Raw genomic sequence first — 57,202 nt, 5'->3', positions numbered from 1 at the left:
CTACCTGCTTGTGGCCTTCTTCGTCCGCAAGGGCAAGAACTGGGCCCGCATCCTGGGTACGGTGCTGGCGGCCCTGTCGGTGCTGGGCCTGTTCGGGGTTCCCTCGTTCGCAACCGTCGGGACAGTCCTGGGGATCGCGGCCATCGTCCTGCTCTACCTTCCGGCGGCTGCCCCGTACTTCCGGAAGCAGCAGTTCGGCAACCCGTATGCCGGCGGCTTCGGAAACCCCTACGGCCGGTAACGGCCAGCCGCACCAAAGCAGGCGGCCCGGGATGCTCCACCGCATCCCGGGCCGTTTTCTTTAACCTGGTGATTCCCTACGCGCTCTGTCCGGGCGCCTGGGCCCGCTGGGCGTGGTAGGCCAGGATCTGGAGTTCGGTGGCCATGTCCACCTTGCGGAGGTTGACGCCTTCCGGAACCTGCAGCATGACGGGCGCGAAGCTCAGCACACTGTGCACGCCTGCGGCCACCACGCGGTCGCAGATTCCTTGGGCCACCGCCGCCGGAAGCGCCAGCACCACCATGTTGGCTCCGGTGCGGTGCAGGACGGTTTCAAGGTCTGCCACGTCACTGACCCGCAGCCAGCCAACCTCGTTGCCCACCACCATTTGGTCGGCGTCGAAGATCGCGACGACGTCGAACCCGCGGGATTCGAAGCCGCCATACCGGGCCAGGGCCTTGCCCAGGTTTCCGGCACCGACGATCGCCACTTTCCAGTCGTGCGTCAGGCCAAGGGCCGCGGCTATATGGCGGCTGAGGTACTGCACCTCGTAGCCCACTCCCCTGGTGCCGTATGACCCGACATGGGACAGGTCCTTGCGCAGCGTTGAGGAACTGACGCCGGAGGCCTCAGCCAAGGATTCGGACGAGACCCGCTCCACGCCTTCGGCCAGCAAGGTGTTCAGGGCACGGAGATACAGCGTCAGCCGGGCCACCGCCGCGGGCGGGATCTGCTTGGCGGGCGTTCCCGTGGTGCCCGGGAGATCCGGGACAGGCTGGGACGCTGATTCCAAGGACGTCATTGGCCTCCCCTTACCGGGCCATGGCGCGCTGCAGAACGCGTCCCAGCCGGGTTTCATCAATCTTCCAAAAGTCGCGCTGCACCCCGTCCACCAGCACCACCGGAATTTCCTCGGCATAGCGTTCGCGAAGTTCGGGCTGGTGGTCCACCGACTCTTCCGTCCACGTCAGTCCCAACGAGGCAGTGACCCGGCCGACGGCGTCGCGCGCCGCCTCGCAGAGGTGGCAGTCAGCTTTGGTGACCAGGACGACGCGGGGGGTAGCCATGGCTTAACGGTATCGCCGTTCGCGGCGTGCGGGCGACGCCGACGGCGGCGGGCCGGCCGATTGACTAGACTCGAGTCCATGCCCGAGGAGAAATACGTCGCCGTAGTCACGCGGCCCGTCCCTGCGCCGCAGCCCGGCGAAGCGGCGTTTTTCGACGTGGACAACACCCTGATGCGCGGCGCAAGCCTCTTCCATGTGGCCCGGAAAATGCATCAGCGCGGGGCGTTCACCCTGGCCCAGGCTGCCGGGTTCGCGTGGAAGCAGTTCAAGTTCGTGACGCGCGGCGAAAACATCGACGACGTCCATGCAGTCCGTGATTCGGCCCTGACGCTCGCTGCCGGGATCACCGTCGAGGACATCAAGGCGCTCGGCGAAGAAGTCTATGACGAAATGATCGCCTCCCGGATCTGGCCGGGCGCCAAGGCCCTGGCCGAGCAGCACCTCCGCGTGGGCCGCCGGGTCTGGCTGGTCACGGCAACGCCCATCGAAGTTGCCACGGTAATCTCCACCCGCTTGGGTCTGACCGGCGCCCTGGGGACAGTCGGGGAGGTCTCGGACGGCATGTACACCGGGCGGCTGGTGGGCGACATCCTGCACGGCTCGGCCAAAGCCGTGGCGGTCCAGGCCATCGCCGACGAGGAGGACCTGGACCTCAAGCGCTGCTGGGCGTACAGCGACTCCTATAACGACGTCCCGCTGCTGTCACTGGTGGGCCACCCGGTGGCCATCAACCCCGATGCCAAGCTCCGCAGGCACGCCCGCGACCGCAACTGGCCGGTCTACGATTTCCGCGCAGGGCGCCGCGCCGCCACCTTCGGCCTCAAACTGGCAACCCTCGGCGGTGCCGTCTACGGCCTGTGGAAGGGCTTCGCCCGGATCCGCGGCCCGCGCCTCTAGCTTCCCGCGCCTCCAGGCTCTCCCGCTGCAGGTTCCCAGCACCGTACACTCCAAGCGCACGAAAAAACGCCCGCCGCCTTTGCAGGCGACGGGCGTTCTCCACGCTGTTCGAAGTATTGCTACTTCTTGTTGCGGCGCTGGTGACGAGTCTTGCGAAGCAGCTTGCGGTGCTTCTTCTTGGCCATACGCTTGCGACGCTTCTTAATAACTGAACCCACGAAAGTTCCTTACAAACTAGATGCAGTACCTGTCTGATGGAAATGGTCCGTGGACAGAGCTACGAACTGAACAACTGACAGATTCTTACAATGACGTAAAACGTTCCTTAACAGGGTACCGCCTATCGGGGGCGGCTTGGGACAAGCTGCCCTAGGCTGTCTCGGTGTGACCGTCCACCACAGCACCCTTGAGGTACTGCTCCACGGCATTCTCAGGTACCCGGTAGGAGCGGCCGAAGCGCACTGCCGGCATTTCGCCGGAGTGGACCAGGCGGTAAACGGTCATTTTAGAGACGCGCATGACCTCGGCTACTTCAGCCACGGTCAGGAACTTCGCGTTGGAGAAGTTCTGTTCTGCCGACATTTCCCTATTTTCCTTTGCTGACGGATGGACAACAGTGACCCCAGGTACGTGCCAATGCGGTGTTCCGATGCTGAGCCATCCACCAATCACCTAAAAAGATACTCTAGATGTTCATGTGGCAGATGTGAAAGTAGGTAAAGCCACTATTTCGCCTGCCGGCGCTTGCGTGCCGAGGCCGCGAGCTGCTCCAGGACTGAGGCGGAAACGTCCCAATCCATGCAGGCATCGGTGACGCTCTGGCCGTACACGAGCGCGGAACTGCCGGCCGCATGGCCGGCCACGTCCAAGTTTTGGGCGCCGCCCACCAGGAAGCTTTCCAGCATGACCCCGGCGATCGCCTGGGCCGCGGCTCCCCCGTCCTCCAGCTGGGCACCGATCTCCAGCGCAACCTCGGCCTGGCGGTGATGGCTCTTGCCGCTGTTGGCGTGGCTGGCGTCAACCACCAGGCGCGGGTTCAGGCCCTTTCCAGCCAGCTCCCCGGACGCCCGTTCGACGTCGGCGGCTGAGTAGTTGGGACCCTTGCGTCCGCCGCGGAGGATCACGTGGGTGTCCGGGTTCCCGGCTGTTGCCACCAGCGCAGCCCGGCCGTCACCGTCGATCCCCAGGAACGCCTGGGCCGCCGCCGCGGCGCCGCACGCGTCGATCGCCACCTGCAGGCCGCCGTCGGTCCCGTTCTTGAAGCCGATGGGCATGGAGAGGCCGGAGGCCAGCTGCCGGTGGATCTGGCTTTCGGTGGTGCGGGCGCCGATGGCGCCCCAGGAGATCAGGTCCGCCATGTACTGGGGGCTGATCGGCTCCAGAAATTCGGTGGCGGTGGGCAGTCCGAGCGCCGTCACCTGCTGCAGGAACTGCCTGGCGGTGCGCAGGCCGGTGACCATGTCATGGCTGCCGTCAAGGCGGGGATCATTGATCAGGCCCTTCCAGCCCACGGTGGTGCGGGGCTTTTCGAAGTAGGTCCGCATGACCACCAGCAGGTCTTCCTTGTGCTTTTCCGCCTGGCTGACCAGCCGGCGGGCGTATTCCAGCCCGGCTTTGGGATCGTGGATGGAGCAGGGCCCCACGATGACCAGCAGGCGGTCATCCACGCCGTCCATGATGGCTCGCACCTGGTCGCGGCCGCGTTCGACGACGTCCGCCGCCCGGGCGTCCAGGGGCAGTTCGGCGAGAAGTTCGGAAGGGGTGGGCAGCGCGGTGAATTCGCTGACGCGCAGGTTCGACGTGGATTTGGTGCCGGCGGCGGTGGCTGCTGCTGTTGCGGTGCTCATGTTCGGGTCCTGTTCCAGATGGGAAGCGGGCCCGGATTTCAGAACCCGCCGGAGAAACGGCGAAGGGCAGAGAATCATCTCTGCCCTGTTGGCTCTGAAGGAATGCTGGATGCGTGTCAGTTAGACGCGGGCCCCTCCAGAGCCAACGAAAAATACGCATACCAACGGTTAGTCATGGGAAAGACCATAGCCCTGCCGGCCGCCGGCGCAAAATCAGCGTCCGTCACATTTCCTGCGCCGGCCTACCCCAAAAGCTTGCGCAGGAACTGCAGTTGCCGGATCCAGTGGTGTTCCTGGCCGCCTTCATGGTTGTTGAACCGGTACACCTCGATCTCCTTGGCGGCCCCCGTGGAGGACGCCGCGGACGTGCCCGAGCCGTAGGCGTTGAAGCTGGCGAAGACAGTGGACGGCGGGCAGATATCGTCCATCAGGGCCACCGAGTACAGCGCCGGCGCCGTGGCGTACCGGGCCAGGTTGACGCCGTCGAAGTAGTTCAGGACCTCAAGTGCGGGCTGGTAACGGTCCCGGTGGCGCGCCAGGAACTGGGCGATCTCCGGGTAGGGCCCGCGCGGGGTGATGTCGATGGCGCGGGGGAAGTCCTGCAGGAACGGGACGTCGGGCAGCGCGGCGATGACGCCGTCGAGCCGTCCCGCGGTGAGCCCTGCCGTGGCCACCACGATGCCGCCGCCCTGGCTGACGCCTGCGAGCACCACTTTGGCGGGATCGACGGCGGGGTGCGCCTGGGCTGCCTCCACGGCCCGGAAGGCGTCCACGTAGACGCGGCGGTAGTAGTAGTCCTCGCGGTTGGCGATGCCCCGGGTCATCAGGCCGGCGTGGGCCACGTCCCCGGCGGAGGGGTGCGGGTCAGGGGTGTCCCCCAGGGTGCCGCCGTACCCCTGGCCGCGGGTGTCCATGATCAGGTGCGCATAGCCTGCCTGGGCCCAGCGGGTGTCCTGGTTGACCAGGCCGCGGCCGCCGGAATAGCCCACGTAGTGCACCACCACCGGGACTCTGGCACCCTCTTCGAAATTGGCCGGCAGGTGCAGCCAGCCTTTGACCGGCGCCCCGCCGAAGCCGGAAAAGGTGACGTCGAAGGAATCGATCACCGCCAGATAGTTCTCCACCGGTTCGAAGGTGGCGTTTAACGGGAAGGCACGTGCTTCGTCGAGGGTAGCGTCCCAAAACGCGCCCAGGTCCTCCGGCGGCGTGACGTCCGAGGTGTAGCTGCGCAGTTGGGCCAGGGGGAGGTCAAAGAGGGGCATCGCTGTCCGTTCTGTCAGGGGTGGTTGGCGGCCTGGTGTGAAAGTTCCTCTATTTCTAGCGCACGATAACGACATCCAGGCTCCGGGGCCCGTGGACTCCCTCGACGCGTTCCAGTTCGATGTCTGACGTGGCGCTCTGCGATTCTCATGGGTTCAATTCTTAGAGTTCAGGGTCAGGTCCAGGGGTTCATACCGGCGAAGGCTCGTCCCGGCAGCGATGATTCCGCGCAGCTGCGGCAGGCCGCCGTCGACTACTGCGGCCGCGCGCGCCTGTACCAGGACGTTTCCCAACGCCGTGGCTTCAACCGGGCCGGCGATGACCGGACGTCCGGTGGCGTCGGCAGTGAGCTGGCAGAGCAGGGCGTTCTGCGAGCCGCCGCCCACCACGTGCACCACCTCCACTGCACGGCCAGCAAGGCGTTCGGCAGCGGTGATGGTCCGGGCATAACCACTGGCGAGGCTGTCCATGATGCAGCGGGTGATGGCCGCGGGATCGTCGGGCAGCACCTCACCGGCGCGGCGGACCGCCGCACGGATGCGCTGGGGCATGTTGTCCGGGGCAATGAAGTATGGATCGTCGGCGTTGACTTGCGGACCGCCGGCCGGAAGGGCCGCGGCTTCCGTGAGCAGGGCGGTCAGTTCGGGCCGGATTCCTTCGCCGGCCCAGGTCCGCTGGCATTCGCTGAGCAGCCAGAGGCCACCCATGTTGCGCAGGTACCGGATGGTGCCGTCCACCCCGCGTTCGTTGGTGAAGTTCGCTCCCCTGCCGGCCTCGGTCAGGACCGGCTGGTTCAGCTCCAGTCCCACCAGCGACCACGTGCCGGAGGAGATGTACGCGAAGTCCACTTTTTCCGCGGGAACCGCTGCGACAGCGGACGCGGTGTCGTGCGAGCCGACAGCCACCACCTTCGTGTCCTGCGGCAGGTCCACGGCAGCGGCGATCTCCGGCAGGAGCGTGCCAACAGTTTCGCCGGGCTGGATCAGCGGCGGGAACAGGTCCTTCCGCAGCCCCAGCGGAGCAAAGAACCCGGTGGCCCACTCCCCCGCCACGGCGTCGAACAGCCCGGTGGTGGAGGCGTTCGTGGCTTCGGTCCGGCGAACGCCCGTGAGCAGGAAGGCGATCAGGTCCGGGATCAGCAAGGCTTGAAGCCCGTCCAGGTCCCGCTCCGCGGCCAGCTGGTAGATGGTGTTGAACTGCAGGAACTGCAGCCCCGTGGTGGCATACAGCCGCGCGGGGTCCAGCTTGGCGTGGACCGGTGCCACGGCGGCCCGGCTGCGGTCGTCGCGGTAGCTGAACGGCTGCGCCACCAGCCGGCCGGCTTTGTTGACCAGGCCGTAGTCCACGGCCCAGGTGTCGATGCCGATGCTGGCGATCGTTTCGCCCTGGGCCGAGGCCACGGTGGCTGCGGCCCGGAGGCCGGCCAGGACTTCGGCGAACAAAGCGTCGAAGTCCCAGCGGAGGCCGCCGTCGATCTCCACCACGCCGTTGGGGAAGCGGTGAACGGTCTCCAGCGACACCCCCGTGCCGGGAGCGACGCGGCCCAGCATGACCCGGCCGGAGGAGGCGCCAATGTCGACGGCGGCAAACACGCCGGCAGCTGGAACCGTGCTCATCGCAGGAAGGCTGCGGCCACTCCGGCGTCCACGGGGATGTGCAGGCCGGTGGTGTGGGACAGTTCGTTGCTGGTGAGGACGGCGGCGGCGTTGGCCACGTGCTCGGGCAGGACTTCGCGCTTGAGCAGGGTGCGCTGGGCGTAGTACTCGCCCAGCTTCTCCTCGTCCACGCCGTAGACCGCCGCGCGCTTGGCGCCCCACCCGCCGGCGAAGATGCCGGAACCGCGGACCACGCCGTCGGGGTTGATGCCGTTGACGCGGATACCGTACTCGCCCAGTTCCGCCGCGAGCAGGCGCACCTGGTGGGCCTGGTCAGCCTTGGTGGCGGAGTAGGCGATGTTGTTGGGGCCGGCGAACACGGAGTTCTTGGAGGAGATGTAGATGATGTCTCCGCCCAGGCCCTGCGCGATCATCACCTTCGCCGCGGCCTTGGCCACCAGGAAGGAGCCCTTGGCCATGACGTTGTGCTGCAGGTCCCAGTCCTTTTCGGTGGTTTCCAGCAGCGGCTTGGAGATGGACAGGCCGGCGTTGTTGACCACCAGGTCCACGCCGCCGAAAGCCAGGACGGCGGCGTCGATAGCGGCAGCAACCTGGGCTTCGTCCGTCACGTCGGCCTGGACACCAACAGCAACGTCTCGACCGCCAAGCTCTTCGGCCACCTTCTGCGCGTTCTCCAGGTTCAGGTCGGCGATAACCACGCAGGCGCCTTCCGCGGCGAGGCGGGTGGCGATGGCCTTGCCGATGCCGGACGCCGCCCCGGTCACCAGCGCGATGCGGGTGGCGTGGGACTTCGGCTTGGGCATCCGGGCCAGTTTGGCTTCCTCCAGCGCCCAGTACTCGATCCGGAACTTCTCGGATTCCTCGATCGGGGCGTAGGTGGAGATGGCCTCCGCGCCCCGCATGACGTTGATGGCGTTGATGTAGAACTCGCCGGCAACGCGGGCTGTCTGCTTGTTGGCGCCGAAGGAGAACATTCCCACGCCGGGGACCAGCACGATGGCCGGGTCCGCGCCGCGCAGCGCCGGGCTGTCGGCGTCGGCATGGCGGTCGTAGTAGGCCTGGTAGTCCTCGCGGTAGTCGGCGTGCAGTTCCTGGAGCCTGGCGATGGAGTCCTCGATCGAGGCGTCCGCCGGAAGGTCCAGGATCAGCGGCTTGACCTTGGTGCGCAGGAAGTGGTCCGGGCAGGAGGTGCCCAGGGCACCAAGGCGCGGGTGCTCGGCGGCTTCCAGGAAGTCCAGGACGACGGCGTCATCGCTGAAGTGCCCCAGCTGCGGCTTGTCGGTGGAGGCCAGGCCTCGGATCACCGGTGCCAGGGCGGCGGCCTTGGCACGGCGCTCGGCGTCCGGGAGGGCTGCATATCCCGGCAGCTTGGCGCCGAATGGCTGGGCCTTGCCGTTCTCGGCGATGTACTTCTCGGCCTGCTCGATGATCCACAGCGAGTTCTGCTCGGCCTCTTCGCTGGTGGCGCCCCAGGCGGTGATGCCGTGGCCGCCCAGGATGGTGCCGATGGCCTGCGGGTTGGCGTCCTTGATGGCGGCGATGTCCAGGCCCAGCTGGAATCCGGGACGGCGCCAGGGCACCCAGACCACCTTGGTGCCGAAGATCTTGGTGGTCAGTGCCTCGCCGTCCACGGCGGTGGCAATGGCGATGCCGGAGTCCGGGTGCAGGTGGTCAACGTGTGCTGCGTCCACCAGGCCGTGCATGGCCGTATCGATCGAGGGGGCGGCGCCGCCCTTGCCATGCAGGCAGTAATCGAACGCGGCCACCATCTCGTCTTCACGCTCAACACCCGGGTAGACGTTCTTGAGCGCGTTCAGCCGGTCCAGCCGCAGCACGGCGAGGTTTTCCGGCTTCAGCGTGCCCAGGTCACCGCCGGAGCCCTTGACCCACAGCAGCTGGACGTCCTCGCCCGTGACCGGGTCCTTGTCAGTGCCCTTGGCGGAGGTGTTGCCGCCGGCGAAGTTGGTGTTCCGCTTGTCCGCACCCAGGCGGTTGGAACGGGAAATCAGGTCTTCAACAGTCTTGTTACTCATAGCTATTTAGGCGCCCCATCCGGCTTGCTGGCCGCCTGCGCGGTCCTCGTTGATCTGTTTCTGGTAGCCGCTGGCCTTGTAGGCAGCGATCGGGTCCGCGGGCAGGCCGCGGGATTCACGCCATTCGGCCAGGATGGGCCGGACGTCGGTGTAGAACGCATCATTGAAGATGCCGTTGGCGCCCAGGACATCCCCGGCGCGCTGTGCCTCGCCCAGGGCAGCGGTGTCCACCAGCAAGGCGCGGGCTGTCATCTCCTGGACGTTCAGGACCGACCGGATCTGGCCCGGGATCTTCTCCTCCAGGTTGTGGCACTGGTCCAGCATGAGGGCCACGCCGGAGTCCTTGCCGAAGCCGCCGCCACGGATCACCTCGTGCATGATGCGGAAGAGCTGGAACGGATCGGCGGCACCCACGATCAGGTCGTCGTCGGCGTAGAAGCGCGAGTTGAAGTCGAAGGACCCCAACTTGCCCAGGCGGAGCAGCTGCATCACGATGAACTCGATGTTGGTGCCCGGCGCGTGGTGGCCGGTGTCCAGGCAGACGAACGCCTTCTCTCCCAGGGCCAGGGTCTGGGCGTAGGAGGTGCCCCAGTCCGGAACATCGGTGTGGTAGAAAGCCGGCTCGAAGAACTTGTATTCCAGCACCAGCCGCTGCTCGTCGCCCAGTGCAGCGTAGATCTCCTGCAGGGACTCGGCCAGGCGGTCCTGGCGGCCGCGCATGTCATCCTGGCCCGGATAGTTGGTACCGTCCGCCAGCCAGATCTTCAAGTCCTTCGAGCCGGTGGCGTGCATGATCTGGAGGCACTCCAGGTGGTGGTCGATGGCGCGGCGGCGGACCGACTCGTTGGACGAGGTCAGGGAACCAAACTTGTATTCGTCGTCCTGGAAGGTATTGGAATTGACGGTGCCCAGCCCCACGCCCAGTCCGGCCGCATACTCCTTCAGGGCGGCGTAGTCATCCACCTTGTCCCACGGGATGTGCAGGGCCACGGTGGGGGCCAGCCCGGTCAACTCGTGGACCTTCGCTGCGTCCGCAATCTTTTCCTGGACCGTGCGCGGCGTGCCGGGGGTGCCGAACACCTTGAACCGCGTGCCTGAATTTCCATAGGCCCATGAGGGGACTTCGATGGCAAGCTCCTCGAGCCTGCCCAGCGCCGTTGCTACGTCGTTCATGATGCTCTTTCCGGTGTCTGGTTCGTGTGGTTGGTGCCCCGCTGCTGGAGCTGGGGTGCTGGTGGTGCCTGCTGTTGCGGAGGTTTTGTGTTCCGGCGGTCAGCCCGCGGAGGGTGGGGCAGCCAACTGGCTGTCAAGGTTAAAGACTTCTTCCAGTACCTGGAACCCCTCATCGGGCGCCTGGCCGGAGTCTTCAAAGAGTGCTGCCATTTCCGCCTGCCAGCGGGCGTTGACCTCCGTCAGGGCCATCCGGGCGCGGACGGCGTCAAAGTCGTCACACTCCACGTACCCCACCAGGAGCCCGTCCTCACCCAGGAACAGGGAGTAGTTGTGCCAGCCGGCGTCTTTGAGGGCCAGCAGCATCTCCGGCCATACCGCCGCGTGCCTGCGTCGGTATTCCTGAATGAGCGCCGGCTGGACCGAGGAACGGAAACACACCCTCATTGGTACTCCTGTTCAAACCCGCAAAATTTTGAATCGTTTCATTGTTACGATTCAAAGTACAGTTGAACCTGAGCAGGTGTCAAGCAATGGCAATAAACTTTTGATCGCCCGCGCGGAACACCCTGCCGCGGACACATCAACACGGAGAATCGATGAACCGGACAGCCAGCATCAAGGACGTTGCCAACCCACGCTAGCGTGGCCGTGGGAACGGTCTCAAACGTCCTGAATTACCCGGACAGGGTGTCGGAACGGACCAAAGAACGGGTCCTGCGTGCCATCGACGAATTGGGCTTTGTCCGCAATGACGCCGCCCGCCAACTCCGGGTTGGCCACAGCCGCACCATCGGCCTCATTGTCCTTGACGTGGGCAACCCCTTCTTCACCTCCGTGGTCCGCTCGGCGGAGGACGCAGCGGCCCTCCAGGGAAGTGCCGTGCTGCTCGGGGACAGCGGACATGACGCCGGCCGGGAAGCGAATTACATCGATCTCTTCCAGGAGCAGCGCGTCCAGGGCCTGCTGATTTCACCGGTGGGCGATGTCACGGACAGGCTGGACCTCCTCCGCGAGCGCGGCGTCCCCACCGTCCTGGTGGACCGCCTGGCCGACGAATTAAAGTTCAGCTCCGTGGCAGTGGATGACGACGCCGGCGGGTACCTTGCCGCCCGGCATCTGCTTGACACGGGCCGCCGCCGGCTGGCGTTCGTGGGCGGCCCCACCTCCATCCGGCAGGTGGCGGACCGCCTTGAGGGGGCCCGGCGGGCCGTCAAGGAGGAGCCGGACGCCACACTGGAGGTCCTGGACTCGGAGGGGCAGACTGTCCTTGCCGGCCGGAGCGTGGGCGACATGCTGGTGCAGCGGGGCCGCGCGGAGCTGCCGGACGGGATTTTCTGCGCCAACGATCTCCTGGCCCTGGGCGTCATGCAGTCACTCACCATGACCCATACGTTCCGCATCCCGGAGGACGTGGCATTGATCGGCTATGACGACATTGACTTCGCGGTTTCCGCGGTCGTGCCGTTGTCCTCCATCCGCCAGCCCACCGAATTGCTGGGGCGGACTGCCATCGAACTGCTGTCCGAAGAGCTGGAATCGCAGAATCCTGTCCACCGGGCAGTCGTGTTCACGCCCGAACTGGTGGTTCGGCAGAGCACGGCCGCGCCTGAAGCCGGCTGACCCCCCGGGCGGCTACTTCCCGGCCTTCTGCAGCCATTTCATGGATTCCTCCCGCGACGTAAAGAAGCGTGTGGGGCACGGCGGAATGTGGACGCCCAGGAAGAAGTTGGCGATGATCCGGTCCACCGGGCTTGCCCCGAGCAGGGCGATGCGGTTGGCGGCGCAGGGGATGGAGAACACCCCGCGAGCCTCCCTGCTGACGTTCTCGGTGGTGGCCATGTCCACGAGCATTGGGTAATTGCCGTCCCCGGCGATGTCGTTAACGGCAGCCATCGCCGCCTGCGCGTCCTGGATTTCTATGCGCACCTTGGGTTCCCAAATGAGATGGATGATGCCGTCCGGTTGCAACTCCACGGTGCCCTTGCCGCCGTCGACCAATACGGGCTCCATGTCCCGCCTCCCTCCAGTGGGCAGATGTATGTCTCCTATCTTGCCCCAGTACGGAAGGGTCTTAAAGCTTCTCCACCATCAGGTTGCGGTAGGCGGCGCGGAGCGGCGCCATCTGGCGGAAACCCGATCCGGCCACCGGCAAGCGCGCGGCCGGACGGATCATCCCACGCAAACAGCCGAAGCCCGTTGATGGAAAACTCCACCCGGGGTCCGTGCTTCACCACTTCCAGGGTGTAGAAGTCGACGGCATCCTCCGCGGGCGGCAGCGGATCCGCGCCCTGGGCCACCAGTTCGAAGCCGGCACTCTTACGCAGGTTGCAGGTGCGGAAGGCGCGCTCGGACTGGTATTTGTGCCGGAAGTAGGAGACGTGCAGGGCATCGATGTCCCCCGAGTGGTATTGCGGGTAGTACCCGGTGCGGGGCGCCAGTGCCGGACTGAACAGGTCCAGCCCGCCCTGGCCGGCGGCCGCGAAGAACAGCATGGCCAGGCCCGGTTCGGCGAGCGGCAGGAAATCCCAACTGATGCGGATGCCGTCCGGGAACTCCTCGGGGCACCAGAAGGTCCAGTGCGCATGGTCGCCGAACTCGCCGTCATCCAGCATGCCGGCCAGCTCCAGGGCCCCCCTTGTGGCTCCCCAGCCGCAGGGGCCCTTCCGCCACCCAGCCGGCGACATCGTCCGGTCCTGCCAGGGGGTTGCTGTAGAGGACGCCCGTTTCCAAGCCCGCGGCGCCCATCTAGCCCTGTCCCGACGTCGTACTCAATGCCGGCTCCAGCGCACCGTAGCCCAACCGGCCAAGCTGCCGGGCCACCTCTCCGGCCACCAACATGGCACCCTGCTGCGAAAAGTGGGTGTTGTCGGCCAGCCCGCCGGGCCAGCGCGCATGCTCACCGGGCGCGAAGTGGCAAAAGAGCTTCCGGGAGCCGTCGCGCCCCAGCCTCAGGTACAGGTCTCTGGTCCAGGCGTTCAGGTCCATCACCGGGACACCCAGCTCCAGGCCCAGTTCGCGGACCACCTCGGGGTAGTCCTCCAGGCTTGCCTCCAGGACAGCGCCCGACGCCGGACCGTTGGCCGGGTGCCGGCCGTCCAGGAAGTGCCGCCGTTCCACCGGGGTGCACAGGACCGGTGCAGCGCCCGCCGCGCGAACCTCGTCCACCATGGTGCGCAGGTTCGCCGCGAAGCCGGTGCGTGCGGCGAGGTGCTGCTTCTTCTGGTCGTTGTGGCCGAACTGGATGAGCACCGCATCCCCGGGCCCTGCCTCGGCCAGCAGGTCCGCCCAGAGCCCCTCGTCGCGGAAGGATTCCGTGTTTGCCCCGCCTTTGGCGAAGTTGTGCACCGAGCCCCACCGGCAGGTGTGCGGCGGAAGCTGCGCTCCCCAGCCGCTCATCGGGAACTCTTGGGTGGGGCAGTCGGCGACCGTGGAGTCTCCGGCCAGCAGGATTTTCATGGTGTCCCTTCTGGAGTACGGGGTCAGCCCTTGACCGAGCCGATGAGCATGCCCTTGGCGAAGTGCTTTTGCAGGAACGGATAGAAGATGAGGATGGGCAGGGTGGCCACCACGATTACCGCAAACTTGATGCCCTGTTCCGGCGGGATGTAGTTGGGGTCCACGTTGCCGGTGCCCAGGAGGTCGGAGGCGGCCGTGACCTGTCGCAGGTACATCTGCAGCGTCCACTTGGAGTTGTCGCTCAGGTACAGCAGCGGTGACATGAAGTCGTTCCAGATCCCCACAGCGTAGAACAGCGCGAACGTTGCCAACACCGGCTTGGACAGCGGCAGCAGGATCCGCCAGAGGATCCCGATCTCGGTGGCGCCGTCCATCTTGGCCGATTCCTCAAGCTCCGCGGGAAGTTCCTGGAAGAAGTTCTTGATGATGATCAGGCTGAACGGGTTAATGGCCGCCGGCAGGATCAAGGCCCAGTAGGAATTGAGCAGGCCCAGGTCCTTGACCAGCAGGAACGTGGGGATCATGCCGCCGGAGAAGACCATGGCAAACACCACCAGGGACAGGATGACGTTCCTGCCGCGCAGGCTCTTCTTGGCCAGCGGGTAGGCCATGGTCACGGTGAAGGCCAACTGGACCAGGGTGCCCACGGCGGTGACCAGGATGGTGGTGACCAGGGCGCGGGTGAACGCCGGGGTGGCAAAGATGTACTCGTACGAGCCCAGGGTGAACTGCTCGGGCCAGACGAAGAATGCACGGCGCGTGATCTCCGCTTCGGTGGCGAAGGACCCGGCGAAGACGTAGATGAACGGCAGCAGGGTAATGATGCCAATCAGGCCAAGGAACACATAGTTGACGGCGTCGAAAACCCGGCCGCCGCGGGTGTTGTGGATTTTCATGGCTAGAACAGTCCGCTCTGGTTGAATCGTTTGGCCAGCCAGTTGGTGCCGAAGATCAGCACGATGCCCACCAGGGATTTGAACAGGCCCACCGCCGTGGAATAGCTGTAGGCGCCCTGCGTGATGCCCACGAAGTAGACGTAGGTGTCAAAGACGTCCGCCACCTCGCGGTTGAGGGCGTTGGTCATCAGGTAGATCTGTTCGAAGCCCGTGTTGAGCATCTGCCCGATGGCCAGGATCAGCATCACGATGATCGTGGACCGGATCGCGGGAAGCGTAATGTGCCAGACCCGGCGGAACCGCCCGGCGCCGTCGATGATCGCCGCCTCGTACTGGTCCTGGTCCACGGTGGACAGCGCGGCCAGGAAGATGATGGTGCCCCAGCCGGTGTTCTTCCAGATGTCCTGCAGCACGATCAAGGGCCGGAACCAGGCCGGATCGGACAGGAAATCTATGTGCGTCCCCATGAAGTTGTTCAGGAACTGGAACAGCGGTCCGATGTCCAGGGCGAACAGCAGGAAGCTCAAGGACGCCACGATGGTCCAGGACAGGAAGTGCGGGATGTACACCAGCGTCTGGACAGTGCGCTTGAGGATGGACAGGCGTACCTCATTGAGCAGCAGGGCCAGGACAATGGTCAGCGGGAACGCGATGCCCAGGTTCAGGAAAGCCAGGATCAGGGTGTTGCCCAACAGCCGGGGAAAGTCCGGGTTGGCAAAGAAATCCTCGAAATTCTGCACGCCCACCCAGGGGCTGCCGTTCACCCCCAGGAACGGGACGTAATCCTTGAACGCGATGGACACGCCATACATGGGGGCATACCGGAACACCGCGAAGTACACCATGCCGGGCAACAGCAGCAGGTACAGCCACTTGTAGTGCGCGAAATGGACGGAGAACCTGCCGTTCTTCCGTTCCCGGGCGGGCGGCCGGGTGGCCGCCCGCCCCTCAGCCTCGACGACGGGGGCTGCCATTTACTTGTTGTCCTGCCAGAGCTTGTTGATCTCTTCCTTGACCTTGTCGCCGCCGCTGGTGTCCCACAGCTTGATGGCGTCCTTGAGCCCCTGCTCATCGATCTGGCCGGCCAGGTACTTGATCCGGGCATCGGCCACGATGTTGTCCAGCTGTGCTCCCTTGGCAACATACGTTTGGGAAACGTAAGGCGCTGCCGGGTTGTAGACGGCGCTCTTGAGGTCCGCCGCCATGACGTCCGTGCGCTTGTCGAAGACCTGCTGCTCGTAGTCGCTGGCCTGCTTGACCGGGTAGAACTGGTTGCCGGTAACGTTCATGCCCAGCTGGGCGTAGCTCTTGATGTCTGTGGTGACGGCCTTGCTGGCGTCCGTCTCCGGCTTGACCGGAGCGGCCTTGCCGTCCACCACCGTGAAGTTGACGCCCTCAATGCCGTTGTTCAGGAGGATGCCGGCGTCCTTGCCATTCAGGGTGTTCAGGAAATCCAGGACTTTGCCCAGTTCAGCCTCCGTCCGGACACTGGCTTTCGGGATGGCCAGGAAGCCGGAGTAGCCGTCGGTGGGGTGGGCGTGCAGCTTACCGTCGGGGCCTTCGAGATTGCCCACGAACCCCACTTTGTTCTGGAAGTTGTTGGGGTCTGCCTGCTTGAAGAGATTGATCAGGACGCTGACGCGGGAATCGACGTCCACAATGATGCCGCCCTTGCCGTTGAAGAACGGTTCATTCCATTTGGTGCTGTCGAACGTGGCGAAGTCGGGGTTGATGAGCTTTTCATCCACCATCTTCTTGATGAAGCGGTCAGCCTGGAGGAACTCGTCGGTCTCGAAGCTGGGCACCAGCTTTCCGTCCCGCTCGGTCCAGCGGTTGCCGGCGCCAAACCATTCCTCGATCACGTCGTAGGGGCTGTTGCTTCCCAGCGCGCCCCATTTGGGAATGGTGATCCCGTACGTGTCATTCTTGCCGTTGCCGTCCGGGTCTTGCTCGGTGAAGGCCTTGGCCACCTTGTACAGGTCCTCGACGGTCTTGGGCGGCTGCAGGCCCAGCTTGTCCAGCCAGTCCTGCCGGAACATGACCGCGGTCCGCATCGGGGCGCGGCCGCGGAAGATGCCGTAGACCTTGCCGTTGACGCTGGCGTTCTTCTGGATGTCCGGATAGGTGGTCTTTAGGTTGGGGTATTTGTCCAGCTTGTCGGTGAGGTCCCAGAACGCGCCGGCCTGGGCGTTCTTGACGAACCCCGGGCTCTTGCCCTGGATCACCATGACCTGCGGGATGTCCGAACCCGCCAGCGTGATGTTGGTCTTGTCCTCGTAGGAAGCGTTGGGCGCCCAGTTGATCTTTACCTGCTTGCCGGTAATCTCTTCCAGCTTCTTCTGCACGGCACCGTCCGCGCTGGGCGGCTGCGCCTCAAGGAAGGGGGCCATGATGGACACGGAGGTGAGGTCGGCGGCAGGGGCGTCACCTCCGCTGCAGGCCGTAAGGGACAGGGCCGCGGCAGTGGCCACGGCGGCGGCCAGGGAAAGTTTCCTGCGGATCATATTCTTCCTTTTCCACTTCGTTGGGGTTATTTGGGCCTTCCGGCCACGGGATTGATACGTTTCATTAAATCGCCGGGCATGACGGAGCCACGCCCGGCAGGACAGAGGTCAGGCGGTGGAGGCGCCTTGCAGGGCAGGCAGGCTGTCCGACTCCACTGCGAGGGCCTCGGCCACGGATTCGTCATTCGCGGTGAAGAAGCGGTCGCAGAGCCAGCCGGTCAGGAAGAGCCAGGCCCCAATACTGAAGAACGGGATCAGGCCCGGGAGCGCCATGCTGGCGTACACCACGGCGGCGGAGACGAAGAGCAGGATGACCGTTCCCGCAAGATGCCGCACGGCAAACCGCGACGACGTCAGCAGGTACTGGGGCAGCGGCAGTTCGTAACGCGCATACATGGGGAACACGTAGCAGAGCGCGCCGGCCAGGAAGATCGCGGCAACGAAGATGGCCGCCGCAACCAGTTGCGGGAAGATCCCGCGGCCCGTCGAAAAGTAGTTCCAGTTCAGGGCGAGCGCCACAGAGACGGCCATGACCGGCAGCGCGAGGATGTTTGCCCGGCCAAAGTTCCTGGTATATCCGGCCGCAAATCCGCGTACCAGCGGAGCCGCCTCCCCCCGGGCCCGCTTGCGCACCAGGATCTGCGCCGCGGCCGTGGCGGGACCGGCGCCGAAGACGCCGCCGCCCAGCAGGGTGAAGGCGATCCACAGCAGGTTCAGGCCCGCAATCCACACAAGCGTGTCAAAAAATGAGTAGGCACGCGCACTGAAGGTCCCGGACAGCATGGCAGGGCTCCCTTCTGTTCTCCATCGTTGCAGAGGCGAAGCGGAAAGTGTCCCGCATCACGCTGGTAATCGGTTCCTCGAAATCTAGACCCGCACCCGCACTGGGGTCAAGTGAAATTTTGAATCGTTACATAGCTGGACTGGCGACGACCCCATGCCGCACACTGAAAGGTGGAAAGCGCTTGCTGGATCCCTGCGGGCGGCACGAGCTGGCGCCCGGACGGGCAGGACGGAGAACCATGGGCACGGCAACGGAAGCCGCCGGCAACGACACCGGAACCACCACGAGGGCTGCGGCGCGGGTCGCCCTGGTGGGCGTGCACGGCTTTGGCACCCACCACCTGCGGAACCTGGAACGCCTGCAGACGGCAGGCGTCGTCGAACTGGTGGCGGTGGCCGACCCGCAGGCGCCGGCACCTGGTGCTGTACCGCCGTCCGCCACGGTCCACCCCGGGCTCGACGAGCTCCTCCAGGCAACCCCGGGCCTCGATCTGGTCATCGTGGCCACCCCGATCCAGACGCATGCCCCGCTGGCGCTGGCTGCCCTCGCCACGGACGCGGAGCTGTACCTGGAAAAACCTCCCGTCGCGTCCCTTGCCGATTTCAACCGACTGTGCGCCGCGGCGGCGGAGTCCGGCCGGGGAGTCCAGATCGGCTTCCAGAGCCTCGGCTCGCACGCCCTGCAGGCCATCGAAGAACTGCTCGCCGCCGGAACCATCGGAACATTGGAGGGCATCTCGGCCACCGGCCGGTGGGTCCGCGACCGGGCCTACTACAAACGCTCCCGCTGGGCCGGGAAGCGCAGCATCAACGGCGTTGACGTCGTGGACGGGGTGGCCACCAATCCGCTGGCCCACGCCGTTGCAACCGCCCTTCGAATTGCCGGGGCGCGCACCACCGCGGACGTGGCGTCCGTGGAGACCGAACTGTACCGGGCCAACGACATCGAATCGGATGACACCTCCGTGATCCGGATCCGCACCACCTCAGGACTGCCCATCACCTGTGCCCTGACCATCTGCGCGTCCGAATCCGTCGAGCCATACGTGGCCCTCCAGGGCTCGGCCGGGACCGCGGTGTTCCACTACACCGAGGACCGGCTCACCCTTGAGACCGGCGCCGGACGCAGGGAGGAAACGTACGGCCGGGACGACCTGACCGAGAATCTCCTGGCGCACCGCGCCACCGGCGCTCCGCTCACCAGCAGCCTGCTGGACAGCGGGGCCTTCATGCTGGTGCTGGAAGCCATCCGAACGGCGCCGCTTCCCGCGCCCATCGATCCCGCCCACGTCCGGTGGGAGGGCGACGGCGACTCAGCCCACGCCGTCGTAATCGGCATCGAGGACGCGCTGGAACGTGCGGGGCAGCAGCATGCCACCTTCAGCGAGCTGGGGCTCCCCTGGGCCGTCTCCGCCCCGGCCACCTTCGATCTTCCGGCCTCCTGATGGGCGGCCAGGAATCCGGCGCCGGGCACCTCCACGCAATCAACCTCCTCGACGGACGGATTGTCCCCCTGCCTGACGGCTTCGCCGGCCCCCGGCTTCAGCTGGCAGTTGGGCCAGGACGACGGCGACGATCGCGCCCTGGCGCGGCAGACCGGCTATGAGCTTGAAGTCCGTGACGCCCGGGGCACGGTGGTGTGGGATTCGGGGCCGGTGGCTTCGGCGTCCCAGCGCCGCGTTCCCTATGGCGGTCCCGGGTTGGCAGACGATGCCGACTTCGCCTGGAGCGTGCGCATCCGCGATGCTGCCGGCAACCCAGGCCCCTGGTCTTCCCCGCAGCCTTTCAGCACCGGCCTCACGGAACCTTCCTGGCAGGCCACCTGGATCAGCCGGGCGCCGGGCGGACGCGCCCCGCTGGAAATCCACAACCACGCCCTGCGGGTGGCCGGCTCCCCCTTCCTGCCTGTCCCGTGCCCCGCACTCCGCAGCATCCGGCTCGAGGCCCGGCTCCGGCCCGTGATGGGGAGGGCCGGCATCATCCTGCGGAGCCGCGGACCGGGAACCGGCCTGCTGCTCGAACTGGGCCCGGCCGGAGAATTGGTCCTGCGCCGCACCCCGGACTGGGAAATCCCCTCCCCCGCCACCCCGGATTCCGAGATCCTGGGCACCGCCGCAGCCGCCGGGGGCCGGCAACCGGGCCCCGGATCGTGGCAGGACCTGGCCATCAGCGACGACGGGCAAACCATCCGGGTAGCGCTGGACGGGACGGAACTGCTGGTGGTTGAAGAACCGGCCTCCCCGGACGGCGGCGGAATGGCCGCCCTGCACCAGGGGCCCCGGAGCCAGGCGGAGTACGCCCGGCTCCGCGTCACCGGAACTGTTCCCGGCCGGTCCGGGGACGTCCTGCTGGACCACCATTTTGATGCCGGGGAGGAAGACGCCCTCGCGTGCCTGGCCCAGTGGGGCCGCACCACCGGGCACCGGCAGCCCGATGAGTGGACGCTGTTCCGGAGCACCGTGGTGCTGGACGGGACAGTCCGGCGGGCCAGGCTCTTCGTGGCGGCCCACCACCATGCGCAGGTTTCGGTGGCCGGCACGCCCTGCCTCAGCACCACGTCGTTCGGCTATCCCGGCGAGGGGTATTACGACGCCGCCGACGTCACCGAAGTCCTGGCCGAGCACACGGCCGGCACGCCCGTGCCTGTGACGGCCCTGCTCCACTGGTACGGCCCGGGCCAGGGCCGCGCCGCGGGCGTCCCCGGCCTGCTGGTCCGGCTGAGCGTTGATTACGACGACGGCCGGCGGGACGTTCTCACCTCGGGCCCGGGCTGGCGTGCCGGCGAGGCGCCGTACCGCCAGTCGGGCTACCGCAATGACGAGGGCGACCCCGTGGAGCACCTGGACGGCGAGGCGGCGGCAGCCCTGGACATCACCGAAGACCTTCCTGCCGCCATCAACGGCGGCCGCCACCCGTCGTCGGACTTCCCCCGGCTGCACGCCCGCCGGACGTTCCTTGGCGGGGAGTTCGTGGCACCGCGGCAGTTCCTTGCCGCGGAGGATGGCACCATGGTGGCGGACTTCGGCCGCGTCATCCCGGCCAGGCCCGAGGTGGACTTCCTTGCCGGCATCCCGGGGCGCACCGTCATGCTCCGTGCCGGCTACGTCCTCCGCCCGGACGGACGGGTGGACGCCGGGAAGACCGCCAGCCAGAACACGGACATGTCCTTCCCGTACACCCAAACCGCCGGGCCCCAGCAGTTCCGGGCCTCGGTGCACCTGGGCTTCCGCTACCTGGAACTGCCCGGCGTCGAGGCCGCGGAGGTGTCCCGCGTTGGCGCCTTTACCGTCTACGGCCGCCACCCCGGCGAGGGCAGCTTCAGCAGCTCGGACCGGGCCCTGGACGCCGTGGTCGGGCTGCTGCGCGATTCTGCGCTCTACGGTGTCCAGGAGCAGTTCGTGGACACTCCCACCCGGGAAAAAGGCCAGTTCCTGGCCGACGCCGCGAACATTTCCTACGCCACCATGGCGCTCTTCGGCGAACACGCCTATACGGCGCAGGCGCTGCGGGAGTTCGCCTGGTCAGCCCGCCGCTACTGGAGCACCGGGGCGGATCAGGGCCGGTACAACGCCGTCTATCCCAACGGCGACGGCAAGCGTGACATCCCCGATTTCTCCCTGATGCTGCCGGAGTGGGCGGAGGAGTACCACCTGCGCTCCGGAGACCTGGGCCTGGTCCGCGAACTGCTCCCCCACCTGCGCAACACGGCTGACTACGCGCTGCGCTACATTCAGGCGGAAGGCCCGACGGCGGGACTGGTCACCAGGCTGGGCGGCGGCTCCGGCCCCTACCTGCACGGCATCGTGGACTGGCCCGCGCCCGGCCGGTTCGGCTATGACATGGAGTGCGCGGCCAAGACCACCGTCAACGCCCAGGCCTACTCGGCACTGGTGTCAACGGCACGGCTCTGCAACGCGGCCGGCGACGAAGACGCAGCCATCCGCTACTCCACCGCCGCCCGTTCGCTGGCCGGCGCCATCCGCACCCGGTTGCGCGTGGGCGGGGTGATGGTGGACGGCCTCCATGAGGACGGGGCACCCAGTTCCCACGCTTCCCAGCACGCCACGTCCTTCCCCCTGTCCCTGGGCATCACCGATCCCGGCCACGCGGAAGCCGATGCCGCCCGGATCGCCGGAATGGGCATGCGGCAAGGCCCCATGACGGTCCACCGGCTGGTCCGCGCATTGATGAGCCAAGGCCGCACGGACGCCGTCCTGGACCTCCTCACCGCGAAGGACCAGCCGGGCTGGGCGCGCCTCCTGGACCGCGGCGCCACCTTCACCTGGGAAGCCTGGGACCTGGCCGAGGGCACCGACTACAGCCAGTCGCACGCTTGGTCCGCGTCCGTACTCAAGGAGATCCTCGAGCACCTGCTCGGCATCCGCTACACCGTCCCTGGCGGAACCGGGGTGGTGATCGAGCCGCCGTTGTGCCGCCTGGAGCATGCCCGCGGCAGTATCCCGGTGGACAACGGCTACGTGCACGCGAGTTGGCGCAGGCAGGGTGGTTCGGTGGAGCTGGAGTGCACGGTCCCCCCGGGTACCACGGCCACCGTCCGGCTGCCCGCCGGCACTTACGGGGTCAAGGGGCCCACTGCGGATGACGCCGTCGTACTTTCCGCCCCGGCGGGCGCCGACGACGGCGCCACCAGGGACTTCCGTGTGCACACCGGCACCTGGACGTTTATTCCAACCGGCCAATTTTGAGTGGGGAAGCGGTGCCCGGCGGGAACCATTCCAAAGACAAAGGAGTCCCATGACACAGCAGGAAAGCACAGGCCCGTCCAGCGTTTGGAGCAACGTTGCGGGCATCGCGTTCGGCGGCGACTACAACCCTGAGCAGTGGCCTGCGAGTGTCCGGCGGGAGGATCTGGACCTCATGCAGGAGGCGGGGGTGAATTTCCTCAGCGTCGGCATCTTCTCCTGGGCCCTGCTGGAACCGGCCGAGGGCCGCTACGAGTTTGGCTGGCTGGATGAGGTCATGGATAACCTCGCCGGGATCGGCGTGAAAGTGGCCCTGGCCACCGCCACTGCCGCGCCTCCGGCCTGGCTGGTCCGCAAGCATCCGGAAATCCTGCCGGTGACGGCTGACGGGACCGTGCTGGGACCGGGCTCACGGCGGCACTACACGCCGTCGTCGTCCGCCTACCGCCGCTACGCTGCCGGCATCACGCGTGTACTCGCCGAACGGTACAAGGACCACCCCGCGCTGGCGCTGTGGCACGTGGACAACGAACTGGGCTGCCATGTCTCGGAGTTCTACGGGGAGGAGGACGCCGCCGCCTTCCGCGCCTGGCTCGAACGCCGGTACGGGAGCATCGATGCCCTGAACGCCTCCTGGGGCACGGCATTCTGGTCCCAAAACTACGGCTCCTTTGAGGAAATCCTGCCGCCCGCCGTCGCGCCGTCCACCCTGAATCCGGGTCAGCAGCTGGACTTCCAACGGTTCAACTCATGGGCCCTGATGGAGTACTACCGGGAGCTGGTGGCGGTGCTGCGCGAGGTGACCCCGGACGTCCCCTGCACCACCAACCTGATGGCCTCCAGCGCCACCAAGTCGATGGACTACTTCGGCTGGGCCAAGGACCTGGATGTCATCGCCAACGACCACTACCTCGTGGCTGCGGACCCGGAACGGCACGTCGAACTCGCGTTCAGCGCCGACCTCACGCGCGGCATTGCAGGCGGTGACCCGTGGATCCTGATGGAACATTCGACGTCGGCCGTCAACTGGCAGCCGCGCAACCAGCCCAAGATGCCCGGCGAGATGCTGCGCAATTCACTGGCCCACGTGGCCCGCGGGGCCGATGCCGTGATGTTCTTCCAGTGGCGGCAAAGCTTTGCGGGGTCGGAGAAGTTCCATTCCGCCATGGTGCCGCACGGCGGACGGGACACGCGGGTGTGGCGTGAGGTGGTGGAGCTCGGCGCGGCCCTGAAACGCCTCGAACCTGTGCGTGGTTCGCGGGTCCAGTCACGGGCCGCCATTGTCTTTGACTATGAGGCGTGGTGGGCCAGTGAAATCGACTCCAAGCCCAGCATCGATGTGAAGTACCTGGACCTCCTCAGGGCATTCCACCGGTCCCTGGTGCTGCGCGGAGTCTCCGTGGATATGGTGCATCCGTCAGCTTCGCTGGAGGGCTACGACCTGGTGCTCGTGTGCACGCTGTACGCCGTGTCCGATGACTCCGCCGCCAATATCGCTGCTGCCGCCACAGCCGGCGCAACGGTTCTGGTCAGCTACTTCAGCGGGATCGCGGACCTGCAGGACCACGTACGGCTGGGCGGCTACCCGGGCGCGTTCCGCGAACTCCTGGGCGTGCGGGTGGAGGAGTTTCACCCGCTGCTGGCAGGGGTCCAACTCAAACTGAGCGACGGGACCACCTCGTCCATCTGGAGCGAGCATGTCCATCTAGCCGGCGCCGAGGCAGTGCAGGCGTTTACCGAATACCCGCTTGAGGGCGTCCCTTCCCTGACGCGGCGGCCTGTTGGATCCGGAGCGGCCTGGTACCTGGCCACTTTCCCGGATGCGGACGGGATTGAGGCGGTTCTGGACAAGCTGTTGGCCGAGTCCGGGGTCTCCCCCGTTGCCGCGGCCGACCCCGGCGTGGAACTAACGCGGCGCCTGTCCGCCGATGGGCGCAGCTTCCTGTTCGCGATCAACCACACGCGTTCGGACGCCGCCGTCTCAGCCACCGGCATGGACCTGCTGACCGGCGGGCCGTTCGCCGGCACCGTTCCGCCGCGCGGCGTCGCGGTGGTGGCGGAGAGCTAGGCGCGCCCGTCAAGGACGTACGACGGCGGCGCCTCCTTGGAGCGCCGCCGGGTCGCCGGGGTCGCCGAGAAGGGCGGCTCGGCCGGGCAGGGCGGGTCGGGCGGCTCCCAGGACCGCCGCCCTGACGAACCGCGGGACTTTCATTGCTCCCTTGATCTCCTCTCACGGGTGGCTGGAGGAGGCCCCCTTATCCACATAGGGCTTTTGGGCGGGTTTGGATGTCCGCCCTGGTGGAAGACTTTGGGTATGGAAGCGGTTGTGGGGGCGGCGGTGTTGGGAGTTGGGGCGGAGCCTGCGGCGGCGTGTGCTGTTCTGCCCGCCGCGACCTCGGTTGTTGATGTAGTGGCGCTGCTTCGGTCCGTCCCTGTCGCGGGTGATGGTGTGGGGATCCAACCACGTCAAGGGGGTGCGCCGCCCCGTAGGAGCAGCCTGAGCGGCAGCAGTAACCGTACAGCTGCGCCTTAAACAGCTCCGCCCCGGGAGGAACCCTTGGTTCCCGCCGGGGCGGAGCTGCCACCCGCCGTCGGAGGTTTGGAGTGGCGAGTTATCCACCCATACTGTCCGGAGCCGTGTTGGCGAGGTGAAGAATCAGTTGCTGATGGCCGACTTCATCTCGTCGGTGGCCTTCTTGCCCGCGTCGGCCGGTGACAGGCGGTCAAACAGGACTTCCGATGTGTACCGCTTGATGATTTCCTGGATCGCTCCTGCACCCTTCGGCGGCGGCGCCGGGGCTTCGCCGAGTTCGCCCTTGATCTGGTCGATGAAGTTGACCACCTTGACGTCGGCCGGAGTCAGTTTGGGCTGGATGGCTGCCCGGACCTCCGAGTTCGGGTAGACACCGCGGTCCGCCAGGAGCGCTTCGCCGGCCTTGACGTTGTTGGTCAGGAAGTTGATGAACTTGGCTGTTTCCTGCGGGTGCTTGGTGCGCGAGGAAGCAGACCAGAACTGCGAGGCCTTGTACCAAAGCTCCGCGTCGGCCGCCGAGCCCGTTTTGGTGGGGAACCGCAGGATCTTCAGGTCTCCGCCACTCGCCTTTTCCAGGGCCGGAGCCTGGTTGGACCACCAGAACGCCATGGCATTCTTGCCGGTCGCCAGTCCACTCTGGTCGAGGGGAGCAGCCTCAGCCTCAACCACCTCGGACGCGGAGGGCACCGCCTTCTTCTGGCTCAGCTCCTTGAGGAACGCCCACCATTCAGCGATGTCACCGGACTCAAAGCCCAGCTTGCCGTCGGACGTATACAGGGACTTGCCGTCCTGCCGGAGCCAGACCCCCAGGGAGGCCTCGTCCGTTCCATAGGCTGCCGCACCATAGGTGCCCTTGGGCGACTTGGCCGTAATCTCAGCGGCGATCCGGCCGAAGTCATCCCACGTCCATTTGGTGTCATCCGGCAGCGGAACGCCCGCGGCCTGGAAAACGGCGGGATTGGCCAGGATGGTCGCGGCGTTGATGCCGGCCGCGATACCGGTCAGGCCCTTCTGGCTCTTGCCGGCATTCAGGGCCGCCTCATCCATTTTGGAGGTGTCGATATCGTACTTGGACAGATCCAGGAGCGCGCCACGGCTGGAGTACTCCGTAATGTACTTCTCGTCCATCTGGATGATGTCCGGGGCGTCGTTGGCTGCCACCTGAGTGGCCAGCTTGTCCCAGTAGCCACTCCAGTCGCCAAACTCCGGCTTGATCTTGATTTTGGGATTTTCGGCTTCGAATTGCTTGATGGCTTCCTGCGTCAGCTGGGCGCGTTTGTCGCCGCCCCACCAGGAGAAGCGAAGCTCCACGGTTCCGTCAGCATTTTGCGGAGTGGCTCCGCCGCCGCAGGCACTGAGGGCCATGATGGCGGCGACTGCGGCTGCAACCGCACCGGCTTTGCGGGTTCGGCGCGATGCGCGTGAAGGTGGTGCCCCTGCCGACTGCTTGGCAGCCGATGCAGGACGGGGAAATAGCGGCACTGTGTAACTCCGATCTTCTTTGATCCAGGTGCGGTGACGTTGGGGTTTGGCATGTGGCGTGGCCCTCGAGGTTTCAAAGGCGGACCTATGCCGCGAAAGCGCTTTTCTATATCTAATACTACAAGTTGGGCACTTGTATTACAAGATGTGCCACGAATATACCCGACCCCGGGCGCACGAACGGCCCGTCGCGTGCGACGGGCCGTTCGAAAGGGTGGTGCTGGATGATCGTGGTGCCGCCTGACGGGCAGCCCTCGGTTACGGGTAGCGCCGGGTGGCGCGTGCTGTTACTTGATGCCGGTGGTGGCGATGCCCTTGATCAGGAACCGCTGGCCGAACAGGAACACCAGGAAGACGGGCAGCAGGGACACGATGGACATGGCGAACAGGGAGCCCCAACTGGTGGCGGACTGCGAGTCGACGAAGGCGCGCAGTGCTACCGGAACGGTGAACATGTCCGGGTCCGTGAGGTAGATCAGGGCTCCGAAGAAGTCATTCCAGGTCCAGATGAACGTGAAGATCGTGGTGGTGGCCAGGGCCGGCACCATCAAGGGCAGGATTACGCGCAGGAAGATGCGCGGATGGCCGGCTCCATCGATCCTGGCGGCCTCATCAAGCTCCTTGGGGATGCCGCGGATGAACTGCACCATGAGGAAGACGAAGAACGCATCCGTGGCGAGCAGCTTGGGGACGATCAGCGGCCAGAAGGTGTTCACCCAGCCGATCTGCGAGAACAGGATGTACTGCGGAACGATCACCACGTGGAACGGGAGCATGATGGTCAGCAGCATGATGCCGAAGAACAGCTTCTTGGCGGTGAACTGCAGCCGGGCGAACGCATAGGCGGCCATGGAGCACGAGATGAGGTTGCCCAGGATCGAACCGATCACCACGATGGCGGAGTTGATCATGTAGTGGCCGAACGGGTGCGTCAGGGCCGACCATCCGGAGGTGTAGTTGCTCATTTCCAGGCTGCTAAGCCACAGGCCCGGTTCACGGAAGATCAGGTCATTGGGCCGCAGCGATGAAACCACCATCCACAGGAGCGGATAGATCATCAGCCCGCCGGCCAGGATCAGGATGCCGTGCTTCATCAGCGCTTTACCGCGCTGGGCCCTGCTGAAGGCCAGCGTTCCCCGGGACTCGCGGACCCTGGACTTGCGGTTCGTAGGCTTGCCGGCGCCCCCGGACTTCTTCTCCGGGGTGGGCAGCGTCTCAAGCTTAGTCGTCATAGAAAACCCAATACTTAGAAGCGATGAAGTTGATGGCGGTGAAGACGCCGATGATGAGCAGCAGCACCCACGCCATGGCTGAGGCGTAGCCCATGTCGAACTGGCCGAAGCCCTTTTGGTAGAGGTACAGGGTGAAGAACATCGTGGAGTCGGAAGGTCCGCCGTTGCCGCCGGAGACGATGAACGCCTGGGTGAAGGACTGGAACGAACCGATGATCTGCAGCACCAGGTTGAAGAAGATGATCGGGCTCAGCATCGGCAAGGTGATCCGCCAGAACTGCTGGAGCGTGGTGGCACCGTCCACCCTGGCTGCCTCGTAGTACATGTTGGGGATCTGGCGCAGGCCCGCAAGGAAGATGATCATCGGGGCTCCGAAGGTCCAGACGTGCAGCAGGATGATGGATCCCAGGGCCGTGCTGGGGTCCGAGATCCAGCCCGGACCCTGGATGCCGAACATGGCCAGGACCTGGTTGACCAGGCCCGTGGTGCCGAAGATCTGCTTCCACAGGATGGCGACGGCAACTGAGCCGCCCAGCAACGACGGCAAGTAGAACACCGAACGGTAGAACGGAAGGCCGCGGAGCCCCTTGTCCAGGACGAGCGCGATCAGCAGTGCCACAGCGAGCTGCAGTGGCACACCGACCAGGACGTACGTAAACGTGACCCGCAAGGAGTTGTGCAGCCGGGCATCGCTGAGCATCCGGGTGAAGTTATCCAGCCCCGTCCACTCAGGCGGCTGGAGCAGGTTGTAATCCGTAAAGGACAAGTACAGGGACATCAACATCGGGCCGATGGTGATGGCCACCAGGCCCACCAGCCACGGCAACAGGAAGATATAGGCGGCCTTGTTGTCCCGCCTGTTGGCCTTCTTCTCCTCGGCGGTGGCTTTACCCTTCCGCCGGCTCAACGAAGACAGTTCGCTAATGGCGCTCACGGTTGCTGCTCCGTCACGGACAGCAGGCACGCTGCGGCCGGCAACTGGGCCGGACGGGGCGTCCTGGGGATGTGCTTTGCGGCCATGTGGTCTCCTTTGGTCATCGTGGCCTCCACGTTTCGGTCATCGCCAGGCGATGGGGGGGATCACGCACTCCCTTCGCGGGCCCGCTCCACGCCTGTCAGGGCTGGAGCTCTTCCGCCGCCGGGAGCGTCGTTTTAGAAAGCGGCTCCGTACCAAAGTAAACGGTTTCTTGACTCCTGTACAGCCCTTTGTTAGTTTTTGAGAAAACGTTTTCTGTTACGCATAACAGGGTCGCACAGTCACAAAAAATGAGGGGCACGACAATGAAGTTTGGTCTCAGGAAATCCGTGATGGGAATCACCGGTGCCGCCGCCGCACTGGCCCTGGTTCTGACCGGCTGCGGCAACAGCCCGCAGGCCGGAAAAGCGGGGACGGCGGAGCATCCCGTCACGATCCGGTTCGCCTGGTGGGGCAACGACTCCAGGGCAAAGACCACCATGGAGGTCATCAAAGCCTTCGAAGCCGCCAACCCCACCATCAAGGTCCAGGGCGAGAACACGGAATTCAGCTCCTATTGGGACAAGATGGCCACCCAAATCGCCGGCGGAACCACCCCGGACGTGATCGCCATGAGCGGCGCCTACCCCAGCGAATACGCCAGCCGCGGCGTCCTCCTGGACCTGGACAAGGTCAAGGGCCAGATCGACACCTCAAAGTTCGCCGAAGGGACCGTTGACCTGGGCAAGATCAACGGCAAGCAGTACACCATCACTGCCGGCGTCAACTCCATGTCCATGGTCCTGGACCCCAAGGTCTTCGAGGCCGCCGGCGTACCGCTGCCGGACGACGAAACCTGGACGTGGGACGACTACGCACGGATCGCCGCGGAACTCACCAAAAAGTCGCCGGCCGGCACCTTCGGCACCACCCCGATGGCCAACGACTCCTTCCTCGCCGTCTGGGCGCGGCAGAACGGCCAGGAGCTCTACACGGACGACGGCAAGAAAATGGGCATCAGCGAAGACACGCTCGCCAAGTGGTTTGAGCTCAACAAGAACCTGATGGAAACAGGCGGCGCCCCATCTGCCTCCCAGACCGTCGAGGACGGCTCCGCCCAGCCCGAGATGACGCTGATGGGCCAGGGAAAGCAAGGAATGAAGATTTCCTGGAGCAACCAGATGACGTCCTACTCCGGCGCCCCGCTGGTCATGATGAAACTCCCCGGCGAAAGCAAGACGCCGGGGGCGTGGCTGCGGTCCTCGATGGAATACGCCATCTCGTCCAAATCGTCCCAGCCCAAGGAAGCGGCCCTGTTCATCAACTACCTGGTCAACAACATGGACGCGGCCGGCAAGATCAAGAGTGACCGCGGCATGCCTGCCAACACCGAGCTCAAGGCGGGAATCACTCCCCTGCTGAAGGAAACCCAGCAGAAGGAAGCCACCTACCTGGACCGGATTGCGGCCATGAAAATCCCGGCGCCCAGGCCTTTCCCGGCAGGATCATCGGCAACCATGGAGGTTTTGAACCGTTACAACACAGATGTACTCTTCGGAAAGATCTCGCCGCGGGACGCCGCCAAAGGCATGATTTCAGAAGTCAACCAAAACCTCGCCTGACCCCGCGGCGGACAGATTCACAGGCGACAACCAACGAAAGGAGGCAGGCACATGATCAAGACAGCACGGCCCAGCGCCATCGCCGGATACGACGACTGGCCTGCCTATGTCCGGGCCCACCCCCGCTACCTGGCGTCCACCGCCGCCGCGCAGAAGCTATCCGATGCTTTGGGCGTCCCCGGTGCGCCCGCGCCTTTGGAAATAAGGGTGCACTGGGAGGAAACGTACGACGACGCCACCACCACCGAGCTGAGCTGGCAGTTGGGCTTCGGGCCGCCCACCACGGGCTGGCTGGTCCGTCCGGCCGGAAGTTCCGGGCCACTGCCAGGCGTACTGGCCCTGCACTGCCACGGCGGAAACAAGTTCGGCGGCGCGGACCGGCTGGTGGATCTCCCGGCAACCCACCCATCGGCGGCTGCCGCCCGCGCCGGGCACTATGACGGCCGGGCACTGGCCACCGGGATCGCCCGCCAAGGATTCGCCGTCCTGGCCCACGATGCCTTTGCCTGGGGAAGCCGCAGGTTTGACCTCTCCACCCCGCCGTGGCGGACCGCTGCGGCCGCCGACGCGCGGCAGGCACAATGGCGGGCGGACGGCGTCGTGCCTTCCGACGCGGAGGAATACAACGCCGCTGCCGGCTTCCACGAGGACACCGTGGCCAAGGCGGCAGGGCTCCTGGGCACCAGCCTGGCCGGCATGGTGGCCCACGACGACCTCGCCGCCCTCGACGTCCTGGCCGCACTGCCCGGCGTGGATGCAGACAATCTGGGGTGCATCGGCTTCTCCGGCGGGGGCGGCCGCTCCCTGACGCTCGCCGCCCTGAGCCCGCGCATCCGGGCAGCCGTGGTCACCTGCATGATGACCACCTTCGAATCCCTCTTCCCCGCCTACCTCGACGCGCACTCGTGGCTGCTGCAAACCCCGGGGCTCTGGCGCCTGGGTGATTGGCCCGAGCTCACCGCACGTTCGGGGGCCGCCCGGTTCCTGGTGCAGTATGCCTTGGCGGATGAGCTCTTCCCGGAGGACGGGATGCGCCAGGCCCACCGGTTGCTCGAATCCCTGCACAGCGGCACGGACAGGTACGCCGGAAGCTTCTGGCCCGGCGGGCACGTCTTCACGGCGGCCATGCAGGACGAAGCCCTCCAATTCCTGGCTGAAACGCTGACCAACTGACCCCCTACCGGCAACACTCCCAAGGACCCACGTGACTATTCAGCAAGCCGCCTCCACGGAACCCGGGCGCGAGAACACGCCCAAACCTCCGGCCGCCGTCCCCCGCATTGCCTTGGTGGGCGTGCACGGCTTCGGCGAGCGGCACCTTGCCAACCTGGCCCGGCTCGAACAGGCCGGTGCCCTGGAACTGGTGGCCGTCGCCGATCCCAACCCGCCGCAGGCGGGCACGCTCGCGGACACCGTGGCAGTGTTCCCCGACTTGGACGGCCTGCTCGCTGCGCAGCCGGGTGCCGACGTCGTCATTCTTGCCACTCCCATCCAGACCCATGCCCCGCTGGCCATCGCAGCACTGCAAGCCGGGATGGACGTCTATGTCGAAAAGCCGCCGGTGGCATCGCTGGCGCAGTTCGAGCAGGTCCTGGCCGCGGCCCGGGAGCACGGGCGCCTGGTCCAGGTGGGCTTCCAAAGCCTGGGCTCCCAAGCCCTGCCCGCCATCCGGGACCTGGTGGATACGGGTGAAATCGGCACCGTCCTGGGTCTCAGCGCCACCGGCCAATGGCTGCGGACCAAGGCGTACTTCAACCGCTCGCGCTGGGCCGGAAAGCGCAGCCTCGACGGCACGGACGTTGTGGACGGGGTGGCCACAAATGCCCTCGCCCACGCCGTTGCCACCGGATTGCACCTGGCGGGCGCTCATACCCTCGCGGACGTCGTCTCGGTGGAAACAGACCTGTACCGGGCCAACGACACCGAGAGCGACGACACCTCCATTCTTCGGGTCCGCACCGCAGGCGGAAACACGCTGCTCTGCGCCCTCACGCTCTGTGCCCCCGAACAGCTCAACCCCGCCGTCACCGTGCACGGAACCCTGGGCGAGATCACCCTCTCCTACACGGAGGATGACGTTGTCATCACCACCCCGGACGGCGAGCGCCGCGAGTCTTTCGGCCGGACGGACCTGCTCGAAAACCTGCTGGACGCCCGTGCCAACGGGACGCAGCTGCTGTGCGCGCTGGAGGACACCGGAGCATTCACCACCGTCCTGGAAGCCATCCGTACAGCGCCGGCACCCGCCCCGATCGGCGCCGAATTCATCACCTGGCAAGGCGAGGGCGACGACGCCCACCCCGTGGTGCAGGGCATCTCCGGCCTGGTGGAACGCGCCGTCAAGGCACAGGCAACATTCGCCGAACTCGGTGTCCCCTGGGCCCGCCCCCTTCCGCCGGTCCGGACGCTGAGCGTTGGGGGCCGCCCGGTCGCGGACTACCAGGACGGCAGCCATATCCGGCCGGTTTCTTCCCCGCGCCCCTACCTGCATCCGGTGCGCACCCTGAACGGCACCGTGGTGACAGACCACCAGCCCCTGGACCACGTGTGGCACCTGGGCGCCGGCGTGGCCCTGCAGGATGTGGACGGGGTGAATTTCTGGGGCGGCCGCACCTACACCAGGGAAGCCGGCCAGTACGTCTGGCGCCCGGACCACGGCAGCATCGCAAGCACCGGCACCGCGTCGTTCCAGCCCGACGCCGGCGCCGGCAGGCCCGGCGTCCTGCGGGAGACGCTGAGCTGGAACGGGCAGGACGGCTCCCCCGTCCTCCTCGAGGAGCGCACCTGGGCGTGGTCCGGCGTCGCGCCCTCCGCCTGGCGGCTGTCACTGGACTTTGCACTGTCACCTGCCGGAAGCACGCCGGTCAGCCTGGGCAGCCCGGGCTCCAACGGCCGGTTCGAGGGTGGCTACGGCGGCTTCTTCTGGCGGCTTCCCGAATGCGTGGACGCGGCCGTCTGGACACCGGCCGGCGCCGGGGAGTCGCAGACGCACGGCAGCGTCACGCCGTGGCTCGCCTGGTCGGGAACGTTCGACGGCGGCCCGGCCACCTTGGTGTTCGTGGCATCCGGGGACTCCCCGGATCCGTGGTTTGTCCGGGTGGACGGCTACCCGGGCGTGGGCCAGTCGCTGGCGTGGGATACGCCTGTCATCGCGGAGCCCGGGAACCCGGTGCGGCGGCACATCACCGTTTTTGTGGCCGACGGACTCCTGGCCACAGCCGACATCGAAACACTGATCAACCAGCAGGGGGACCTGTCATGACCCAGACCACAGCCGCAGCCGTTCCCCCCCAGGAGGCGCGCGTGGCTCCCGGATCACTGGCAGACCGGGCCATCAAGCGCCGCCGCGTCCTGGACGTCCTGGACGCCGCCGGGCGGGATTCGCTGCTCCTCACCACCAATACAGCCCTGACCTGGTACCTGGACGGCAGCCGAGTCCACGTCAGCCTGGCCGGCGACCCCATCGCCGCCGTGCTGGTTGCCCGCGACGGCGACCACCTGGTGACGTTCAACAACGAAGCCGGCAGGATCGCGGCCGAGGAGCTTCCGCTGGGGGTCAACCTGCACACCGTTCCCTGGTACGCGAACCTGCACCAGGCAGCGGCCGCGGTCGGCAATGACGCCCTGCCGCCGCTGTCCGAAGGAGAGGTGGCCGCCGAACTGCGCGCCGCCCGCCAGCAGTTGCTTCCGGCGGAGAGTGCACGCTACGCCCTGCTCAGCGCCGAACTGGCCGGCATCATGACCGATGTACTGTCCGGCGCCCGCCCGGACACCACCGAATTCGGGCTGGTCTCGGCGCTGGCCGCCCGGGTGGTGGCCGCCGGCGCGGAGCCCCTGGTGCTCCTGTGCAACGGCAGCTCCCGCAGCACGTTCCGGCACCCCCTGGCCACCCAGGGGCCCCTGGGCCGGCGCGCCATGGCGGTGGTCTGTGCCCGCCGCGACGGCCTGGTTGCCAACATCACCCGCTGGATAAGGTTCGACGCCGGCACGCCCGGCGAGCGCGACGCCGAGGCCCGCATCGCGGCAGTGGAGGCGGACATTTTCGATGCCACGGTTCCCGGAACCCGGCTGGACCGGATCTTTACCGAGATCCAGGCCGCCTACGTCCGGCATGGTTTCGGCGCGGACCAGTGGGAACAACACCACCAGGGCGGGCCGGCCGGATACGCGGGGCGCGATCCCCGCGTCACCTCAAGCGTCACGGACACGGTGGTGCTGGACCAGGCGTTCACCTGGAACCCCTCCGGGCCCGGCGTCAAGATCGAGGACACGGTCCTGCTCACGGAATCCGGGCTTCGCGTCCTCACTGTGGACCCGCGCTGGCCGGCGGCCACCGTGAACGGGCTGGAACGCCCGGTGACGCTGCAGCTGTAAATTAGACGCCCGCTCACATACTGCAGCAAAACACGAAACGCCCGCTCACTTATGGCCGTATAAGCGGCCATAAGTGAGCGGGCGTTTCGATTACAAGCTGCAGTATGTAAGCGGGCGTTGTTACGGAAGCCGCAGCTCCCCATCCACGCGGCGCGGGATCTCCAGCGGATTATCCTCGCGCAGCGCCGGGTGCAGGACCGCTTCCGGGGCGTCCTGGTAGGCCACGGGGCGCTGGAAGCGGCGCACCGCCGTCGCCCCCACCGAGGTGAACAGCGAGGTGGTGGCCGGGTACGGGCCGCCGTGCTGCTGGGCCCAGTTCACGGCGACGCCCGTGGGCCAGCCATTGAACAGGACGCGGCCGGCCAGGCCGGAAAGCTGCTCCACCAGCGCCGCGATGTCCTCACCGGGCACGGCGTGCACGGTAGCCGTCAGGCTGCCGGGAACCTCGGCCAGGACAGCCGACAGTTCCTGCTGGTCCGTGTATTCGATGAGGATGGTGGTGGGTCCGAAGCACTCTTCAAGCAGCTGCTCCGGCCGCTCCAGGACTTTGGCCGCGGTGGTGGCGAACACCACCGGAGCCGCCCCGTTGGCGGCCGCATCCTGGTCCACGGTGCCGCCCACTACCTCCACGCCCTCCACGGCGGCGAAGCTGCGCAGCCCGTCCGGGTAGGCCTCGGCGATGCGGCGGGTCAGCATGCCGGCAGCAGGCTTGTCCTTGCTGGCCTCGGCTACCTCTGCCGCGAAGGAAGTTCCGGCCGGAATGAACACCAGGCCGGGCTTGGTGCAGAACTGGCCGGCGCCCAGCGTGAAGGATCCGGCCAGGCCGGCGGCCAGTTCTGCCGGGCGCGCCTGGAGTGCTGCCGCCGTGATGACCACGGGGTTGAGGCTGCCCAGCTCTCCGTAGAACGGGATGGGATCGGGCCGCGACGTGGCGAGGTCGAAGAGGGCACGGCCGCCGGGGATGGAACCGGTGAAGCCGACGGCCTTGATGGCAGGGTCCTGGACCAGTGCCGTTCCCACCTCGCGGCCGCTGACCAGGGCGAACAAGCCGTCCGGAGCACCGGCGCCGCGCAGGGCGTCAGCCACGATCTCCGCGGTCCGCTCGGACAGCCGCAGGTGCCCTGAGTGGGCCTTGACGATCACGGAGCAGCCGACGGCGAGGGCCGAGGCCGTGTCACCGCCGGCCACGGAGAAGGCGAACGGGAAGTTCGACGCCGAGAAGACCGCCACGGGACCGATGGGCCGCAGGATGCGGCGAAGGTCGGGTTTGGGCGGCGTGGCGGCGGGATCCGCGTGGTCGATGATGGCTTCAAGGTAGGAGCCCTCGGTGATGACGGTGGCGAAAAGACGCAGCTGGCCGGTGGTGCGGGCTACCTCGCCGGTCAGCCGGGGAACCCCCAGGCTGGTCTCGGCATCCGCGATTTCCACCAGTTCGGCCGCGTTGGCGTCCAGGGCGTCTGCCACCGCGTTGAGCCAGGCGGCGCGCTCGGCATCGGTGGCCGCGGCGGCGGTCCTGGCGGCTTCCGTGGCGGCAGCGGTGAGCTCGGACAGGGAAAGTGTTGCAGTTGTCACGTCAGGTACCTGTTCTGTGGATGTGCGTACGTCGTTACGGTGCGTCCCGGAAGCGGAATCCCAGGCCGGGCTGGTCTGACAGGGCCACCCGGCTGTTGTTGAACCGGACCGGCGATGGCCCGTCCAGGATGCCCAGCTGCTCGAAGGACGCCTCCTCGACGTCCTCCACCATGGCGGGTTCCGCCAGGGTCAATGCCAGCTGGCCGGACAGTTCCGGGAGCAGGTGCGGCATCACCTTGATGCTGTTGGTCCGTGCCAGCTCCACGATCCGCCGGAACGGGGTGATGCCGCCTACCCGGATGATGTTGGGCTGGATGATGTCCACCGCCTCAGCGTCAATGAAGTCGCGGAAACGGTAGATGGTGTGCAGGTTTTCGCCCAGGGCTATGGGCACCGGGGAGTGTTTGCGGAGCCGGCGGTAGGCCCAGAGGTCGTCCGCCCGGATGGGTTCCTCCAGCCATTCGAGCCCGAATTCGGCCAGGACGTCCAGCGCCCGGAACGTGGTGGGAAGGTCCCAGCGCTGGTTCGCGTCGATCATGAGGCGCCGGTCCGGGCCCAGCACCGACCGCACCGCGGCCACCCGCTCGGCGTCCTCGCGCAGGTCCGGTTTGCCCACCTTGATCTTGATGGCCTGATGGCCTGCGGCAACCCAGCGTTCAGCCTGCGCCACCAGCTCCTCCAGGGTGTAGTGCAGGTTCACTCCGGAGCCATACACCTCCGCGGATTCCTGCCGCTGGCCCAAAAGACCGGTGACCGAGGCCCCGGCGCGGCGGGCCTGAAGGTCCCAGAGTGCAAGGTCTGCTCCCGCCATGGCAATGGTGGTCAGTCCCCCGCCACCGGCCTCGTGCAGCCGCTTCCACAACGCGTCCCACACCGTTTCCGGGGTGGCCGGCAGCCCGGTGATGAACGGCGCAATGTCATAGTCCAGCAGGGCCTTGACCGCCCGGGGCCCGATGGTGGGGGTCCAGGAGAAGCCGTATCCGGTGCCGCCGTCATCCGTGTGGAGCTCGGTGGCGATGACGTGGTTCTCCGGCGCCTCAGCCCCCCAGCTCCGGCGCAGCGGCACCGTGATGAGCCGCGTGGACAGGCCCGTGATGCGCGGAACTGTACTGACGGTCGCGGTCGCGGGGGCGCCCATCAGCGGCCGGCCAGCTCGTAGCCCCTGGCGAGGATGGCCTTGAGCTCCACCAGCTGTTCCTCGGTGGGATCCACCAGCGGCGGGCGCACCGGGCCAACCGGCAGGCCGCCAAGGCGCAAGCCGGCCTTGATCAGGGAAACGCCGAACCCCGGGGTCTGGTCGCGCAGGCGGACCAGTGGGGCGTAGAAGCCCTCCAGCAGGGCATTGCGGCGGTCCTCGTCCCCGGAAACGTAGGCGTCGTAGTAGGCCTTGGCGATCTCCGGTGCCATGGCGAACGCGGCCGACGAATACAGCGGGATCCCCAGGCCGCGGTAGGCACCCTGGGTCAGTTCGGCGGTGAGGAGGCCGTTGAAGAAAGCGAAGTCCTCCCGGCCGGTGGCCTTGACCGCGGTGACGATTTCCTGGGCCAGCCCCACGTCGCCCAGGCCGTCCTTGAAGCCGATGACCTTGGGATTGGCGGCCAGCTTCGCCATGGACGCAGCGGTGAACTTTGCGTTGCCACGGTGGTAGACGATGACCGGCAGGCTGCTGGCATTGGCGACGGCCTCGATGTAGGCCACCAGGCCGTCGGTGGGTCCGGTCACCAGGTAGGGCGGCAACACCAGGAGGGCGTCGGCGCCGGCTTCCTCGGCAACCCGGGCGGCGGCGAGGGCGTGCCCCAGCGGTCCACCCGCCCCGGCCACCACGGGAACCCTCCCGGCAACGACCTCGACGGCGGCCGACACCACGGTGCGGACCTCATCGATGCTCAGGGCATGGAATTCACCCGTGCCGCAGGCAGGGAAGACGCCGCCGGGGCCAAACGGGAGGCGGGAACCGATGTGTTCCTTGAGCAGTTCCACGTCAACGGCTCCTTCGGCCGTGAACGGGGTGACGGGAAAGAACAGTACGCCGTCGAATTTCATGGTGTCTCCTTGCTTCCGCCGCCGGCAGTGACCAATGCGGAAGCCTCGTCGTTGAGGGTGTGGCGGGACGTGAGTTCGGTGCGCCAGCTGCGCTTGGGCTGCCAGCCCAGGAGCTCCTGTGCTTTGGCAATGGAGAAGGCGGGGCTGGTCCCGGTCAGGCCCGCACTGATGGCTTCACTGCCCGGCAGGAACCGGGGCATGAGCTCCGCCAGCGGCACGGTTGCCAAGGCGTCGGCCGCGCCCACAAAAAAGGTTTCCCCGTTGGGAATGTCCGTCATTTTCTGCAGCAGCAGGTCAAGGAAGTCCGCCACGTCCCGGGCATCAACGTAGTTGAACAGGGCCGGTGCGGACAGGGCGGGGTCGGCCAGGCGTTCAGCGAGGGTGTGGCCCTGCTGCGTGGGAGCGCCTTCCCATTCCTCGGGCGAGATGACAAAGCACGGACGGAACGCGGCGTACCGGATCCCCTCCCCCTGCGCCGCGGCGAACATCTGCACCGTCTGCTCGGCGATGAGCTTGGACAGCGCGTAGGCGTTCCACGGCTTGGGCGGGGTGCGCTCATCGAGCGGGAACGACGGCGGCAGCCACCCCGTGGGCGAGCCGTAGCCCAGGACCGTGGGACTGCTGGCCGTGACAATCTTGCCGATTCCCAGTTCCGTCGCGGCGCTGATCACGGCGAAGGCGAGCCGGGTGTTGGTGGCGAAGATGACGTCCTCGGGTGCGCTGAACGGAACGGCGATGGCCGCCAGGTGGATGACGGCGTCGGGCCTTGCGTCCCGGAGGAGGCGCAGCGCCTCCCCCGGGGCCAGGAGATCGGCGGTTTCCTGCACGACGCCGGGCGGCAGCTGGTCAGCGGGCACGGCGTCGCGGTCCACGGACACCACCTCGTGGCCCGCCTGGGCCAGTCCGGCCACGACGCTGCGGCCCAGGCGGCCGGAACCGCCGGTAACGAATATCCTGCTCATGGGTTTTTCCTTACTTGGCGCGGCGGAGGTCGACGCCGAGGTCCAGGTCCGCCACGCGGATGGGCAGCGAGGTTTCGAGCGACTGGTTGCCGGCAATCCCAACGGATACCGAGCGCAGCCCGTCGAGGTAGCCGGAGGGACGGCCCAGCGGGTCCTCACCCGGGCCGTTGAAGAGGTCCGAGAGCAGGAGCTCGTCGCCCCCGCCGTGGCCGCCTTCGCCGTTGATGATCGGCACCTCGTACGCGGCTTCCCAGTGGCGTTGGACCACCAGCCGTTCGCCGTTGCGGCGGACGGCGTCCTCTTCCTCCACCGGGGTAGCGCTGGGGTCCACCACCGTCTTCTTGTCCGTGCTGTGAAGGACGGCGGCGCGTTCCACCACTTCGAGCTCAGCGCGGCCCTCGGTGCCGTTGACGGCCACCCGGTAGCCTTCCCAGGGGCTGTGCGCGTTCAGCGAGTAGCTCAGGCGGGGGCCGCCCTGGTACTCAACCACCAGCGCCAGGTTGTCCTCGATGGTGATGCCGCCCGTGAAGACGTCCTGGTCGCGGCGGTAGCCGTCGTAGTGCTCGTTGTCCAGGAAGAGCGCCTTGAGCCGTTCGTCCTCCCTCAGGTCAAGCGCGAACGGGTCCTTGTCGCCGGCGGGGGCACCGGCGTCGGGCGTTCCGCGCTCGGGGCGCGGACCCAGCCCGCGTTCGGCTGCGTTCTTGTCGCCATAGAATTTCAGGCCGCCGGAGGCGAAGACGCGCTCCGGGACGTCGTCGATCCACCAGTTGACGAGGTCGAAGTGGTGGGAGGCTTTGTGGATGAGCAGGCCGCCGGAGTTCTTCTTTTCGCGGTGCCAGCGGCGGAAGTAGTCCGCGCCGTGCACGGTATCCAGCACCCAGCTGAAGTCGATCGAGGTGACCTTGCCGATGACGCCGCTCTGGATGATTTCCTTGAGGGCGCTGTTGCGGGGCGAGTAGCGGTAGTTGAACGTCACCACGACGTTCCGGCCGGTCTCCTGGACCGCCTTGGTGATACGGCGGCAGCCTTCGGCATCGATGGTGAGGGGCTTCTCCACCACGACGTCGGCACCGGCCCGGAGCGCTTCGACGATGTAGTCGGCGTGGGTGAAGTCGGGGGTGGTCACCACGACGCGGTCGATGTTGTTGGCCTGGATGAAGGCTGTCAGGTCCGCGGGATCAAACGAGGCAATGGGGCCGGGGGCGCCGAGTTCCTGGATGAGGTTCTGGTAGAACTCCACGCGCCCGGGGTTCACGTCCGAGAACGCGACCAGTTCCGCGGTGTCGGCGTGCTTGCCGAACACGGCGCGGATGTACATTTCGGAACGCCCACCGGTGCCGACCAGGGCAAGGCGCGCCTTGCGGCCGTCGTGGGTGGCGCTGCCCGCAGCCGTGTGGGGAGCAGTTGCGGCCGACGTCGTCTCGGCTGTGTTGACCATGTGGGGGTCCCTTTCGAAATCTCATTTGCCCGGCCGCCGGGACGGCCGCTGCGGTTCTGCGGTGGCACTCTGCTGCACCTGCTTGAGAAAGCGTTTTCTCAGTTCGCTATAGAAGTTGTATCAACCCGCCGGCCCATCCGTCAACCACTTCCAGTGCTGAAAGAAAACGTTTTCCAACCGGTTGGCACACTGCCCTGGCCGTCCGTCAGGGAAAACTCCCGGGAAAAGGGTAGAAATCGCTTTCCAGCTCCCGTATATGCTGTCTCTCAAAGCACCTGCCACCCGGGGCTTGATGGCCGGGCGCCTGCCGCTCCCGGCGGTGTCCATCCGGGCGGCGCGAAAGAAGGGTTCCCTATGGCCAGGAAATCGGCAAGCGGCCGGATCGGCATCGCGGATGTCGCCGTGAAGGCAGGAGTCTCACACGCCACGGTTTCGCGTGTGATGAACGGGAACTTCACCGTGGACCCGGACATCGCCGCGAGGGTCCGCGCAGCCGCCGCCGAACTGAAGTACCAGCCCAACCCGGTGGGTCGCAGCCTGGCGCTGGGAAAGACCGACACCATCGGCATCGTGGTGCCGGACCTGGCCAACCCCACGTTCCAGGCGATCCTTCGCGGCCTGAGCCGGGCGGCGGCGGAGGATGGGTACCGGGTACTGATCGCGGACTCGTTCGAGGTTTCCAGCGAGGAATCCATCCTGGCCGGCGAAGCGCGCCGGCGCTGCGACGGACTGGTTCTCTGTGCCCCGCGCATGTCCGATGCCGAACTGACGGACATCGCACCGTCGCTGCACCCGCTGGTACTGATCAACCGCACCACCGCCGCACCGGACGTCCCCAGCCTGGTGGTGGACTACGGCCAGGGGGTCCAGGACATCGCCGGGCATCTGGTGGAGCTGGGGCACACCCGCCTGGCCTTCCTGGCCGGCCCCCCGCGGAGCGCCTCGAACGGCATGCGGCTCAAGGGCCTGGAGGCCTTCAAGGCCGCCCACCCGCAAGTGGAGGTGACCATGCTCGAGGGCGGCTCGGACTTCGACACCGGGCATGAAGCCGTGGATGCGGTCCTGGCGAGCGGCGCCACCGGCATCCTCGCCTTCAACGACCTCGTAGCCATGGGACTGATGAGCGGCCTGCACGAACGGGGCCTGGAAGTGCCGGGGGACATCTCCGTCACCGGTTTCGACGACATCCCGTTCGCCAAGTACACGACGCCGGCACTCACCACCGCGGCCGTCCCCATCACCGAACTGGGCGAGCAGGCGTGGCACCAGCTCCGGGCATTGATCCGCAAGGAAGGGAATGAAGTGCCCGGCAGCCGCTTCCAGCCCCGGTTGGAAGTCCGGGCCAGCAGCGGCCCGGCCAAGGCGCCACGGAGCGCCGTCCACGGCTAGCCGTCCCGGCGCCCCGCGCCCAGGCCTGCTTCTTTGTAGTACCCCTGAATATGGGCGGCCACCAGTTCCGCCGCCCGGCCGCCGTCGCCCTTCCTGACGGCCGCAAGGATGGCGTGGTGCTCGTCGCGCAAACGGCATGCCGTGGCGTTCCAGTCGGGCAGGTTCGAGGTCAGTTCGGCAGCGTACCTTTGGATTGCTTCCCGGAGGGAGCCCATCATGGCGCTGACCACCGCATTGCCGGCCGCGTTGGCCAGCGCGAGATGGAAGCGCACATCAAGGGCCAGGAAGTCGCTGACCGAAAGGCCGTCCGCGTCGTCCATACCGGCCAGCAGGGCAGCGGCCTCGTCGAGTTCCGGGGCGTCCCGGCGCGCCCTGCCCGCAGCCCAGGACTCCAGCAGGATGCGGGTTTCCACGATGTCCGCCACGGGCAGGTGCTGGGTGGCAACGTGCAGGCGGAGGGCCGAGCCCAGCGCCGAGGTGGGGTCCGAGATGACCACCGTCCCGGATTCGGGGCCGGACCCGACACCTGCACGGACCACCCCCATCGCCTCGAGGATCCGAATGGCCTCCCGCACTGACGTCCGGGACACCTTGAGCTGTTCGGCCAGGGTGCGTTCGGCCGGCAGCCTGCCGCCTACGGCCAGCCGGCCGGCAGAGAGTTGGTCCTCGATCCACGCAAGGACCAACTGATGGGTACGCATACGGCCAATGGTAGTTGATGTGGTCGGACCACATGGCCTAGAGTGTGGTTGGACCACAGGAGGACGCCATGACCCACATCATCCAGCCCGGCAACCCGGAGGCCACCCCGGCCCCGGACGCGACCGACATTCCCGCAGCGCCGGCACCCGCCAAGGCTCCGGCGTCGTCCGCGCTGCCCCCTGCCTTGAAGCGCCGCGTGCCCAAGTACTCAGACCTCGCTCCGCTGATGCAGTTCAAGAAGCCGGAGTTCAGCAAGGACGCGCGGCTCAAACGGGCCAACACCATCTGGGAACTCCGGGACATCGCCAAGCGACGCACCCCGCAGGCACCCTTCGACTACACGGACGGCGCCGCCGAGGAGGAAATCACTCTCCGCCGCGCCCGCCAGGCCTTCCTGGACATCGAGTTCCGCCCCGGGATCCTGCGGAACGTGTCCGCCATCGACCTCAGTACCGAGATCCTCGGCAAACCGTCCCGGCTTCCCCTGGGCATCGCCCCCACCGGCTTCACCCGGATGATGCAGTCCGAGGGCGAATATGCCGGGTCCCGGGCAGCCGAGGCCGCAGGCATCCCCTACACACTCTCCACCATGGGCACCGCGTCCATCGAGGACGTGGCCGCCGCCGCTCCCAACGGCCGGAACTGGTTCCAGCTGTACCTGTGGACGGACCGCGAACGTTCGCTGGAACTGATCGAGCGCGCCGCCAAGGCCGGCAATGACACCCTCATGGTCACCGTGGACACGGCGGTGGCCGGCGCCCGCCTCCGCGACGTCCGCAACGGCATGACCATCCCGCCGGCACTGACCTTGAAGACCGTCGTGGACGCCTCCTACCGGCCGGCCTGGTGGTTCAACTTCCTCACCCACGAACCTCTGACCTTCGCCTCGCTCTCCCGCTACACCGGTACCGTGGCGGACCTGATCAACTCCATGTTCGATCCCACGCTCACCTTCGAGGACCTGGACTGGCTCCGCGAAACCTGGAAGGGCAACCTGGTGGTCAAGGGCATCCAGACTGTGGAGGATGCCCGCCGGGTAGCGGACCACGGCGCGGACGGCGTGGTCCTGTCCAACCACGGCGGCCGCCAGCTGGACCGGGCACCCATTCCCTTCCACCTGCTCCCCGCGGTCAGGCAGGCATTTACCAAGGACAACACGGACGCGGCCATCATGCTGGATACCGGCATCATGAGCGGCGCGGACATCGTGGCGGCGCTGGCCCTCGGCGCGGACTTCACCCTGATTGGCCGCGCATACCTCTACGGCCTGATGGCCGGCGGCCGCGCCGGTGTGGACCGCGCCCTGCAGATCCTGGAAAAGGACATGGCACGGACCATGGCACTCCTGGGCGTCAGCTCCGTTTCAGGGCTCACGCCGGACCACGTGCGGCTGCTGGGCACGAACTGAGCTATTTCTTCCGGCCAAACTTCGGCAGGTTGGGGAGGCTTGCCAGCAGGTCGGCGGCTTTGGTGGCCGCCCGGCCCCAACGCTGCGTCCGATCTGCTGCGGAACACTGTCATCACTCAGCGGGGCGGCGGTTCCGCCGGGAATGACGACGGCGGGGCTCAGTTCGGCCCCCTCCCGCACCAGGACGGCCGCCGCGGCTTCCTCCTGGCCTGGCTGAATAAGGCCCGGCTCGACGGCGGCGGGTGCTTCCGGCAGGCCCGGTGAGGCGGTTCCTGCCGCGGACCGGCCCTTCGTCGCTGATGCGCTGCTTGCTGACGCGCTTTTTGGTGTTGCGTTACTTGGTGAGGCGGCAGCCTTGGCGACCGGGCCGACGTCGAACGTCTCCAGCCAGCTCGCGATGCCCTCCAGCGGGCCCCGGTTCAAGGCGTAATAGCGCTTTTGGCCCTGCGCGCGCATGCTGACCAGTTGCGCTTCCCGCAGGACTTTAAGGTGCTTGGAAATGGTCGGCTGGCTCGCGGCCAGTTCCTCCACCAACTCCCCCACGGCTTTGTCCCCCGTCCGGAGCGCCACCAGGATGTCCCGCCGGGTGGATTCCGCTATGACGGCAAATACGTCGTCTGTCACCATGCCTCCCACCCTAGCGACATATACGCCGAAAGGCATCAACTATTTCGGCGTCCCCGTGTCCCGGCGCGGAGCCGGGTCCTGCTAGTCGAACCAGGGGTCCAGGCCGTGCAGCGGGAATACCGCCTTGCGGGTGGCCATCACGGTGCGGTCCACGGCGTCGTTGGGGTCGAAGCCCACTTCCCAGGAGCGCCACCACAACTCCACGTCGTCCCCCATCAGCGTGGGTGCGACAGTCCCGAATTTCTCTGCCACATACTGCCGCCAGTCCGCGGGCACGGCGGTGCGCAGTGGCACGGGCCTGCCGGCGGCGATGGCCACCAAGTGGCTCCAGGCACGCGGCACCACGTCCAGGACGTTGTAGCCGCCGCCCCCCGTGGCGATCCATCGGCCCCCGCAATACCGTTCGGCGAGGTTCGCGACGGCGTTCGCGGCCTCGCGCTGCCCGTCGACACTGAGGTTAAGGTGCGTAAGGGGGTCGCTGCGGTGCGAATCGCAGCCGTGCTGGCTCACGATCACCTCCGGTTCGAATGCGCCTGTCAGCTGCGGCACGATGGCGTAGAAGGCGCGCAGCCAGCCGGCGTCCCCGGTGCCGGCGGGCAGCGCAACATTGACGGCTGTCCCCTCAGCAGCGGGGCCGCCAATCTCGTTGGCGAACCCGGTTCCGGGGAAGAGGGTCAGTCCCGTTTCGTGCAGCGAGAGCGTCAGGACCCGGGGGTCGTCCCAGAAGATGTTCTGCGTGCCGTCGCCGTGGTGGGCGTCGACGTCGATGTAGGCCACTTTTCCGACGCCGCCGTCGAGGAGCCGCTGTACGGCGAGGGCGGCGTCGTTGTAGATGCAGAAGCCGCTGGCGCGGTCCCGGGAGGCGTGGTGCATGCCGCCGCCGAAGTTGACCGCGTGCACAGCCCAACCCTCGAGCACGCCCTGGGCTGCCATGAGGGATCCGCCGGCCAGCCGGGCCGCGGCGTCATGCATTCCGGCGAAAGCGGGGTCATCCTCGGTTCCCAGGCCACGGGATTCCTCCGGGCGGGTGGGGTCCGCACTGACCCTCCGTACCGCCGCGACGTAATCCGCCGAATGCACCGCTTCCAGCTCTGCGTCGGATGCCAGCTCCGGCGCCTGCACGTCCACATGGTCCAGGTCGAACAGCCCCAGGCTGCGTGCCAGGCGGGCCGTCAGGTCCATCCGTTCCGGCGCCATGGGGTGGCCGGGACCAAAATTGTAGGCAGTCATGTCAGGACTCCACGCCACCATCGTCGGCGGCGCGGGCTGGCTAAGACCGGGCAGATATGTCATCAATCACAGGCTACCCGAGGCCGCCGGCCTCCCAGCCAGGCCATGAAGCGGGGCTTTAGTGGTTTACTACTGGGGGAAGCAGTTTCGACCGAGGAAAAGCCACACATGACGCAGAGCCAGTCGAGGCCCCAGACCCCGGCCAGCTGGCACCCCCCAGCGCAGGAACGGGAGGGCCTCTGGATCTTCACGCGTCTCCGCGACTTCATCGACGACATCGCCAACACCTCCCCCGCCAGGCTTGCCCTGACTGCGTTCGCCTCCGTCTGCGTAGTGTTTACGTTCCTGCTGTCCCTGCCGGTCTCGTCGGCCGACGGAATCGCAACCCCCATCCACGAGGCCCTGTTCACCGCCGTCTCGGCCGTCTGCGTCACGGGACTTACGGTGGTGTCCACAGCGGCGCACTGGTCCTTCTTCGGCCAGCTGGTGATCCTGGTGGGCATCTTTATCGGCGGCTTGGGCACGTTGACGCTGGCCTCGCTGCTGGCACTGATGGTGAGCAAGCGGCTGGGTGTGCGCGGGAAGATCATTGCGGCTGAGTCCATGAACAACGCGGGCCGCCTCGGTGAGGTGGGCACGCTGCTCCGGATCGTCATCACCACGTCCGTCGTCATCGAGGGCGCCCTGGCCCTGGCCCTCGTCCCGCGGTTCCTGACCCTGGGCGAGCCCTTCTGGCAATCCGTGTGGCACGGCATCTTCTATGCCATCTCGTCGTTCAACAACGCCGGTTTCACACCGCACTCGGACGGCATCGTGCCCTACGAGACGGATCTGTGGATCCTTATCCCCCTGATGGTGGGGGTGTTCCTGGGAAGCCTGGGCTTCCCCGTGGTGATGGTCCTGCAGCAGAACGGCTTGAACTGGAAAAAGTGGAACCTGCACACCAAGCTGACCATCCAGGTGTCGCTGATCCTCCTGGTGGCCGGGGCGTTCCTCTGGGCGCTGATGGAGTGGGACAACGTCCGGACCATCGGCACCATGGATGTGGGCGACAAGATCACCCACGCGCTGTTCGCCTCCGTCATGACGCGGTCCGGCGGGTTCAACCTGGTGGACCAGAACCAGATGGATTCCACCACGATGCTGCTGAGCGACGCCCTGATGTTCGCCGGTGGCGGCTCTGCGTCCACGGCCGGCGGCATCAAGGTCACCACCATCGCTGTCATGTTCCTGGCCATCGTCGCCGAGGCCCGCGGTGACGCGGACGTCAAGGTCTACGGCAGGACTATCCCGCAAGGAAGCATGCGGGTGGCTATTTCGGTGATCGTCGCCGGCGCCACCCTGGTGTCCGTGTCAGCTTTCCTGCTCCTGGCGATCAGCGGCCAGTCACTGGACCGGGTGCTGTTCGAAACCATTTCCGCGTTCGCCACGGTGGGCCTGAGCACCAACCTCAGCGCCGAGATGCCCCCTGCCGGCGTCTACGTCCTCGCGGCCCTGATGTTCGCGGGCCGCGTGGGGACCGTTACCCTCGCAGCCGCCCTGGCCCTGCGCCAGCGCAGCCAGTTGTACCACTACCCCGAAGAGAGGCCCATCATTGGCTAGTTCCACAGACGCCCCGCGGCGCCCCGCCCACAACGCCCCGGTGCTGGTGATCGGGCTGGGCCGCTTCGGATCATCCACCGCTGAGCAGCTGGTCAAACAGGGCCGGGAAGTGCTCGCGATCGAACGGGACCGGAACCTGGTGCAGAAATGGGCCCCGCTGCTGACCCACGTGGTGGAGGCTGACGCTACCAACATTGATGCCCTGCGCCAGCTCGGCGCGCAGGAATTCAGTTCAGCGGTGGTGGGGGTTGGTACGTCCATCGAGTCCTCCGTGCTGATCACCGTCAACCTGGTGGACCTGGGAATCGAACACCTCTGGGTCAAGGCCATCACACCATCGCATGGCAAGATCCTGACGCGGATCGGGGCCAACCACGTGATCTACCCTGAGGCAGACGCAGGCGTCCGCGCCGCCCACCTGGTGTCAGGGCGGATGCTGGACTTCATCGAGTTCGACGACGACTTCGCCATCGTCAAGATGTACCCGCCGCGCGAAACCGTGGGGTTCACCCTGGACGAGTCGAAGGTGCGCTCCAAGTACGGTGTGACCATTGTGGGCGTGAAGTCCCCGGGCGAGGACTTCACCTACGCCCGGCCCGAGACCAAGGTGTCCTCGCGGGACATGCTCATTGTCTCCGGGCACGTTGACCTGCTGGAACGGTTCGCCGCCCGGCCGTAAAGTCCCCCGGTGGTTGAGCTTGTCGAAACCGGGTTTCGACAAGCTCAACCACCGTTACCCGAGTTGCTTGGTGATTTCCGCTGCCCGGTCCGCTGCTGCCTTGGCGCCGGCGGCGATGATGGCCGGGATGCCTTGTTCGTCGAACGTGGCAATGGCCCGCTCCGTGGTGCCGTTGGGGCTGGTGACGGCCTTGCGCAGCGCGGAAGGGTCCGCCCCGGGCTCAGCGAGCATGAAGCCTGCACCGGCCACCGTTTCGCGTGCCAGGAGCAAGGACAGTTCGCGGTCCAGGCCCAACTCCTCCCCCGCCGACGCCATGGCCTCGGCCAGGTAGAAAGCGTAGGCCGGGCCCGACCCGCTGATGGCTGACAGCGCATCCACCTGCTCCTCGGGCACTTCAACAATCGTCCCGGCGCCTTGGAGGATGTCCTTGACCTTTCCGAGCTGTTCAGGCGTGCAGTGGGTGCCCGGCGAGACGGACACGACGCCGCGGCCCAGCTTTGCCGGGGTGTTGGGCATGGTCCGGATGACCGGCTGGCCGTCGGGAAGCGCGGCTTCCAGCTGGGCTATGGACACTGCCGCGGCCACGCTGACCACCACCGCGTCCGGCGAAAGGGCAGGGCTGATTTCCCGTGCCAGGTCCGCAATTCCCACCGGTTTGACGCCGAGGATCACGACGGCGGATCCCTTGGTGGCCTGTTTGTTGTTGTCCGGTTCTTCCTCGCCGGCGATCGCAGTGATGCCGGGGTACCGTTCCGCCAGTTCCGAGGCGCGCTCTGCGCGGCGGACAGTGGCCACCACATCCCCCGGGTCCGTCCCGGCCTCCAGCAGGCCGCCAAGAATGGCTTCGTTCATGGATCCACAGCCAAGGAATGCGATTCGGTTGCTCATGCCTCCATCATTGCAGTTCGCACGCATTCACAGGCAACTCCCATCTTCGGTGCAGGCGGCGCACAACTTGGGGTCCTAACGTAGTTATTACCTCATTGAGGGTGCGAGTGATGCGGCAGGCATGGGGATGCCTGCCAGGGCACCGGTGGCTCGGCAACAGGTTTTCCCCCATTTTCCTGTTGCCGGCCCCGGTGCTTCCGCTTTTAAGCGCTCTGCTGCGTCAGGCCCTGCCTTGTACGGCCGAACCCTTGGTTCCTAGCTGGCCGCTGCCACCGGGCGGGACGCCGCCACGTGGGGTGCAGGCTCCAGTGGCCCGGCGAAGACGAGCTGGTCCAGGCGGCGCAGGATGAGCCCTTCGCGCAGGGCCCACGGGCAGATGCGCAGCTTCTTGAACTTGAACATCTCCAGGGCGGCCTCGGCCACCAGGGCGCCGGCAAGGAGCTGATGCGCCCGCGCTTCGGAAACACCGGGAAGATGCAGCCTGTCCTCTGAGCTCATGGCCGAGATCCGCTGGGTCCAGATGCCCAGGTCGGAGGCGTGCAATTCACGCTTGACGTAGGGGCCCTCCGCGCTGGGCGCAGCCCCGGCGATCCGGGCAAGGGACCGGAAGGTCTTGGAGGTGCCTGCCACCACGTTCGCCCGGCCCAGGCCGTCGAATTCCCGGACAGCAGGTTTGAGGGTGGCCCTGATGTAGCGCCGGAGCTCCTTGACGCTCTTGGCCGACGGCGGGTCCTCGGGGAACCAGTCCCGGGTGAGCCTGCTGGCCCCAAGCGGCACAGAAGTGGCCACCTCTGGAAGCTCGTCCTGGCCGAAGGCCATTTCAAAGGAGCCACCGCCGATGTCCAGGTTCAGGATGGGACCGGCACCCCATCCATGCCAGCGCCGCACCGCGAAGAACGTCATGGACGCTTCTTCGCTCCCGGTGAGTTCCTGGAGGGTCACCGTGGTCTCGTGCTTGACCCGGGCCAGCACGGCGGGGCCGTTGGTGGCCTCGCGGATGGCCGACGTACAGAACGCCAGCAGGTCTTCGGCCTTGTGCCGGGCGGCGAATTCCCAGGCTTCCAGGACGAATTCGGTCAGCTCGTGCTGGCCTTCGTCGCTGATGCTGCCGTCCGGTTCAAGGTATTGGACCAGGGACAGCGGACGCTTGTGGGACGCAAACGGGACCGGCTGTGCACCGGGGTGGGCGTCCACCAGGAGCAGGTGGACAGTATTGGACCCGATGTCGAGGACGCCTAGACGCATGGGGACATTATTGCTCGTCGGCGCGCTTGAAGTCGCGCCGGATGTTCGCAACACCTTCAGGGTCGATCTCGAAACCGTAGGCGGCGCCGGGGTTGATTACCATTCCCAGTTCGTCGCCAAGGTTGGCGATGATGGCCGCGCCCTGGGTGCCCAGCACGTTGGGTGCAGCTTCCAGGTACTGCTGGTCCACCCGCGTGGGGTGCGAGAAAACGGCAAGGACGGGGCGTCCGTCGGCGTTGGCAAGGACCAGCGGTTCAACCTGGGAGTCCACGCCCTCGACGGTGTCCGAGCTGATGATGTAGACCTCGCTGTTCAGGAAGGACAGGATGACGTCCACAGGATTGGCGTCTTCCTGCCCGCCGGTGGCGAGCTTCTCCTCAAGGTCGTTGAGCGGCTGGAGATCCGTGTGCGCGGGCTGTTCAGTCATGGAACCAGCCGATCACGATTGGGAAGCGCATGCAAACCCCGTTGGTTGAGCTTGTCGAAACCCATGACACGGTTTCGACAAGCTCAACCACCGGCAGCTACTTCTTGGCTGTTGCCTTCTTCTTCGCTGGTGCCTTGCGGGTGGCCGTCCGTTTGACCGGTCCCTTGGCGCGCTTCTCGGCCAACAGTTCCACGGCCTGTTCGCGGGTGAGCTCCTCGAGGGAGGTGGCACGCGGAACCGTGATGTTGGTGATGCCGTCGGTGATGTAGGGGCCGAACCGGCCTTCCTTCACCACGATGTTCTTCTCCGACACCGGGTCCGGACCGAACTCGGCCAGCGGCGGCACCGCGGCACGGGCGCCACGCTGCTTGGGCTGCGAATAGATCTCCAGCGCCTGCTCCAGGGTGATGGTGAAGATTTCCTCTTCGGACCCGATCGAGCGGGAATCCGTGCCCTTCTTCAGGTAGGGACCGAACCTGCCGTTCTGGACCGTGATGAGGTTGCCCTCGGCGTCCTCGCCCAGCGCGCGGGGCAGGCTCATGAGCTGCAGTGCCTCATCCAGCGTCACGGAATCCACGGTCATGGACTTGAACAAAGAGCCCGTGCGCGGCTTGGCCTTGACCGGCTTCTTGGCCGGCTTGGGCTTGCCGTTCTTGTAGTACTCCACCGGCTGCTTGGCCAGGTCTTCGTCGGTCATCTCCGGGATGATTTCGGTGACGTAGGCGCCGTAGCGGCCGTTCTTGGCCACCACCGTGTGTCCCGTGTGCGGGTCGGCACCGAGCACGCGTTCCTCCGGCGCCGCCGTCTCCATCAGCTCAATGGCTTTGGCCGCGGTCAGTTCGTCCGGCGCCAGGTCCTCGGGCACGTTGGCACGGGCCGACTCCACGATCTCACCGGTCTTCGGATCAACGACGGCGGCCGAGCTTTCCAGGTACGGGCCGAACTTGCCCACCCGCAACGTGATGTCGTCGGTGATCGGGATGGAGTTGATCTCACGGGCATCGATCTCGCCCAGGTTGTTGACGATGCTGAGCAGGCCGGGTTCGGAGTCCTCGCCGAAGTAGAAGTGCCGGAGCCAGGAAGCGCCCGCCTCCTGGCCGTTGGCGATCTTGTCCAGGTCGCCTTCCATGTCGGCGGTGAACTCGTAGTCCACGTAGTCGCTGAAGTGCTGCTCCAGCAGCCGGATCACCGAGAACGCGATCCAGCTGGGCACCAGGGCGGAGCCCTGCTTCCGGACGTAGCCGCGGTCCTGGATGGTGGAGATGGTGGACGCGTAGGTGGACGGGCGGCCGATGCCCTTCTTCTCCAGTTCGGCGGTCAAGGACGCCTCCGTGAAACGCGGCGGCGGCGAGGTTTCGTGGCCTACCGCCTGGATGTCAGAGGCCGTGAGGGAGTCATCCTTGGCCACGTTCGGCAGCCGGCGTGCTTCGTCGGACTCGTCGTCGCCCCGGGTCTCGTCCTTGCCTTCTTCATAGGCGGCCAGGAAGCCGGGGAAGGTGATGACGGTGCCGGAGGCGGAGAACTCGGCGTCCCGTCCGTCGGTGGCTACGGCACCCAGGCGGATGGTCGCCGTCGAGCCCTTGGCATCGCCCATCTGGGAAGCCACGGTGCGCTTCCAAATGAGCTCATACAGGCGGAACTCGTCCCCGGAGAGCTGCTTGGCAACCTGGGCCGGCGTGCGGAAGGAGTCACCTGCGGGACGGATGGCCTCGTGCGCTTCCTGCGCATTGGCGGCCTTGTTGGAGTAGACACGCGGGGATTGCGGAATGTATTCCGGCCCGTAGAGCTCCGAGGCCTGGCGGCGCGCGGCCGTGATGGCCTCGTCGCTCAGCGCCGAAGAGTCCGTACGCATATAGGTGATGTAGCCGTTTTCGTAGAGCCGCTGGGCCACCTGCATGGTGCTCTTGGAGGAGAAGCGCAGCTTGCGGCCTGCCTCCTGCTGCAGCGTGGAGGTGGTGAACGGCGCGGCCGGGCGGCGGGTGTACGGCTTGGTGTCCACGGAACGGACGCGGAAGTCCGCATCCTGGAGCCCGGCGGCCAGGGACGTTGCAAGCTCTTCGTTGAGGTGGGCCACGTTTTTGGCGGTGAGTTCGCCATTGTCGTTGAAGTCGCGGCCGCTGGCCACCTTGGCGCCATTAACGGCGGCGAGCTTGGCCTTGAACGAGCCGGAGTCCGCGCCGAACTGGCCGGTCAGGTCCCAGTACGAGGCAGCCTTAAAAGCCATGCGTTCGCGTTCGCGGTCCACCACCATGCGGGTCACCACGGACTGCACGCGGCCGGCGGACAGGCCGCGTGCCACCTTGCGCCACAACACGGGCGAGATCTCGTAGCCGTAGAGGCGGTCCAGCACGCGGCGGGTTTCCTGGGCATCCACCAGGTCCTGGTCAACATCGCGCAGGTTGCCCATGGCGCGCTGGATGGCCTCCTTGGTGATTTCGCCGAACGTCATCCGGTAGACCGGGACCTTGGGCTTGAGCACTTCCAGCAGGTGCCACGCGATGGCTTCACCCTCGCGGTCCCCATCGGTTGCGAGATAGAGTTCGTCGGCGTCCTTGAGCGCAGCTTTGAGCTCAGTCACCTTTTTCTTCTTGTCCGCGGACACCACGTAGTAGGGCTTGAAGTCGTTGTCGATATCGACGGCGAACTTGCCGACCGACGTTTTCTTCAGCTCGGCGGGGAGTTCGGACGGTTGCGGCAGGTCGCGGATGTGACCGATGGAGGCCTCTACGATGAAGCCCTCGCCGAGGTACTTGGCGATGGTCTTGCTCTTGGCCGGAGACTCCACAATCACGAGTTTCTTGCCGGTTTTGGCCTTGCTTGGCACGGTGCTCCTACAGAAAAAGGTTGCTGGGGCAGATGAGCCCATGTTCGCCTAGTTCACCATATTTTGGGGAATCGTGCGCATTCATGTGGAAAAGACGGGGCCCGGCCGGGGGCATAAGGGGCCTTACTGTCCGGCTGTAAACGCGGCCGGAATAAGGAACCCGTCCTGCACCAGGTTGGCCACGTCGGCAAGCAGCGAACGCTGGAAGGACCCGGCTTCTCCGCCCAGGAGGGCCTCCAAAGCGGCGGCGATCTGCCCGGCGGCCAGGTCGCCGTCGCACGCGGATACGAACCCTGCCAGCTCGGTGCTCATCAGGTTGGTGCGGCGCAGCCCAGCGCCCTGCCGGAGCAGGATCACGCCCGGGTGTTCAGCGCCGGGGCGCTGGTGGCGCTCCTCTGTCACGTCGTCGGCCACGAGCAGGTGGGTGCCGGCAAGATGGTGCCCGGCCAGCCAGTCGCTGCGTTCGACGGCGGCGCCCAGGTGGGGTCCGACGGGCTGCTCGATGGGGTACGTGATTTCCTCGAAGCGGTTGATGGCAGCCTGCCTGCCGGCAGCGGGGCGCCGCAGCCACACCATCCCGAAGCCGATGCCCGCCACATCCCGGGACGCGAAATCCGCAAGGTACGCGGCGTAGGCGTCCCGGTAGTGCTGCCGGTCGCGGGATTCGGAGGCGTCCTGGAGCCAGGTTTCGGCGTATTGTTCCGGGCTGACCTGCTCGCGCTGGATGAACCAGGCATCGGTGCCCGGCCGCACCCAGGATCTTGGCCGCTCATCCCAGTGGGCGCCGGCGGGGACTTCCCAGTTTCCCAGCATCTGGGCGGCGCCGCCCGGCGCCAGGATGCCGGGCAAGTCCGCCACCAGGGAGGCGACGATCTCATCGCCCGGCAGGCCGCCGTCGCGGTAGGTGAACTGGCCGGCCGGCACTTCGCCGGCACTGCGCGGGGTGATCACGAACGGCGGGTTGGATACCACCAGGCCGAACTCCTCGCCGGCCACCGGCTCCAGCAGCGAGCCCAGGCGCAGGCTCACCCGGTCCTCGAGGCGGTCCGGGTCCACGGAGAGCGGCTCGGCGTTGAGCAGGATGTTGAAGCGGGAATAGGCCAGGGCCCGTTCGGAGATGTCGGTGGCGGTCACGTGCTGGCAGTGGTGCAGCAGGTGGAAGGCCTGGATGCCGCAGCCCGTGCCCAGGTCAAGGGCGCGTTCGGTGTGCTGCCGAATGGTGGTCTGCACCAGGGTGGTGGACGCCTGCCCGATGCCCAGGACGTGGTCGTGCCGCAGCACCCCGGCCTGCTGGTGGGCCGCGAGATCGCTGGCCACCCACAGTTCGGCGCCGCCGCTGCCGTCCGGGTTGGCATCCCAGCCGTAGGGCCGCAGGTCTGCCTTTGCCGTGAAGCGGGACGCGCCGGGGACGGGCTGCAGCAGCCCCAGCTCGAGGAGCCCTTCCACGCCGGTAGCCGGCAGGGCGGCGTCGAGCGTTTCCCGTTCCTGGGGCTCGGCCAGGAGCCACAGCCGGACGACGGCGGCGAGCGGCGCCGCCGCTTCGCTGAGCTGCACTGCCTGCTCGGTTGCAAGCATCGCAGGGATGACCTGGTCCCGGTTCAGCGCCGCAGAGGCCGTCGGCCCCAGCAGCCGTGCGACGCCGTCGAGCGTGTAGTCCAGTCCGCGCAGGTCCGCGGCGAGCGCGGACAGCAGCCCGGGCAGGTCGCTGCGGGGGGCGTCAGAAGTGTTGCCGGCGGTGAATTCGTACGGGGATCTGGGCATCGCTCAAGTTTAGTCCGGCCCGGCTGCGGGGTACGGTGGAACCATGCCTTCCCGCCTCTCCTTCCTTCCGCGCGCCCGCACCGCCGCGGTCCGCCGTTCGCTGCCGGCGGCAATGGTCGCCGCAGTTCTTGGCCTCGCCGTCGCAGGGTGTTCGCCGGCGGGTTCGGTGGAGGGCGCGGACGTTCCCCAGTGGCGCGCCGCGGCGCTGCCCACTGCCCCGGCGGGCACTGTGCTTCAGGATTCGGGGAAGATCCTCAACCGGGACCACCTGGTGCAGGAAGCAGCCTCCGTACCTGCCGGCAGCTACACGCTCACGGCAGTGTGTGCCGGCACCGGCAAGGCCTTCTTCGCGGTGTCCCTGGACGGCAAGGCGGTCACCGAAGCCGGGGCGGCCTGCAACGGCCGTGCCGAGACCACCAAAATCACACTGCCAGCCACCGGCCGGGTCCAAATCAGCAGCTCCAGCGTGGACGCACCGCTGCTCTACGCGTACCAGCTGGCGCCGGCGCAGTAACGCCGGGTTCCGGCTATGGCCCGCCGCCTGTTGCGGGCATACAGTCGGACTATGCCCAGCGTGCGGAGGATCTCCGCGCTCCGTCCCCAAGGGACAGCACGGGCGGCCAAGGCACCGAGGCCGGCGGCCGCCGTCGCCCTTGGACTGGTACTTGCGGCAGGTGCCCTGGCGGGCTGCGAATATACGTACGACGACGGCCGGGCCGGCGCGGTGCAGGGCGCCACCGTTGCCCCGGTTCCGGCCTTCACCCGCGATCCGCTGCAGCAGGACCCGGTCAGCGGCGCCGACCTCGGTGATTGGGTGTCCCGGGTGCTTCCGGACAGCACCGCACCCAATGTCCAGGCGGATGCCGGGTTGCTGGGTTCCGGCGAGGTGCGGACCGTGGCATCACCGGTCCTGGAGACCGGGACCTACACCCTGTCGCTTGCCTGCCGGAGCCAGCGCAGGGTGACGTTCACGGTGAGCACCGAGACCCTGACGCTGGTGGATCTTGGCCTTCGGTGCGGCATCAACCGCGAAAACGTCTTCTATTTGTCCACGAAGAGCGTCCTGACGGTGCGGCTGGAAGCCGGCAGTGCCGCGAATTATGCGTTCCGGCTGCGCAAGCTTTAAAGCGCGGCTCAGGCTGCCGCGCAGCCTTCGGGGCAACGCAGTGTCTCCGGGTTTGAGGCGCACTCGGCGCAGTACAGCGTCAAGGTGCGGCAGCTGGGATTGGAGCAGTTCTCGAATTTGCTGGTGGGTGCGGAGCAGCGGACGCATTGGCCGATGGTCTTGGCGTCCTCGCTGAACTCCAGGTGCATGCGCTTGTCGAAGACGTAGAGGGAGCCCTCCCAGAGCCCCTGGTCCTTGAACGCCTCACCGTAGCGGACAATGCCGCCGTCGAGCTGGTAGACCTCTTTGAAGCCGCGGTTCACCATCAGGCTGGAGAGCACCTCGCAGCGGATGCCGCCGGTGCAGTAGGTGACCACCGGCTTGTCCTTGAGGGCGTCGTACTTGCCGGAGTCGAGTTCCTTGATGAAGTCGTGCGTGGTGGCGACGTCGGGGACCACGGCGTCCTTGAACCGGCCTATCTGTGCTTCGAAGGCGTTCCGGCCGTCGAAGAACACCACGTCCTCGCCGCCCTGCTTCTTGGCGTCCACGAGTTCGTGCAGTTCTTCGGGTTTGAGGTGCTTGCCGCCTCCCACCACGCCGTTGGCGTCCACCGTAAGTTCGCCGGGCGCACCGAAGGAGACGATCTC

At 66.7% G+C, this 57,202-nt stretch carries 48 protein-coding genes and 3 pseudogenes (2 of these 51 cut by a window edge); 16 read left to right on the top strand and 35 right to left on the bottom strand.

Going from position 1 to position 57,202, the window contains the following annotated elements:
• Positions 1–241: the end of a hypothetical protein gene (locus QF050_RS07720; protein WP_308929910.1), read on the top strand. 590 nt of this gene lie to the left of the window's left edge; 241 of the gene's 831 nt are visible here — the last part of the coding sequence; its start codon lies off the left edge, out of view; it ends in the stop codon at positions 239–241.
• 76 nt (positions 242–317) lie between these two features.
• On the opposite strand, the gene QF050_RS07715 is transcribed toward QF050_RS07720, so the two are convergent.
• Both QF050_RS07715 and QF050_RS07710 read right to left on the bottom strand, forming a co-directional pair.
• Entirely contained in the window at positions 318–1,022 is a 705-nt protein-coding gene (locus tag QF050_RS07715) for a redox-sensing transcriptional repressor Rex (RefSeq protein ID WP_308929909.1), read from the bottom strand.
• 10 nt (positions 1,023–1,032) lie between these two features.
• Positions 1,033–1,287, bottom strand: a complete 255-nt coding sequence (locus QF050_RS07710) for a glutaredoxin family protein (protein WP_308929908.1) — start codon at positions 1,285–1,287, stop codon at positions 1,033–1,035.
• Positions 1,288–1,365: 78 nt separating this feature from the next.
• On the opposite strand from QF050_RS07710, the gene QF050_RS07705 reads away from it, so the two are divergent.
• Entirely contained in the window at positions 1,366–2,184 is an 819-nt protein-coding gene (locus QF050_RS07705) for an HAD-IB family hydrolase (RefSeq protein WP_308929907.1), read from the top strand.
• A gap of 119 nt (positions 2,185–2,303) precedes the next feature.
• Here the strand turns inward: QF050_RS07705 and QF050_RS07700 are convergent, their stop codons facing one another.
• The 9 genes and pseudogenes from QF050_RS07700 to QF050_RS07660 all read right to left on the bottom strand — a co-directional run bounded on the left by QF050_RS07700 (position 2,304) and on the right by QF050_RS07660 (position 10,557).
• Entirely contained in the window at positions 2,304–2,402 is a 99-nt protein-coding gene (locus QF050_RS07700; RefSeq protein ID WP_003792170.1) for a 30S ribosomal protein bS22, read from the bottom strand.
• Between the two features lie 151 nt (positions 2,403–2,553).
• On the bottom strand, positions 2,554–2,766 hold the full coding sequence (locus QF050_RS07695; protein ID WP_043452394.1) for a helix-turn-helix domain-containing protein: 213 nt from the start codon (positions 2,764–2,766) through the stop codon (positions 2,554–2,556).
• A 143-nt stretch (positions 2,767–2,909) separates the two neighbouring features.
• The gene (locus QF050_RS07690; RefSeq protein ID WP_308929906.1) at positions 2,910–4,031 is read right to left on the bottom strand and encodes a 3-deoxy-7-phosphoheptulonate synthase; all 1,122 of its coding nucleotides are present in this window, start codon (positions 4,029–4,031) and stop codon (positions 2,910–2,912) included.
• A 242-nt stretch (positions 4,032–4,273) separates the two neighbouring features.
• Complete coding sequence (locus QF050_RS07685) at positions 4,274–5,293, bottom strand: acetylxylan esterase (protein WP_308929905.1); 1,020 nt, start codon at positions 5,291–5,293, stop codon at positions 4,274–4,276.
• A 55-nt stretch (positions 5,294–5,348) separates the two neighbouring features.
• Positions 5,349–5,429: pseudogene (locus QF050_RS07680) on the bottom strand (lactate utilization protein C); the annotation flags it as partial.
• A 17-nt stretch (positions 5,430–5,446) separates the two neighbouring features.
• Positions 5,447–6,907 (bottom strand): rhamnulokinase family protein, encoded by a 1,461-nt coding sequence (locus QF050_RS07675; RefSeq protein ID WP_308929904.1) that lies wholly within the window; start codon positions 6,905–6,907, stop codon positions 5,447–5,449.
• A complete protein-coding gene (locus QF050_RS07670; RefSeq protein ID WP_308929903.1) occupies positions 6,904–8,940 on the bottom strand; it encodes a bifunctional aldolase/short-chain dehydrogenase in 2,037 nt (678 codons plus the stop codon). The genes QF050_RS07675 and QF050_RS07670 overlap by 4 nt, the downstream gene beginning before the upstream one ends.
• A 6-nt stretch (positions 8,941–8,946) precedes the next feature.
• The gene (rhaI, locus tag QF050_RS07665; protein WP_308929902.1) at positions 8,947–10,113 is read right to left on the bottom strand and encodes an L-rhamnose isomerase; all 1,167 of its coding nucleotides are present in this window, start codon (positions 10,111–10,113) and stop codon (positions 8,947–8,949) included.
• Positions 10,114–10,212: 99 nt separating this feature from the next.
• On the bottom strand, positions 10,213–10,557 hold the full coding sequence (locus QF050_RS07660; RefSeq protein ID WP_308929901.1) for an L-rhamnose mutarotase: 345 nt from the start codon (positions 10,555–10,557) through the stop codon (positions 10,213–10,215).
• Between the two features lie 152 nt (positions 10,558–10,709).
• Between QF050_RS07660 and QF050_RS07655 the strand changes: the two are divergent.
• Positions 10,710–11,733: pseudogene (locus tag QF050_RS07655) on the top strand (LacI family DNA-binding transcriptional regulator).
• Between the two features lie 12 nt (positions 11,734–11,745).
• Here the strand turns inward: QF050_RS07655 and QF050_RS07650 are convergent.
• The 7 genes from QF050_RS07650 to QF050_RS07620 all read right to left on the bottom strand — a co-directional run bounded on the left by QF050_RS07650 (position 11,746) and on the right by QF050_RS07620 (position 17,752).
• Complete coding sequence (locus QF050_RS07650; RefSeq protein WP_308929900.1) at positions 11,746–12,123, bottom strand: STAS/SEC14 domain-containing protein; 378 nt, start codon at positions 12,121–12,123, stop codon at positions 11,746–11,748.
• A gap of 35 nt (positions 12,124–12,158) precedes the next feature.
• Positions 12,159–12,797 (bottom strand): DUF1961 family protein, encoded by a 639-nt coding sequence (locus tag QF050_RS07645; protein ID WP_308929899.1) that lies wholly within the window; start codon positions 12,795–12,797, stop codon positions 12,159–12,161.
• A 61-nt stretch (positions 12,798–12,858) separates the two neighbouring features.
• On the bottom strand, positions 12,859–13,569 hold the full coding sequence (locus tag QF050_RS07640) for a rhamnogalacturonan acetylesterase (RefSeq protein ID WP_308929898.1): 711 nt from the start codon (positions 13,567–13,569) through the stop codon (positions 12,859–12,861).
• A 23-nt stretch (positions 13,570–13,592) separates the two neighbouring features.
• Positions 13,593–14,465, bottom strand: a complete 873-nt coding sequence (locus QF050_RS07635; RefSeq protein WP_308929897.1) for a carbohydrate ABC transporter permease — start codon at positions 14,463–14,465, stop codon at positions 13,593–13,595.
• Positions 14,466–14,467: 2 nt separating this feature from the next.
• Entirely contained in the window at positions 14,468–15,439 is a 972-nt protein-coding gene (locus tag QF050_RS07630; RefSeq protein ID WP_308929896.1) for an ABC transporter permease subunit, read from the bottom strand.
• Positions 15,440–16,969, bottom strand: coding sequence for an extracellular solute-binding protein (locus tag QF050_RS07625; protein ID WP_308929895.1), 1,530 nt, complete (start codon positions 16,967–16,969; stop codon positions 15,440–15,442).
• Between the two features lie 108 nt (positions 16,970–17,077).
• Positions 17,078–17,752: a DUF624 domain-containing protein gene (locus tag QF050_RS07620; protein WP_308929894.1), complete on the bottom strand. Its 675-nt coding sequence runs from the start codon at positions 17,750–17,752 to the stop codon at positions 17,078–17,080.
• A 239-nt stretch (positions 17,753–17,991) separates the two neighbouring features.
• On the opposite strand from QF050_RS07620, the gene QF050_RS07615 reads away from it, so the two are divergent.
• Genes QF050_RS07615 through QF050_RS07605 form a run of 3 tightly spaced genes read left to right on the top strand, consistent with a single transcriptional unit; the run spans position 17,992 to position 24,523 of the window.
• Entirely contained in the window at positions 17,992–19,197 is a 1,206-nt protein-coding gene (locus QF050_RS07615; RefSeq protein ID WP_308929893.1) for a Gfo/Idh/MocA family oxidoreductase, read from the top strand.
• A 60-nt stretch (positions 19,198–19,257) separates the two neighbouring features.
• Positions 19,258–22,458 carry a family 78 glycoside hydrolase catalytic domain gene (locus QF050_RS07610; RefSeq protein ID WP_308929892.1) on the top strand — a complete coding sequence of 1,067 codons (3,201 nt, stop codon included), beginning with the start codon at positions 19,258–19,260 and terminating at the stop codon, positions 22,456–22,458.
• 49 nt (positions 22,459–22,507) lie between these two features.
• Positions 22,508–24,523, top strand: a complete 2,016-nt coding sequence (locus QF050_RS07605) for a beta-galactosidase (protein WP_308929891.1) — start codon at positions 22,508–22,510, stop codon at positions 24,521–24,523.
• A 588-nt stretch (positions 24,524–25,111) separates the two neighbouring features.
• On the opposite strand, the gene QF050_RS07600 is transcribed toward QF050_RS07605, so the two are convergent.
• From QF050_RS07600 to QF050_RS07590, 3 genes are all read right to left on the bottom strand, one after another.
• Positions 25,112–26,470, bottom strand: a complete 1,359-nt coding sequence (locus QF050_RS07600) for an extracellular solute-binding protein (RefSeq protein ID WP_308929890.1) — start codon at positions 26,468–26,470, stop codon at positions 25,112–25,114.
• A gap of 287 nt (positions 26,471–26,757) precedes the next feature.
• Positions 26,758–27,702 (bottom strand): carbohydrate ABC transporter permease, encoded by a 945-nt coding sequence (locus QF050_RS07595; protein WP_308929889.1) that lies wholly within the window; start codon positions 27,700–27,702, stop codon positions 26,758–26,760.
• Entirely contained in the window at positions 27,692–28,636 is a 945-nt protein-coding gene (locus tag QF050_RS07590) for a sugar ABC transporter permease (RefSeq protein ID WP_308929888.1), read from the bottom strand. Before QF050_RS07590 ends, QF050_RS07595 begins: the two co-directional genes overlap by 11 nt.
• Before the next feature lie 374 nt (positions 28,637–29,010).
• On the opposite strand from QF050_RS07590, the gene QF050_RS07585 reads away from it, so the two are divergent.
• Genes QF050_RS07585 through QF050_RS07570 form a run of 4 tightly spaced genes read left to right on the top strand, consistent with a single transcriptional unit; the run spans position 29,011 to position 34,653 of the window.
• Positions 29,011–30,279, top strand: a complete 1,269-nt coding sequence (locus tag QF050_RS07585) for a sugar ABC transporter substrate-binding protein (protein WP_308929887.1) — start codon at positions 29,011–29,013, stop codon at positions 30,277–30,279.
• Positions 30,280–30,330: 51 nt separating this feature from the next.
• On the top strand, positions 30,331–31,452 hold the full coding sequence (locus QF050_RS07580) for an acetylesterase (RefSeq protein WP_308929886.1): 1,122 nt from the start codon (positions 30,331–30,333) through the stop codon (positions 31,450–31,452).
• Positions 31,453–31,483: 31 nt separating this feature from the next.
• Positions 31,484–33,541: a DUF6807 family protein gene (locus tag QF050_RS07575; protein WP_374121510.1), complete on the top strand. Its 2,058-nt coding sequence runs from the start codon at positions 31,484–31,486 to the stop codon at positions 33,539–33,541.
• Positions 33,538–34,653 carry a M24 family metallopeptidase gene (locus QF050_RS07570; protein WP_308929885.1) on the top strand — a complete coding sequence of 372 codons (1,116 nt, stop codon included), beginning with the start codon at positions 33,538–33,540 and terminating at the stop codon, positions 34,651–34,653. Before QF050_RS07575 ends, QF050_RS07570 begins: the two co-directional genes overlap by 4 nt.
• Positions 34,654–34,773: 120 nt before the next feature.
• Here the strand turns inward: QF050_RS07570 and QF050_RS07565 are convergent, their stop codons facing one another.
• From QF050_RS07565 to QF050_RS07545, 5 genes are read right to left on the bottom strand one after another with little or no spacing between them, the layout of a single operon-like run.
• The gene (locus QF050_RS07565) at positions 34,774–36,225 is read right to left on the bottom strand and encodes an aldehyde dehydrogenase (NADP(+)) (RefSeq protein ID WP_308929884.1); all 1,452 of its coding nucleotides are present in this window, start codon (positions 36,223–36,225) and stop codon (positions 34,774–34,776) included.
• Between the two features lie 34 nt (positions 36,226–36,259).
• Positions 36,260–37,363: a mandelate racemase/muconate lactonizing enzyme family protein gene (locus tag QF050_RS07560; RefSeq protein ID WP_308929883.1), complete on the bottom strand. Its 1,104-nt coding sequence runs from the start codon at positions 37,361–37,363 to the stop codon at positions 36,260–36,262.
• Complete coding sequence (locus tag QF050_RS07555) at positions 37,363–38,268, bottom strand: 5-dehydro-4-deoxyglucarate dehydratase (RefSeq protein WP_308929882.1); 906 nt, start codon at positions 38,266–38,268, stop codon at positions 37,363–37,365. Before QF050_RS07555 ends, QF050_RS07560 begins: the two co-directional genes overlap by 1 nt.
• The gene (locus QF050_RS07550) at positions 38,265–39,230 is read right to left on the bottom strand and encodes an NAD(P)-dependent oxidoreductase (RefSeq protein WP_308929881.1); all 966 of its coding nucleotides are present in this window, start codon (positions 39,228–39,230) and stop codon (positions 38,265–38,267) included. Before QF050_RS07550 ends, QF050_RS07555 begins: the two co-directional genes overlap by 4 nt.
• 10 nt (positions 39,231–39,240) lie before the next feature.
• A complete protein-coding gene (locus QF050_RS07545) occupies positions 39,241–40,668 on the bottom strand; it encodes a Gfo/Idh/MocA family oxidoreductase (RefSeq protein ID WP_308929880.1) in 1,428 nt (475 codons plus the stop codon).
• Between the two features lie 354 nt (positions 40,669–41,022).
• Here QF050_RS07545 and QF050_RS07540 point away from each other — a divergent pair, with 354 nt between their 5' ends.
• A complete protein-coding gene (locus QF050_RS07540; protein WP_308929879.1) occupies positions 41,023–42,057 on the top strand; it encodes a LacI family DNA-binding transcriptional regulator in 1,035 nt (344 codons plus the stop codon).
• Here QF050_RS07540 and QF050_RS07535 read toward each other — a convergent pair.
• Entirely contained in the window at positions 42,054–42,758 is a 705-nt protein-coding gene (locus QF050_RS07535; RefSeq protein ID WP_308929878.1) for an FCD domain-containing protein, read from the bottom strand. The genes QF050_RS07540 and QF050_RS07535 overlap by 4 nt on opposite strands.
• A 68-nt stretch (positions 42,759–42,826) precedes the next feature.
• Here QF050_RS07535 and QF050_RS07530 point away from each other — a divergent pair, with 68 nt between their 5' ends.
• Complete coding sequence (locus QF050_RS07530) at positions 42,827–44,167, top strand: alpha-hydroxy acid oxidase (RefSeq protein WP_308929877.1); 1,341 nt, start codon at positions 42,827–42,829, stop codon at positions 44,165–44,167.
• Position 44,168: 1 nt separating this feature from the next.
• Here QF050_RS07530 and QF050_RS07525 read toward each other — a convergent pair.
• Both QF050_RS07525 and QF050_RS07520 read right to left on the bottom strand, forming a co-directional pair.
• Positions 44,169–44,794, bottom strand: a pseudogene (locus QF050_RS07525) (ArsR/SmtB family transcription factor).
• Between the two features lie 81 nt (positions 44,795–44,875).
• Positions 44,876–46,087 carry an acetoin utilization protein AcuC gene (locus QF050_RS07520; protein WP_308929876.1) on the bottom strand — a complete coding sequence of 404 codons (1,212 nt, stop codon included), beginning with the start codon at positions 46,085–46,087 and terminating at the stop codon, positions 44,876–44,878.
• A 105-nt stretch (positions 46,088–46,192) separates the two neighbouring features.
• Here QF050_RS07520 and QF050_RS07515 point away from each other — a divergent pair, with 105 nt between their 5' ends.
• Positions 46,193–47,626, top strand: coding sequence for a potassium transporter TrkG (locus tag QF050_RS07515; protein ID WP_308929875.1), 1,434 nt, complete (start codon positions 46,193–46,195; stop codon positions 47,624–47,626).
• 40 nt (positions 47,627–47,666) lie between these two features.
• Entirely contained in the window at positions 47,667–48,305 is a 639-nt protein-coding gene (locus QF050_RS07510) for a TrkA family potassium uptake protein (RefSeq protein ID WP_018761823.1), read from the top strand.
• Between the two features lie 54 nt (positions 48,306–48,359).
• On the opposite strand, the gene proC is transcribed toward QF050_RS07510, so the two are convergent.
• The 5 genes from proC to QF050_RS07485 all read right to left on the bottom strand — a co-directional run bounded on the left by proC (position 48,360) and on the right by QF050_RS07485 (position 55,450).
• Positions 48,360–49,193, bottom strand: coding sequence for a pyrroline-5-carboxylate reductase (gene proC / locus QF050_RS07505; RefSeq protein WP_308929874.1), 834 nt, complete (start codon positions 49,191–49,193; stop codon positions 48,360–48,362).
• 255 nt (positions 49,194–49,448) lie between these two features.
• Positions 49,449–50,438: a Ppx/GppA phosphatase family protein gene (locus tag QF050_RS07500; protein ID WP_308929873.1), complete on the bottom strand. Its 990-nt coding sequence runs from the start codon at positions 50,436–50,438 to the stop codon at positions 49,449–49,451.
• A 7-nt stretch (positions 50,439–50,445) separates the two neighbouring features.
• The gene (locus QF050_RS07495) at positions 50,446–50,865 is read right to left on the bottom strand and encodes an SseB family protein (protein ID WP_018761826.1); all 420 of its coding nucleotides are present in this window, start codon (positions 50,863–50,865) and stop codon (positions 50,446–50,448) included.
• Positions 50,866–50,962: 97 nt separating this feature from the next.
• Positions 50,963–53,689: a type I DNA topoisomerase gene (gene topA, locus QF050_RS07490; protein ID WP_308929872.1), complete on the bottom strand. Its 2,727-nt coding sequence runs from the start codon at positions 53,687–53,689 to the stop codon at positions 50,963–50,965.
• Positions 53,690–53,812: 123 nt separating this feature from the next.
• On the bottom strand, positions 53,813–55,450 hold the full coding sequence (locus tag QF050_RS07485) for a methyltransferase (RefSeq protein WP_308929871.1): 1,638 nt from the start codon (positions 55,448–55,450) through the stop codon (positions 53,813–53,815).
• A gap of 43 nt (positions 55,451–55,493) precedes the next feature.
• Between QF050_RS07485 and QF050_RS07480 the strand changes: the two genes are divergently transcribed.
• Both QF050_RS07480 and QF050_RS07475 read left to right on the top strand, forming a co-directional pair.
• Positions 55,494–55,964 carry a hypothetical protein gene (locus QF050_RS07480; protein WP_308929870.1) on the top strand — a complete coding sequence of 157 codons (471 nt, stop codon included), beginning with the start codon at positions 55,494–55,496 and terminating at the stop codon, positions 55,962–55,964.
• A gap of 51 nt (positions 55,965–56,015) precedes the next feature.
• On the top strand, positions 56,016–56,576 hold the full coding sequence (locus QF050_RS07475) for a hypothetical protein (RefSeq protein WP_308929869.1): 561 nt from the start codon (positions 56,016–56,018) through the stop codon (positions 56,574–56,576).
• 8 nt (positions 56,577–56,584) lie between these two features.
• Here QF050_RS07475 and QF050_RS07470 read toward each other — a convergent pair whose 3' ends face one another.
• Positions 56,585–57,202, bottom strand: partial view of a rhodanese-related sulfurtransferase gene (locus QF050_RS07470; RefSeq protein WP_308929868.1) — the 3' portion only. 279 nt of this gene lie beyond the right edge of the window; the window shows 618 of its 897 coding nt (coding positions 280–897); its start codon lies beyond the right edge, outside the window; it ends in the stop codon at positions 56,585–56,587.

Source organism: Arthrobacter sp. SLBN-112, assembly GCF_030944625.1.
Classification (GTDB): domain Bacteria; phylum Actinomycetota; class Actinomycetes; order Actinomycetales; family Micrococcaceae; genus Arthrobacter.
This window is presented reverse-complemented; position numbering and strand designations above follow the sequence as displayed.

What these genes read in the sequence shown, in the direction of transcription:
- QF050_RS07715 (WP_308929909.1), bottom strand. Translation starts at nt 1,022, where the DNA reads ATGACGTCCTTGGAATCAGCGTCCCAGCCTGTCCCGGATCTCCCGGGC.
- QF050_RS07710 (WP_308929908.1), bottom strand. Translation starts at nt 1,287, where the DNA reads ATGGCTACCCCCCGCGTCGTCCTGGTCACCAAAGCTGACTGCCACCTC.
- QF050_RS07705 (WP_308929907.1), top strand. Translation starts at nt 1,366, where the DNA reads ATGCCCGAGGAGAAATACGTCGCCGTAGTCACGCGGCCCGTCCCTGCG.
- QF050_RS07695 (WP_043452394.1), bottom strand. Translation starts at nt 2,766, where the DNA reads ATGTCGGCAGAACAGAACTTCTCCAACGCGAAGTTCCTGACCGTGGCT.
- QF050_RS07690 (WP_308929906.1), bottom strand. Translation starts at nt 4,031, where the DNA reads ATGAGCACCGCAACAGCAGCAGCCACCGCCGCCGGCACCAAATCCACG.
- QF050_RS07685 (WP_308929905.1), bottom strand. Translation starts at nt 5,293, where the DNA reads ATGCCCCTCTTTGACCTCCCCCTGGCCCAACTGCGCAGCTACACCTCG.
- QF050_RS07675 (WP_308929904.1), bottom strand. Translation starts at nt 6,907, where the DNA reads ATGAGCACGGTTCCAGCTGCCGGCGTGTTTGCCGCCGTCGACATTGGC.
- QF050_RS07670 (WP_308929903.1), bottom strand. Translation starts at nt 8,940, where the DNA reads ATGAGTAACAAGACTGTTGAAGACCTGATTTCCCGTTCCAACCGCCTG.
- rhaI (WP_308929902.1), bottom strand. Translation starts at nt 10,113, where the DNA reads ATGAACGACGTAGCAACGGCGCTGGGCAGGCTCGAGGAGCTTGCCATC.
- QF050_RS07660 (WP_308929901.1), bottom strand. Translation starts at nt 10,557, where the DNA reads ATGAGGGTGTGTTTCCGTTCCTCGGTCCAGCCGGCGCTCATTCAGGAA.
- QF050_RS07650 (WP_308929900.1), bottom strand. Translation starts at nt 12,123, where the DNA reads ATGGAGCCCGTATTGGTCGACGGCGGCAAGGGCACCGTGGAGTTGCAA.
- QF050_RS07645 (WP_308929899.1), bottom strand. Translation starts at nt 12,797, where the DNA reads ATGTCGCCGGCTGGGTGGCGGAAGGGCCCCTGCGGCTGGGGAGCCACA.
- QF050_RS07640 (WP_308929898.1), bottom strand. Translation starts at nt 13,569, where the DNA reads ATGAAAATCCTGCTGGCCGGAGACTCCACGGTCGCCGACTGCCCCACC.
- QF050_RS07635 (WP_308929897.1), bottom strand. Translation starts at nt 14,465, where the DNA reads ATGAAAATCCACAACACCCGCGGCGGCCGGGTTTTCGACGCCGTCAAC.
- QF050_RS07630 (WP_308929896.1), bottom strand. Translation starts at nt 15,439, where the DNA reads ATGGCAGCCCCCGTCGTCGAGGCTGAGGGGCGGGCGGCCACCCGGCCG.
- QF050_RS07625 (WP_308929895.1), bottom strand. Translation starts at nt 16,969, where the DNA reads ATGATCCGCAGGAAACTTTCCCTGGCCGCCGCCGTGGCCACTGCCGCG.
- QF050_RS07620 (WP_308929894.1), bottom strand. Translation starts at nt 17,752, where the DNA reads ATGCTGTCCGGGACCTTCAGTGCGCGTGCCTACTCATTTTTTGACACG.
- QF050_RS07615 (WP_308929893.1), top strand. Translation starts at nt 17,992, where the DNA reads ATGGGCACGGCAACGGAAGCCGCCGGCAACGACACCGGAACCACCACG.
- QF050_RS07605 (WP_308929891.1), top strand. Translation starts at nt 22,508, where the DNA reads ATGACACAGCAGGAAAGCACAGGCCCGTCCAGCGTTTGGAGCAACGTT.
- QF050_RS07595 (WP_308929889.1), bottom strand. Translation starts at nt 27,702, where the DNA reads ATGACGACTAAGCTTGAGACGCTGCCCACCCCGGAGAAGAAGTCCGGG.
- QF050_RS07585 (WP_308929887.1), top strand. Translation starts at nt 29,011, where the DNA reads ATGGGAATCACCGGTGCCGCCGCCGCACTGGCCCTGGTTCTGACCGGC.
- QF050_RS07580 (WP_308929886.1), top strand. Translation starts at nt 30,331, where the DNA reads ATGATCAAGACAGCACGGCCCAGCGCCATCGCCGGATACGACGACTGG.
- QF050_RS07570 (WP_308929885.1), top strand. Translation starts at nt 33,538, where the DNA reads ATGACCCAGACCACAGCCGCAGCCGTTCCCCCCCAGGAGGCGCGCGTG.
- QF050_RS07560 (WP_308929883.1), bottom strand. Translation starts at nt 37,363, where the DNA reads ATGGGCGCCCCCGCGACCGCGACCGTCAGTACAGTTCCGCGCATCACG.
- QF050_RS07555 (WP_308929882.1), bottom strand. Translation starts at nt 38,268, where the DNA reads ATGAAATTCGACGGCGTACTGTTCTTTCCCGTCACCCCGTTCACGGCC.
- QF050_RS07550 (WP_308929881.1), bottom strand. Translation starts at nt 39,230, where the DNA reads ATGAGCAGGATATTCGTTACCGGCGGTTCCGGCCGCCTGGGCCGCAGC.
- QF050_RS07545 (WP_308929880.1), bottom strand. Translation starts at nt 40,668, where the DNA reads ATGGTCAACACAGCCGAGACGACGTCGGCCGCAACTGCTCCCCACACG.
- QF050_RS07540 (WP_308929879.1), top strand. Translation starts at nt 41,023, where the DNA reads ATGGCCAGGAAATCGGCAAGCGGCCGGATCGGCATCGCGGATGTCGCC.
- QF050_RS07535 (WP_308929878.1), bottom strand. Translation starts at nt 42,758, where the DNA reads ATGCGTACCCATCAGTTGGTCCTTGCGTGGATCGAGGACCAACTCTCT.
- QF050_RS07530 (WP_308929877.1), top strand. Translation starts at nt 42,827, where the DNA reads ATGACCCACATCATCCAGCCCGGCAACCCGGAGGCCACCCCGGCCCCG.
- QF050_RS07520 (WP_308929876.1), bottom strand. Translation starts at nt 46,087, where the DNA reads ATGACATATCTGCCCGGTCTTAGCCAGCCCGCGCCGCCGACGATGGTG.
- QF050_RS07515 (WP_308929875.1), top strand. Translation starts at nt 46,193, where the DNA reads ATGACGCAGAGCCAGTCGAGGCCCCAGACCCCGGCCAGCTGGCACCCC.
- proC (WP_308929874.1), bottom strand. Translation starts at nt 49,193, where the DNA reads ATGAGCAACCGAATCGCATTCCTTGGCTGTGGATCCATGAACGAAGCC.
- QF050_RS07500 (WP_308929873.1), bottom strand. Translation starts at nt 50,438, where the DNA reads ATGCGTCTAGGCGTCCTCGACATCGGGTCCAATACTGTCCACCTGCTC.
- QF050_RS07495 (WP_018761826.1), bottom strand. Translation starts at nt 50,865, where the DNA reads ATGACTGAACAGCCCGCGCACACGGATCTCCAGCCGCTCAACGACCTT.
- QF050_RS07485 (WP_308929871.1), bottom strand. Translation starts at nt 55,450, where the DNA reads ATGCCCAGATCCCCGTACGAATTCACCGCCGGCAACACTTCTGACGCC.
- QF050_RS07480 (WP_308929870.1), top strand. Translation starts at nt 55,494, where the DNA reads ATGCCTTCCCGCCTCTCCTTCCTTCCGCGCGCCCGCACCGCCGCGGTC.
- QF050_RS07475 (WP_308929869.1), top strand. Translation starts at nt 56,016, where the DNA reads ATGCCCAGCGTGCGGAGGATCTCCGCGCTCCGTCCCCAAGGGACAGCA.